55 protein-coding genes and 1 tRNA gene (2 of these 56 only partly in view) are annotated in these 57,671 nt (G+C 30.5%); 13 read left to right on the top strand and 43 right to left on the bottom strand.

The features are described 5' to 3' along the window. Together EV144_RS20470 and EV144_RS20475 are read right to left on the bottom strand one after the other, a co-directional pair. Window positions 1–2,217, bottom strand: partial view of an Hsp70 family protein gene (locus tag EV144_RS20470; protein ID WP_134151012.1) — the 5' portion only. Its footprint begins 270 nt before the window's first position; 2,217 of the gene's 2,487 nt are visible here — the first part of the coding sequence; its start codon is at window positions 2,215–2,217; its stop codon lies off the left edge, out of view. 13 nt (window positions 2,218–2,230) lie between these two features. Then, window positions 2,231–2,518: a hypothetical protein gene (locus EV144_RS20475; protein ID WP_134151013.1), complete on the bottom strand. Its 288-nt coding sequence runs from the start codon at window positions 2,516–2,518 to the stop codon at window positions 2,231–2,233. Window positions 2,519–2,637: 119 nt separating this feature from the next. On the opposite strand from EV144_RS20475, the gene EV144_RS20480 reads away from it, so the two are divergent. Then, window positions 2,638–3,459 (top strand): hypothetical protein, encoded by an 822-nt coding sequence (locus tag EV144_RS20480; protein ID WP_166670611.1) that lies wholly within the window; start codon window positions 2,638–2,640, stop codon window positions 3,457–3,459. 71 nt (window positions 3,460–3,530) lie between these two features. Further along, window positions 3,531–4,370, top strand: coding sequence for a hypothetical protein (locus tag EV144_RS20485; protein ID WP_134151015.1), 840 nt, complete (start codon window positions 3,531–3,533; stop codon window positions 4,368–4,370). A gap of 171 nt (window positions 4,371–4,541) precedes the next feature. On the opposite strand, the gene EV144_RS20490 is transcribed toward EV144_RS20485, so the two are convergent. The 22 genes from EV144_RS20490 to EV144_RS20595 form a co-directional block, all read right to left on the bottom strand. After that, complete coding sequence (locus tag EV144_RS20490) at window positions 4,542–6,029, bottom strand: hypothetical protein (protein ID WP_134151016.1); 1,488 nt, start codon at window positions 6,027–6,029, stop codon at window positions 4,542–4,544. 123 nt (window positions 6,030–6,152) lie between these two features. Then, a complete protein-coding gene (locus tag EV144_RS20495; protein ID WP_134151017.1) occupies window positions 6,153–8,117 on the bottom strand; it encodes a hypothetical protein in 1,965 nt (654 codons plus the stop codon). A gap of 173 nt (window positions 8,118–8,290) precedes the next feature. Then, window positions 8,291–8,686, bottom strand: a complete 396-nt coding sequence (locus tag EV144_RS20500; protein WP_134151018.1) for a hypothetical protein — start codon at window positions 8,684–8,686, stop codon at window positions 8,291–8,293. Between the two features lie 87 nt (window positions 8,687–8,773). After that, entirely contained in the window at window positions 8,774–9,235 is a 462-nt protein-coding gene (locus EV144_RS20505) for a phage holin family protein (protein ID WP_134151019.1), read from the bottom strand. A gap of 287 nt (window positions 9,236–9,522) precedes the next feature. Next, window positions 9,523–12,066, bottom strand: a complete 2,544-nt coding sequence (locus tag EV144_RS20510; RefSeq protein ID WP_134151020.1) for a fibronectin type III domain-containing protein — start codon at window positions 12,064–12,066, stop codon at window positions 9,523–9,525. A 52-nt stretch (window positions 12,067–12,118) separates the two neighbouring features. Beyond that, complete coding sequence (locus EV144_RS20515) at window positions 12,119–12,721, bottom strand: hypothetical protein (protein ID WP_134151021.1); 603 nt, start codon at window positions 12,719–12,721, stop codon at window positions 12,119–12,121. A 15-nt stretch (window positions 12,722–12,736) separates the two neighbouring features. Next, window positions 12,737–13,780, bottom strand: coding sequence for a hypothetical protein (locus tag EV144_RS20520; RefSeq protein WP_134151022.1), 1,044 nt, complete (start codon window positions 13,778–13,780; stop codon window positions 12,737–12,739). 192 nt (window positions 13,781–13,972) lie between these two features. After that, on the bottom strand, window positions 13,973–14,275 hold the full coding sequence (locus tag EV144_RS20525; protein WP_134151023.1) for a hypothetical protein: 303 nt from the start codon (window positions 14,273–14,275) through the stop codon (window positions 13,973–13,975). Continuing rightward, the gene (locus EV144_RS20530; protein ID WP_134151024.1) at window positions 14,262–14,564 is read right to left on the bottom strand and encodes a hypothetical protein; all 303 of its coding nucleotides are present in this window, start codon (window positions 14,562–14,564) and stop codon (window positions 14,262–14,264) included. The genes EV144_RS20525 and EV144_RS20530 overlap by 14 nt, the downstream gene beginning before the upstream one ends. A gap of 234 nt (window positions 14,565–14,798) precedes the next feature. After that, on the bottom strand, window positions 14,799–15,131 hold the full coding sequence (locus EV144_RS20535; RefSeq protein WP_134151025.1) for a hypothetical protein: 333 nt from the start codon (window positions 15,129–15,131) through the stop codon (window positions 14,799–14,801). 7 nt (window positions 15,132–15,138) lie between these two features. Beyond that, on the bottom strand, window positions 15,139–15,609 hold the full coding sequence (locus tag EV144_RS20540; RefSeq protein WP_134151026.1) for a hypothetical protein: 471 nt from the start codon (window positions 15,607–15,609) through the stop codon (window positions 15,139–15,141). Window position 15,610: 1 nt separating this feature from the next. Further along, complete coding sequence (locus tag EV144_RS20545; RefSeq protein ID WP_134151027.1) at window positions 15,611–16,093, bottom strand: M15 family metallopeptidase; 483 nt, start codon at window positions 16,091–16,093, stop codon at window positions 15,611–15,613. Between the two features lie 384 nt (window positions 16,094–16,477). After that, window positions 16,478–17,278 carry a hypothetical protein gene (locus tag EV144_RS20550; protein WP_134151028.1) on the bottom strand — a complete coding sequence of 267 codons (801 nt, stop codon included), beginning with the start codon at window positions 17,276–17,278 and terminating at the stop codon, window positions 16,478–16,480. Beyond that, entirely contained in the window at window positions 17,275–17,610 is a 336-nt protein-coding gene (locus EV144_RS20555; RefSeq protein WP_134151029.1) for an immunity protein YezG family protein, read from the bottom strand. The genes EV144_RS20550 and EV144_RS20555 overlap by 4 nt, the downstream gene beginning before the upstream one ends. 9 nt (window positions 17,611–17,619) lie before the next feature. Then, complete coding sequence (locus EV144_RS20560) at window positions 17,620–17,931, bottom strand: hypothetical protein (RefSeq protein WP_134151030.1); 312 nt, start codon at window positions 17,929–17,931, stop codon at window positions 17,620–17,622. Window positions 17,932–18,384: 453 nt separating this feature from the next. Further along, the gene (locus tag EV144_RS20565) at window positions 18,385–19,056 is read right to left on the bottom strand and encodes a hypothetical protein (RefSeq protein WP_134151031.1); all 672 of its coding nucleotides are present in this window, start codon (window positions 19,054–19,056) and stop codon (window positions 18,385–18,387) included. Between the two features lie 4 nt (window positions 19,057–19,060). Beyond that, the gene (locus EV144_RS20570; RefSeq protein WP_134151032.1) at window positions 19,061–20,227 is read right to left on the bottom strand and encodes a hypothetical protein; all 1,167 of its coding nucleotides are present in this window, start codon (window positions 20,225–20,227) and stop codon (window positions 19,061–19,063) included. 42 nt (window positions 20,228–20,269) lie between these two features. Beyond that, window positions 20,270–20,614, bottom strand: coding sequence for a hypothetical protein (locus tag EV144_RS20575; protein WP_134151033.1), 345 nt, complete (start codon window positions 20,612–20,614; stop codon window positions 20,270–20,272). A 251-nt stretch (window positions 20,615–20,865) separates the two neighbouring features. After that, window positions 20,866–21,291, bottom strand: a complete 426-nt coding sequence (locus tag EV144_RS20580; RefSeq protein WP_134151034.1) for a hypothetical protein — start codon at window positions 21,289–21,291, stop codon at window positions 20,866–20,868. Between the two features lie 110 nt (window positions 21,292–21,401). Further along, entirely contained in the window at window positions 21,402–22,721 is a 1,320-nt protein-coding gene (locus EV144_RS20585; protein WP_134151035.1) for a DUF2586 domain-containing protein, read from the bottom strand. A gap of 306 nt (window positions 22,722–23,027) precedes the next feature. Further along, window positions 23,028–23,207 carry a hypothetical protein gene (locus tag EV144_RS20590; protein WP_134151036.1) on the bottom strand — a complete coding sequence of 60 codons (180 nt, stop codon included), beginning with the start codon at window positions 23,205–23,207 and terminating at the stop codon, window positions 23,028–23,030. Window positions 23,208–23,301: 94 nt separating this feature from the next. Then, on the bottom strand, window positions 23,302–23,910 hold the full coding sequence (locus tag EV144_RS20595) for a hypothetical protein (protein ID WP_243854721.1): 609 nt from the start codon (window positions 23,908–23,910) through the stop codon (window positions 23,302–23,304). A gap of 250 nt (window positions 23,911–24,160) precedes the next feature. Here EV144_RS20595 and EV144_RS20600 point away from each other — a divergent pair, with 250 nt between their 5' ends. Then, complete coding sequence (locus tag EV144_RS20600; protein WP_134151037.1) at window positions 24,161–24,961, top strand: XRE family transcriptional regulator; 801 nt, start codon at window positions 24,161–24,163, stop codon at window positions 24,959–24,961. A 65-nt stretch (window positions 24,962–25,026) separates the two neighbouring features. On the opposite strand, the gene EV144_RS20605 is transcribed toward EV144_RS20600, so the two are convergent. From EV144_RS20605 to EV144_RS20680, 16 genes are all read right to left on the bottom strand, one after another. Beyond that, complete coding sequence (locus EV144_RS20605; protein ID WP_134151038.1) at window positions 25,027–25,242, bottom strand: hypothetical protein; 216 nt, start codon at window positions 25,240–25,242, stop codon at window positions 25,027–25,029. Window positions 25,243–25,251: 9 nt separating this feature from the next. Next, a complete protein-coding gene (locus EV144_RS20610; protein WP_134151039.1) occupies window positions 25,252–26,106 on the bottom strand; it encodes a hypothetical protein in 855 nt (284 codons plus the stop codon). A 10-nt stretch (window positions 26,107–26,116) separates the two neighbouring features. Next, a complete protein-coding gene (locus EV144_RS20615; RefSeq protein WP_134151040.1) occupies window positions 26,117–27,418 on the bottom strand; it encodes a hypothetical protein in 1,302 nt (433 codons plus the stop codon). Further along, window positions 27,411–27,968, bottom strand: coding sequence for a DUF6046 domain-containing protein (locus EV144_RS20620; protein WP_134151041.1), 558 nt, complete (start codon window positions 27,966–27,968; stop codon window positions 27,411–27,413). Before EV144_RS20620 ends, EV144_RS20615 begins: the two co-directional genes overlap by 8 nt. A 15-nt stretch (window positions 27,969–27,983) precedes the next feature. Continuing rightward, a complete protein-coding gene (locus tag EV144_RS20625; protein ID WP_134151042.1) occupies window positions 27,984–28,454 on the bottom strand; it encodes a hypothetical protein in 471 nt (156 codons plus the stop codon). 55 nt (window positions 28,455–28,509) lie between these two features. Beyond that, window positions 28,510–28,707, bottom strand: coding sequence for a hypothetical protein (locus EV144_RS20630; protein WP_134151043.1), 198 nt, complete (start codon window positions 28,705–28,707; stop codon window positions 28,510–28,512). A gap of 408 nt (window positions 28,708–29,115) precedes the next feature. Beyond that, on the bottom strand, window positions 29,116–30,984 hold the full coding sequence (locus EV144_RS20635; protein ID WP_134151044.1) for a hypothetical protein: 1,869 nt from the start codon (window positions 30,982–30,984) through the stop codon (window positions 29,116–29,118). Window positions 30,985–31,498: 514 nt separating this feature from the next. Next, the gene (locus tag EV144_RS20640) at window positions 31,499–32,998 is read right to left on the bottom strand and encodes a hypothetical protein (RefSeq protein ID WP_134151045.1); all 1,500 of its coding nucleotides are present in this window, start codon (window positions 32,996–32,998) and stop codon (window positions 31,499–31,501) included. Window positions 32,999–33,028: 30 nt separating this feature from the next. Further along, window positions 33,029–35,221: a hypothetical protein gene (locus EV144_RS20645; protein WP_134151046.1), complete on the bottom strand. Its 2,193-nt coding sequence runs from the start codon at window positions 35,219–35,221 to the stop codon at window positions 33,029–33,031. Window positions 35,222–35,603: 382 nt separating this feature from the next. Then, window positions 35,604–37,070: a hypothetical protein gene (locus tag EV144_RS20650; protein ID WP_134151047.1), complete on the bottom strand. Its 1,467-nt coding sequence runs from the start codon at window positions 37,068–37,070 to the stop codon at window positions 35,604–35,606. A 398-nt stretch (window positions 37,071–37,468) separates the two neighbouring features. Beyond that, window positions 37,469–37,663 carry a hypothetical protein gene (locus EV144_RS20655; protein ID WP_134151048.1) on the bottom strand — a complete coding sequence of 65 codons (195 nt, stop codon included), beginning with the start codon at window positions 37,661–37,663 and terminating at the stop codon, window positions 37,469–37,471. A 707-nt stretch (window positions 37,664–38,370) separates the two neighbouring features. Beyond that, complete coding sequence (locus EV144_RS20660) at window positions 38,371–38,550, bottom strand: hypothetical protein (RefSeq protein WP_134151049.1); 180 nt, start codon at window positions 38,548–38,550, stop codon at window positions 38,371–38,373. A gap of 39 nt (window positions 38,551–38,589) precedes the next feature. Beyond that, window positions 38,590–39,189 (bottom strand): hypothetical protein, encoded by a 600-nt coding sequence (locus EV144_RS20665; RefSeq protein ID WP_134151050.1) that lies wholly within the window; start codon window positions 39,187–39,189, stop codon window positions 38,590–38,592. A 405-nt stretch (window positions 39,190–39,594) separates the two neighbouring features. Further along, on the bottom strand, window positions 39,595–39,789 hold the full coding sequence (locus EV144_RS20670; protein WP_134151051.1) for a hypothetical protein: 195 nt from the start codon (window positions 39,787–39,789) through the stop codon (window positions 39,595–39,597). A 24-nt stretch (window positions 39,790–39,813) separates the two neighbouring features. Continuing rightward, on the bottom strand, window positions 39,814–42,201 hold the full coding sequence (locus tag EV144_RS20675; protein WP_134151052.1) for a hypothetical protein: 2,388 nt from the start codon (window positions 42,199–42,201) through the stop codon (window positions 39,814–39,816). Window positions 42,202–42,402: 201 nt separating this feature from the next. Further along, on the bottom strand, window positions 42,403–42,816 hold the full coding sequence (locus EV144_RS20680; protein ID WP_134151053.1) for a hypothetical protein: 414 nt from the start codon (window positions 42,814–42,816) through the stop codon (window positions 42,403–42,405). Window positions 42,817–43,235: 419 nt separating this feature from the next. Here EV144_RS20680 and EV144_RS20685 point away from each other — a divergent pair, with 419 nt between their 5' ends. The 10 genes from EV144_RS20685 to EV144_RS20730 all read left to right on the top strand — a co-directional run bounded on the left by EV144_RS20685 (window position 43,236) and on the right by EV144_RS20730 (window position 55,846). After that, window positions 43,236–47,381 (top strand): glycoside hydrolase family 108 protein, encoded by a 4,146-nt coding sequence (locus EV144_RS20685; protein ID WP_134151054.1) that lies wholly within the window; start codon window positions 43,236–43,238, stop codon window positions 47,379–47,381. A gap of 54 nt (window positions 47,382–47,435) precedes the next feature. Next, window positions 47,436–48,341 carry a hypothetical protein gene (locus tag EV144_RS20690; RefSeq protein ID WP_134151055.1) on the top strand — a complete coding sequence of 302 codons (906 nt, stop codon included), beginning with the start codon at window positions 47,436–47,438 and terminating at the stop codon, window positions 48,339–48,341. A 138-nt stretch (window positions 48,342–48,479) separates the two neighbouring features. Continuing rightward, window positions 48,480–49,184, top strand: coding sequence for a hypothetical protein (locus EV144_RS20695; RefSeq protein ID WP_134151056.1), 705 nt, complete (start codon window positions 48,480–48,482; stop codon window positions 49,182–49,184). A 602-nt stretch (window positions 49,185–49,786) separates the two neighbouring features. Continuing rightward, entirely contained in the window at window positions 49,787–50,395 is a 609-nt protein-coding gene (locus EV144_RS20700) for a hypothetical protein (protein WP_134151057.1), read from the top strand. A 201-nt stretch (window positions 50,396–50,596) separates the two neighbouring features. Then, window positions 50,597–51,220 carry a hypothetical protein gene (locus EV144_RS20705; RefSeq protein WP_134151058.1) on the top strand — a complete coding sequence of 208 codons (624 nt, stop codon included), beginning with the start codon at window positions 50,597–50,599 and terminating at the stop codon, window positions 51,218–51,220. Window positions 51,221–51,341: 121 nt separating this feature from the next. Then, a complete protein-coding gene (locus EV144_RS20710; RefSeq protein WP_134151059.1) occupies window positions 51,342–52,400 on the top strand; it encodes a hypothetical protein in 1,059 nt (352 codons plus the stop codon). Between the two features lie 184 nt (window positions 52,401–52,584). Continuing rightward, window positions 52,585–53,229 carry a hypothetical protein gene (locus tag EV144_RS20715; RefSeq protein ID WP_134151060.1) on the top strand — a complete coding sequence of 215 codons (645 nt, stop codon included), beginning with the start codon at window positions 52,585–52,587 and terminating at the stop codon, window positions 53,227–53,229. 226 nt (window positions 53,230–53,455) lie between these two features. Further along, window positions 53,456–54,427 carry a hypothetical protein gene (locus tag EV144_RS20720; protein ID WP_134151061.1) on the top strand — a complete coding sequence of 324 codons (972 nt, stop codon included), beginning with the start codon at window positions 53,456–53,458 and terminating at the stop codon, window positions 54,425–54,427. Between the two features lie 21 nt (window positions 54,428–54,448). Next, the gene (locus tag EV144_RS20725; protein ID WP_134151062.1) at window positions 54,449–55,141 is read left to right on the top strand and encodes a hypothetical protein; all 693 of its coding nucleotides are present in this window, start codon (window positions 54,449–54,451) and stop codon (window positions 55,139–55,141) included. A gap of 66 nt (window positions 55,142–55,207) precedes the next feature. Beyond that, window positions 55,208–55,846 (top strand): hypothetical protein, encoded by a 639-nt coding sequence (locus EV144_RS20730; protein ID WP_134151063.1) that lies wholly within the window; start codon window positions 55,208–55,210, stop codon window positions 55,844–55,846. A 188-nt stretch (window positions 55,847–56,034) separates the two neighbouring features. Here EV144_RS20730 and EV144_RS20735 read toward each other — a convergent pair. The 3 genes from EV144_RS20735 to EV144_RS20745 form a co-directional block, all read right to left on the bottom strand. Then, window positions 56,035–56,107: transfer RNA gene (locus EV144_RS20735), tRNA-Met, on the bottom strand. A 127-nt stretch (window positions 56,108–56,234) separates the two neighbouring features. Then, window positions 56,235–56,759 carry a DUF4269 domain-containing protein gene (locus tag EV144_RS20740; protein ID WP_134151064.1) on the bottom strand — a complete coding sequence of 175 codons (525 nt, stop codon included), beginning with the start codon at window positions 56,757–56,759 and terminating at the stop codon, window positions 56,235–56,237. Continuing rightward, window positions 56,756–57,671, bottom strand: partial view of an ArnT family glycosyltransferase gene (locus EV144_RS20745; protein ID WP_134151065.1) — the 3' portion only. 611 nt of this gene lie beyond the right edge of the window; 916 of the gene's 1,527 nt are visible here — the last part of the coding sequence; its start codon lies off the right edge, out of view; its stop codon occupies window positions 56,756–56,758. Before EV144_RS20745 ends, EV144_RS20740 begins: the two co-directional genes overlap by 4 nt.

Consider the following 57,671-nt stretch of genomic DNA (forward strand, 5'->3'; position numbering starts at 1 on the left):
ATTCTTTTTGCGAATTAAATATTTATTGTTGGATTGAAGAAATTCCTTTTCGTTTTTTATGATTTTTTCAAATTCTTCTTTTTGGCGCGGACTGCCTTTTTCAATATAAAAAATAAGGCTGTCTTTTATATTATTGTATTCCTCAAGTTCGGACAATATATGTTTATGGCGAATAAGATCATCAAATTCCTGAATGTAGATTTTTTTCAGTTCATCAATTTGATATTTTTTATCTGTAAGAGCATCATTCTGATTTTCCAAAGCCTCATTATAAAGAACAGTCAACGATTCCTGAGATCTTTTTAATTTGGCTAAATATTCATAATTCTCGTTCGCTTCTTCGCTTCTTATTTCTTCTAAAATGGTATCTAAAGCATTCTTAATTTCCGAAGCTAATTTTTCAATCGAAATTTTTCTTTGATGCGGATTAAAAACTTCGCTGATTTCTAAATCCAGAGCGCCTATATAAACGTCGATACTCAAATCTCTAGATTCCGAAACTTTAAAATTCAGCTCAATATCCATTCCTTTTAAAAGATCCTGCTCAAAATTACTTCCAGATATTTCAATATAACCGATTGATAGATTACTGCCCACCATACTTCCGGCATTACCTTCAACTACATTGATGATCAATTTTTGATCAGAGTTTCTTAATATGTTTTTAGAACAATTTTTGTAAATGGTTTTCTTTAGAGGCAGAATATCATTTTTCTTAAAGATAATTTCCATGTGGCTTTTTCCAGATTCTTCGTCTAATTCCAAGCAAATGTCGTTCGGAATTGGCTGTCCCAGAATGCTATATAAGCCGTTAGTAATTTGAATATTCGCTTTACTAAATATTTGTTTTTGTTGATTGTCGAATAAAAATAGCGTAAATTGATTCGTCGTTTTTTCTAATAAAGGAACAAACTCGGCTATTTTTTTATTTGCTTTCAGAAGTCCGGTGTCAAAACCGCCATCTGCTCGGGTAATTCTGTAATATCCCTCAAATGATTCTTCCAAAAGAACAACAATTAGTTCTTCCGAATCTTTAGAATGTGGTTCGTAGATAGTTTCAACCTGAATGTTGTTTTGTTCAAATTTAGGCTCATCTACAATTTCTTTCTCAATTAATTCTGAAGGTTTTGAACCTGCATAATAAGCTGCTCCAATCATTACTGCAGTTGTAGGATCTAAACTCGTTTCTACTTCAATTTGAGTTTTCTCCTGCAATTGCTGGCGTATGTAAGGAATATAAGTAGTTCCCCCAACCAATATAATACGCTCTATATCTGAAAATTCAAGGTGATTTTCTTTAATTAATTTTTCAACCAAATGAAAAGATTCTTCAAATTTGGGCTGAACGATTAATTCAAATTCATCTCGACTGATATCAATGTCTAATGAGATTGAAAGCTCGTCAAAATCAATTTCAATGCTTGAAGTTTCTTTTATCGAAAGTTCTTTTTTTGCTTCTTCTGATTTATAAAGAAGTTCAAAAAAGAGTTTATTATATACTGGATTTTCTTTAGAAATTAGTTTTGACCAAAGATCTTTTTCCTGAGTTTGGTTTTCGATTTTCGGGCATACTATTTTCTCAACAAATAAAGTATCTAGATCGACACCTCCCAGAAAATTATTGCCTTTATGATCAAATACTTTAAGATCTCGCTCGTTGATGTTAACCAAAGCAATATCAAAAGTTCCTCCTCCAAAATCGTAAACCAGCCATTTTTTCTCGGATGTAATTTCGATGTTTAAAGAATTGGAATAAGCCAGACAAGCGGCGATAGGTTCCTGAAGCAAAACGATTTCTTCAAAACCGGCCTGATAACCTGCTTTTTTGGTGGCATTAGACTGAATCGTATCAAAAGAGGCCGGAATTGTAATGACAGCAGATTTTAAACTTTCGCCTTGAGCGAAATTAATTAATTCGTTTAAAACCATTGAAGACAGTTCAATCGGACTGCAGTTTTTATCCAGATCTTTGATAAAATAAACCTCATCAGATCCCATTTTTCGTTTAAAAGAAGAAAATACATTTTCGGCATTTGTTGCGCTGTGTTCTCTTGCTTTTTCGCCTATTTGGATGCGTCCTTTTCGAAATGAAACTACAGACGGAATAGTGTCCTTGAAGCCAACAGGATTTTTATAAATACTGATTTTTCCGTTTTCGTATTTTGCAATTCCTGAATTTGTTGTTCCTAAGTCAATTCCAATATTGATATTTTTCATGCTAATGATGCTATTATTCTACTATAACTACTGCTTTTTGAACCAATTGCAGGGTGTCGTTTTCTGTTTTGTAAATTGTAGGTCTAATGACTTTGGTTATTTTTTTGGAATTTGAATTCAGAATATTAGCATCAATAGAGCTGTCTCTTTCATCATAATTTGTCCCCAAAGGATTTATAATTTTATATCCTTTTTCTTCCAATTCATTATAAATTCTTTTTAGATTGCGCTCGAAACCATTAAAGTTTTGTTCTAACGCTTTTTTCTCAATTTCAAACAGTTGGTTTATAATTACATTCATTTTTTAAAATCGGATTTTATGAATGAGCAATTTACAATTTATTTAATACGATATTAATTATCAATATTATTTTTTATCAAAGCATTATTTAATTTTACAACACGATGAATATCATTCAATTGTTTTCTTTATTAGATTTGAAAACCAACCAGATTTTAGAATTTGGTCCTGAGGATTATATTAGAATTGAGAAAAAAATAAATTTCGAAAAAAAGATAAATCCGGAAATAGATTCTAATACAGGTGAAAATTTAATTATTGCTTTGAAAGAATACAAAGAAGAGTTTTTGTTTGTAATATCGAATCGCGTTTTTTTTAATTTTTTCACACAAAATAATTCCCAAAAAAATCATTTTTCAAATTATGATGTGACTGTTCCTGATGAAAAAATTAAAGAATTTATTGCCCTCTTTTTAGCAGATGATTTGATTTCTTTTTTTAGTTTTAAACTATCAAAACATTGGTATCACTATTTAGAAGAGTTGAATCTTCTTTTAGATTTAAAAAGATATTTTTCCGAAGAGATTATCTACAAAATGGGTTTACTTGTTTTTTCTAAACTTGATTTTGCTGTTTCTCAATTAGCTGTCTCGAATACTAATGAGTTTTCAAATATCAATTATATTAAATACGACCCTTTTTATCATTTACTATCTCATTTTGCAACGATCGAATTAGATCGAAAAGTAGTTATTTTATTAGATTTGGTTTCTAAATATTATAAAAAAGGGACGAATATCATTTTTTTTAGATCTGTTGTAATATCAATGGCATCTTATAATGCTTATATTGAAAATTTAAGAAAAATCTTTATCGAAAGTAGAGAAATTTTAATGAAACCAAAAGAGAGGGATGAGACTGAAAAAATGCATCTTATTGTAAAAATCATTCTTGTTATTTTCTTTCTTTTGATAGTTTTTTCAAAATTAAGATGTTCCTAAATTTATTTTTTATAATCTTTTGAAAAAGAGTTAAAAAGATTATGTTTGTCTCTTAAAAATTAGCCCCAAGCATGAACATAATAGAATTATTCGAAGAATTAAAAATAGATAAAAACAAAATTCTATCGTATTCTTCAGACGACATAATCCGAGTAGAAAAGCAGGTTAATGTTGAGAAAAGAATAAATCCGGATATAGACAGCAATGTTGCCAATAACCTCATTTTGGCTTTAAAAGAGTATCGCAAAGAACTCTATTTTATAGTTTCAAGTCGAATTTTGTATTCGCTTTTTTCGAAAACAAATTATTCCAGACATCATTTCTCTCCTCTGCAAGATTATGATGTTGAAAAAATTCAATCTTTTATAATTCAGTTTCTTAATGACGATTTAGTATTGTTTTTTGATCAAAATTTATCTCAAAATAAATATGATTTCATTAATGATATTTTTGATTTTAAAGACTGTTTTCCTGAAGATGCCCTTTTTCAGTTGAATAAAAAACTCAGCGGAAAACTTGATGCGATATTAGCAAATTTGAATCAAAATTCGCCAAACGCAGAAGTGATTCCGTATGTAGGATATAGAAGTTTTTATGTTTTGTTGTCCTATTTTAGTTCTATAGAAATGGATAGTAAAATGAGAAGTCTTGTAAATATAGTTTCAGAACGTTATAACGCCAACAAACAATCTGATTTTTATACGACTTGTATCTCCTCGATGTCGGGATATGTTGCTTACGATCCGAATTTGACTGCTATTTTGGTGGGCAATAGAGAAGCTGTATATTCTAACAGTATCGATAGAGGTGCATCAAGCAGTTCAGGTGGTATGTCTGGAAAAAGCATCTTTTTTATAATACTTGCTGTTATAAAAATATTGCTTCTTTTTTCTAAATGCTCGAGTCATTAGTTTTTTTAGCATCCAGACAGGGAAATAAAGACCTAAATAGAAAGTTTGTATATGAACGAAAAGCTTCAGAGAAATCTGAAGCTTTTGCAGGAGAATAGATTGTTTTAAAAAGGCAATAATTTTTCGTGTGAATTTTAGTTTGCTTGAATTTAAAATTTATTCTTTGAGCGCTTATAGAATGACTGTTATATTGCGAGAAATCCAGCCTCTACTTGTTTTGATATATTCCAATGCTCCGTCAGTTATCATTTGACATATGATTGTGTCACCTTGTCTAGCGTCTTCATAGGATGCGTTAAGTTCAGAAGCCATAAGTTTTACTTCAGTTTCATTTTCGTATATTCTAGCGTAATTTACCAAGGCGTTTGATAATTCGGCTAGTTCACGTGTAAATTTGTTATCAAGATTGAAAAAAAGGGAACTAATATATCCTTGCGAATTATCTTCTTGTGATTTTACTATATTTCCCTGATCGTCCACTGTTAAGGCTCTATTGTTGTCTGGATTGACTTTTATCAAATTAGTTCCGTAAACCCAAGTAGTATAGATATAATTGTCTGATTTACTCCAAGACATACCAGTTAAGAATAGTGCGTAAGAGTAATAAGAGAGTATCAAATTGCTGCTTAGTTTAAATATAGGAACCCTAAAGGAATACCATGGACCATTAGCTAAATATAAATCGTCGCCTGCTGCAATAACTTTGACCAAAGAGTTTGAACTGTAAACGCTATTCCAAATGTTGCTTCCTTCGTTGTATATGTATATTTCATTTGATTTAACTCCAAACAAGGCTGAATCAGTATTTAAAAAATAGTCCATAATTAAACCTGATTGACCTAATAATCTAACGGAGCCATTAATCGTGCTTACGGCATAAGTTCCTTCATTAACAACATTGTCTGATCGAACTATTATATCAGTATCTCTAAGAAGACCTACTCCATTTAGAGAAAAACCGAAATCATGTAAAATGCCCACTACTCCATTAGCAGCGTATGCAATTTTACCGTTAGCATAAAAATAAATTATATCTTCTGAATCTATACCTAAAATATAAGGGCTATTAACTAGAGTAAGTTCTTCTAGTGTTGTACTATTTGGTTCAACTCTATAAGTTGCAGCCGAATCGAAGAAATATGCTCTGTCTTGAGAGTCAAAATTTATAATTCCTCCGGGGCATTCCGCTATTTCGTCGACAGTGCCGTCAACGTTATATCTGTATAAAGTCCCAATGTTTCCAATTTCTTTGTTATTCCATGAATAAAAATTTCCATTGCTATCAGAAGCAGACAATCCATAAGCTGAATTCACCTGAGCACCAGGAATGTTCGGGATAAAAGTTTCGTAAGCTAGAGAGTTTGTTAAATTCGCAAGTTTTAAACCTGATCCACCTGTCGAACCTACAATTTCAACGTCACTGTTTACTGTGGTTTTTAATCCATCATAACTAATACTACTATCTTCTAGTCCTTGCCCGTCTGAGTTAAATTTAGACAGAACATATGGTGTTCCAGAGAAACTTCCATTTGTAAAAGAACTTTTATCAACTTCTTTGATGATTTGATCAGCACCTCTTACAAGCACTTTTTCTTCGGATATTGTAATTTCTTCAATGTCCTTAAGAAGTAATTTTTTTTCAATTAAATAATTATTCATTATTATATGTTTTTTACGGTTAATTTTTGTTTTAGTAATCCTAATCAATTGAAAATTTCTTAAAGCGAAGCTTGCCTTTATTGTTATTTGAAGTAAACATGCAAATCGTAAAATATACTTGATTTAATCTGTTTCATAACTCCAATGTACTTCTCCTTGGTAAGAACTGCCATTATCTCCGGATTTTCCGGAAAAGATAATTTTAGTATTATTTGTTCCTTCTAATTGAATTATGGCAGGAATAATAAGATTTCCAAGTCCTCCACCATATAATATGCCGTTTCCAGCATTTAATCTAGGGAATGTCGATGACTGAGGAAATGGTAATGTTACTTGAATGTAAGCTAAATCATTACTCGTATCTGTATTAGTATCTATTGAAACACTAGCACTACAATAAACATTCTTACCTGTTTTTGTGTAATAAATTTTCTCGATAAAAGTATTTCCCGGATTATTTACATTTGTACTATTATCATTGATAATTGAATTATAAGAGCCTGAAATTGATAAGTCTTCTGTAGTTGCTAATATATAGTCACCTTGTGCTTTGGCAGGAATTTTAATATTAGCACTGCCACCTATTGCTATTGGTTGTTCAAATTCTAATATTGTACCATTAGAAGAGGAGTTTTTTTGAGTAAGTTTTATGTTACCTTCATAACTACTAATACCTGCCTCTGAACCGCTAGAGGTTCCTAATATTGACCAAAAATCTTTTCTAAGTCTAAAATTTGAATAATCATCGTTATCCACACTAGTTTGAAATTGTACTTCTCTGTCACCATCTGAACCATACAATATTCCTGCAAAGTCATAATTTCCAAAATAGGCCTCCGAATTACTATTTAACACTGATTTTAAATCAATTGTATTAACAAAATCTTTTTTATTTAAGCCTACTACTTTGCCATTATTATCTAAAGCAAGCAGGTAATTTTTTTCAGTATAAATAAACTTTCCCCAAAATCCTGAAGACCAGCTTACGCCATAAAGGTTGTTGTCTAAATCAGAATATAAGCCGTTAAAATTTGTGCCAGGTTTATTAAATATAACTTCTGATTCTCCCGAAGGCTTTACTAGTCTAAAATCTGAGATAAACATTGAAGAATAATTACTGTAAACAATTATATTGCCATCTGTAGTGAAGATTAAATCCTGTGGCCAAATACCTACAGGAGCAGTGAGTATAACAGAACCATTAGAATTTAAAGCTATTAATTGTTGGTTTGTATAATTTAATGCGTATAGAACGCCATCTTTATAAACTGCTTTAGAAAAATAAGTAGCCTGTTCAGGTAAATAAAATAAGGTTTTTTCTGTTCCTTCAGATTTATAAATACCGTCAGTGGCTAAAGAATAAATCTCACCTGAATCTCCTAAAGCGAATGTAGAGCTTGGATGTACAAAACCATTACCATACGGCTGTGTCTCTCCATTATTAATATTAACGGTCTTTGCAGATCCATCGTACTTTAAACAATATATAAGGCCACTTGCAAAATACAGGTATGGATTTCCACCTGAATTTGAAAAGTTTTCAGTAATATTAAAATTCTTGTCAATTTTAGTTATATCATTATTTGTGACTACTAAATATAAGTTGTCAGAATCATCATAAATGAGCCCAGTTGGTTGTGTTGATAGAATTGTAGAAAATTTAAGATCACCATTTTTATCTAAAACATCAAGTTTATTACCTGATTGAAAAATAATTGCAATATCTCCAGTATTTTTATTATGAGCCGTTCTGCGAGGGAATGACTGCGAAGTAGGCCTTGCTATTGGTGTGTAAGAAATGGAATTTTTTAGATTAGTAAATTTTAGTCCTGAATCATTAGCTATTGAAGAAGTAATTTCTGCAGTACTTCCAATAATAGTTATAGGAGAATCTTCTAGACCATTTCCATTTGAATTAAATTTGGACAGAATATTTGGCGTTCCAGATACATTTCCACCACCAAAAGAACTTTTGTCAACTTCTTTGATGATTTCATCCGCACCTCTTACAAGCACTTTTTCTTCGGATATTGTAATTTCTTCAATGTCCTTAAGAAGTAATTTTTTTTCAATTAAATAATTACTCATTATTTTATGTTTTTTATAGTTAATGTTTTATAATCTTATCAGGAGAAAAAGAACATTCTGCCACTGATAATAGATTGTATTTTGTCGATTAAAAAGTTTTTTTTGACTCTTGAATGTTGATAAAGCAAAAGAAATTCCAACATAGATTTTATTGAAAAAAATAGTTTGATAACTTATTGTATAAAAGTTACCAAACCATTCTTAACCTCATCTGATTCTATAAAAGAGCTGTTTTCGTGGTCAAACTGAATAGTGAAATCTGATTCGAAGTCTAGAATTTCAAATTGAGATCCGTCTCCTGAAATCACGATTCCTAAAGATTTCCTGAGATTCTCTATTTCTTGATCACAAATCAGTTCGCTGTATGGTAAGAACAAATCATAGTTTTTGATCTTTCCATGTTTTTTTATGGTAAATGTTAGTTTATAAATTTCTGCATCAAAGAGTTTCGGAAATTCAGTATTATTTACAACAGAAAAAGAATTGGTTAAATCTATTACGTTTTTTATTCTTCTGATCTTAAATACTCGTTCTAATAAATAAGGTTCATTTTTAGTTGCTGCTTCCAAGTTGGTTTGTTAGGTTATACGCTAGAATTCAGATTCAAAAGAAAAAGGAAGCAGTTTAATCTGGCGGTATTTAATGATAATTATTGTTTATAGATGAAATTTAGGGTCTATTGTAGTTAAAAGTTTTTTGAATAATTGTATTAAGGCATTTCGCATAGACTTTAGTATCAGAGTCATTGCATCAAAATTTTCGACTTCTTTTTTAGTTTTAATTGCAATAATATTGCTGATTATTGAAATTCCGTCGCTAACAATAAGTAAATCCATTACAACAGTTACAAACCATTTAAAGTTGTAATTAAGTCCCTTGCTCATTAATGCCAAAGCCGTTGGTATTAGCAATACGGCTAGCTTAGATACAAATCCTAATGCAAGCTTTTTAAAGCTGAAAGGATTATTTATTACTATGGTTTTGATAATGCCTAAAAAAGTATCCATTATCATTAAATAAAATAATACTTTAACAATTTCGGCATCCATTTCTAAGTAAATAAAAATTCCATAAAGCAATAGTTTTAGTTCATTTAAATATTCGGAGATTTTAGGCATAATAATTTTTTTAGTGTTGTGGCATTTGCTTCTAGTTATAATCAAAATCAATTATTTCTAATATATTTTCGCTAATATTGATGTTCAAACTAAGGTTTCTTAAATAGTTTAAAAAATCTTTCTATTTTATAATGGCATAAACAAAACAAGAAGGGCAGATGCCTAAAGAACAAATCGATACAAATAAAAAACGGGTCCATTCAATATAATGATTTTGGCAAAAAATCTTTTGGGGTTTATGCCCCAAAAGATTTTATAAATTGTTATTTTAATTTTTTATTGTGCAGTTAATGTTGCTCTGCAGGTTTGCTGTTATGTGCAACAATTCCCGAAATAATATAATTATCTACATCTTCAACATCTAAAAGGATTACTTCCAGCGGTTCTTCTTTAAATAAGATAGATTCTATAGCTTTTATTTTTCCAGTTTTATCAATCAAAAACATATTTAAATCTACATTTTTTGCAGACAACCATTGCACATTTTCACCATCTTGAGTAACTAATAAAGGATGTTCTCCCGTAACTTTGATCGTGGTATCGACTGTTTCAATTTGGAAGTAATTTGGCTGTACGCTTGCTCTTTTGTTTACAACAGTAACCTCAGCTTTAACGCCTTCGCTTAATTTCCCATTCCACAAGAAATAATCTCCAACAGACTCGTCAATTTCATTTGGGAATGAAAATCCTTGAAGCTTGTCTCCAATTTCAATATTCTTCAATTTTTTCGATTGTCCCGATACCATCGTTACCAAAGATTCAACATCGAAACATCCATTTCCGCCGCCACCTCCTGGTGGTACATCTGTAATTTCTGTAACTATTTCAGTAAAATCAGATACATTTCCAGCAACATCTCTAGATCTTAATTTGTAGGAGTATACTGTGTCATAGGATAAAAGACTGTCAGAATAAGAGTTTCCAGTAGTTGTAATTTTTGGCACAAAAGTTCCAGCGTTTGAACTTTTCCATAACTCATAATAAATATCGCCTTCTCTATTATCTGTTGCACTATTCCATTGAAGATCTATTTGGTTTGCGCTTGCTAAATAACTGGTTAAATTAGTCGGCACTGTAGGTGCGATTGTATCCGTTATTAATGTTGTTGCGTCTACAATGTTGCTATTTACAGATAAGTTTCCTGCCACATCTCTTGCTACAACATGAAAACTATAAGATGTTCCAGGGCTTAATCCTGGAACAGTATAAGAATGAATGTATCCTAATGTAATTGGTTCTAAACCAGTTGCGTAAACAATATAATTTGTAACACCACGATTATCACTTGATTCGGTCCAGTTTAAAGTTACACTTACATTACCAATACTTGAGGCTGTTAAACTTGGCGTCGTTGGTGCTGTTGTATCTTTAGGTTGTCCTGTATATACAATAAATTGAACTACTTTGTATGGATTTAGAATTGGGAAAGATTTTCCGCCACCTGTACTACCTGTATTTTCATCTTGGAAATTTCCTGCTGCCTCACCACCTGAACCATCATTAGAACCACTCTGTACATACGCTCTAAAGCCATGAGTATGAGCAGGTATCTCGTTAATGTCTAATTTTTTACTCATTCGTCCTCCCTCGGATCCTATATTTTCAAAAGGAAACACTGCGGAGCCATAAATGTCTCTATAATAGCTAAAACCATTACCACCATCTCCATCTAGGGCATCACTTTTTTCTTCTGAAGTAAAAGTCTGAACTCCTACAGGCATTCTACCTTTCAACGGAGTATATTCTTCCCAACCATCAGGAATTGGATCTGTTGTCCCCCAAATCGCAATCATTCCAAGTGGTACAGCTGTTGTTATTGCAGATTTACTTTCTAAATCTGTAATACGTTTAAGTAACGAACTAATTGTTGTATCAGTTTTAATAACTTGATCGAAATCGCCTAGTGCCAGAATACGACCATATGAAGATGAAGAATTTAAATTATCTATATGATTCAATTGGTCCATATATACTTTTCCTCCAATATAAGTGTATTCCCAATCAGGACCATAGTTGAATGTAAGACTTGTTTCGGTATTTGTACTGCTATCTACAAAAGCTCTTCCTGAAGGATTTTCCGGATGCAATAATCCTCTTCTACTTCTAGATCCAAAATTAAATTCGATTGTTCTTACACACGAAGCAAAAGATTCAAGCGTGTCTAGTTTTGATAAATGGTATTCTCCTATATTCAAATCTCCTTCCATCGCTTTAAAGCCTTTAAGAGGTAGATAGGATTTCATATCATTCTCAATCGTACCGATATTATTTTCAATGGTAGTAATATTCCCTTTGATTGTATTTATTTTGGCTTCGACTGCATCAATATTAGATTGAATTTCTTGTAAAATTTCATCAATAGTCTGGATATCTAAAACAGTTTCAAAAGTTGACAAATCATAATAATAGATAGCCAGATCATCATTACTTTGCGAATATCCAGCGTTATTATAATATTCTTGTGAGCTTATATATGAAGCTTCATAATCAAAATATGCTGTTTCAGATGTTCCAGTTCCGTATATTAAATTTGTCCCTGTTCTGATCGTTTTTAAGTAACCAGTTGGGGCATTTTTTTGAATAGGATATAAAATACCCTCAAGTATTTGTGCTCCTTCAGGATCTTTTTGATCTTTTTCATATTGATGTATAATGGCCCACCCTTTAGTTTCAGTTGATGCTGGTGCGATAATATAATTTTTATTTGTCTCGATGCTCAGATGGCCTTTTAGAGCTTCGTATAATTCAGACCTGTAGGCTGTTTGAAGTTTTTCTAAAGTTTCTTGCTCGAGAGGAAAACCTCCTGCATGATTAAAATTTACTTGTTTCATTTTTATTTATTTAAATGTCTGTTGTTTTATGAGATTATTTTAAGACTTCTGGCTAATAGGAATAACTTTCGTAACTTTTTCCGGCTAGTTTATAGAAGTTAAGCAGGTTGTGGAATTCAATGTTTGCTACTTTTATAGCTGCTGTACTTGATCCAGATTCGTTGATGACAATTGATCCGTTTTTTATTAAAATTTCAGGTATAAAAATTCTAAAATTGGCATAAGCTAATGTTGTATAATCTTTGCGATGTGCCAGATAAACGGGTTTGTTGTTTTTGTTTTGATATTCTTCATTAGTGAATATTTTCAATAACGGAATCATTAAAGTCCCGTCGGGATCATAATATTCTTTATGCAGATACACATATTGTAAAGTTGGTTTGACAGATTCGTCGATATAAATTAACTGATCTAATCGTTTTTGTTCTATGCTTGCATTTGGGTTGTAATTTTTGGTTGGATTGAAAGTTTCATTCAGTATTTTCTCCAAATAAATTACCTGACCAGTATGCTGCATTTTATAAAGAGTATCTTCATAAATGGAACGAATGGGTGAGAGTAAAACATTGAGCCAATTCGCATGAGTTTTTTTCCTGAGAATGGGAGGGATGAGCCATAATAATAGCTTTTCCCACTTTAAAGTAGTGTATTTCATTGTTTATATATTAGACTATTGTTTATCTCTGTAAAATGTGTAAGGAATATAATTGACCTCAACTTCCAGAGTATCCATATCAAAATAGCCTGCTTTTGGAATGAAATATTCTATTTTAGTCACATCAGTAAGCGAGAGATTGGGTTGATCATTTGGATTTGTTGCAGCAGCAGTTTGAACGGTTGCTAAAATTGGAATTTTAACTCCTTGCGCTTTCTGAACTGCATCAACCAAGAATGTTTTGACAAAAGCACCATTAAACTCAATGTTTTTCAAATGATCTTTAAGAGCGTCAATTACTGGATATATTTCACTATCTGAGATTAATGAGCCATTTAAAGGGTCGAAGTAGTAACTGTCAAATGTTGTAATCTCATTTTGAGCTGAAATTCTTGATTGATAATATTCAATATCTTTTGGATTGATATAAATGCTCAAAGGATCGATATAAACATTTAAAGTTAGTTTTAGAATATCTCCCTGATCAGAAGTTATGTAAACTTGATTTCCGGCATCTTTAATTTTGGCGATATATTCTTTAAAGGCATAAAGTTCATTAGGAACATCAATTCTTGAGATTTTTTCATCTTTTACGGTGGCAACTTTTATAAAAACGACACCAACTTTATTATGAAAATAGTCTGAGAAAATTTCTTCAGGTTTAAGACCTGGTTTGAGCACTGTTTCTAAATCAATTTCACTTACAGCGCAATGTTTGATTATTTTAGCATCTTCAATTTCTGATTCCGAAAGGCCTTCAGTGTCAAATTGGTACAAACCGTCTTTCCAGACTAGCGACATTGCGTTACTGGAATCTGGATCTAAAGGCATTCCGTAATGAAAATTTAAAGCCTGCTCTCTGTACCAGTTCAAAGTGTGAGGTCTCGATATCAAAGCATTTTTTTCTACTATTTTTTCGTGAATCCAAATAGCAGTCGCAACAATATTGATCCAAAGTTTCCAAATGGCAGTCTTTGAATCTGTTAAGCCTCCTAAGGAAGGTTGTTTCTCTTTTTCAAGCAGAATTTCATTCTGTATTTCAGCAATTGTACGTGCCATATTTTAATTTTTTAATATAGTTTAGCCTGTAAGACATGTGTAATATGCTTATAGATAATTGTTTATGTTTTTTATGGATACTACTAAGATGTAGTTTTTAGAAATTTTTAAAAGAGCAGTTTTTAAATATAGAATTCCTGTCTCTTAACTGTTAAGGCTGGTGTTTCGAGTAATTTTAGTAAGAGGTTTTTATTAATAAATAATAAAATCATCTTCAATAATCATATAATCAATTCCAGAGAAAGTGTCCAATAAATATTCCTCTTCTTCAGTAAGTGCAGTTGCAGGTTTTAGATTTCTGGAATTGTAATATTCGACAATATCCTTTTTAAAGGCTTCTCGACCAATTTTTAAATCCTGATATACAGAAATATCTTCAGTAATGTTAAACTTATCATTGTCTTCTAAAAGGTCGAATACCTTTTCTATACTGCCATATTCTTGCAAAGAAATATCAAGAATATTTTGATTGTCTTGTGGTTTAATAGCTCCCATCGATTTTAATGTTTTGTAAATCGTTGACATCAAGTGTTTTTACATAAAAGTTGTCATACGATAATTGTTTATCTATTTCGTTTTCTAATCTTAGCCTGGACGTCGCATCCGGGCTGTTAATGTATTTTTTAATTCCTACTCCAAGTATTGGAAACTCTTTATAGCTCCCTTTTTGACTTAGCAGTAAATGTTCAATATTTTGTTGATCTGCTTCTTTCAGTGCAAAATCTCCATTTCCGGCAAAATCCTGTACAATTAACAAGTCTTCATCTAGGACAAAATCTTTCATATATTGTTATTATTTATTGTATTTGTTAGTAAATTTTGGTTTTAATTATTCACTGGATTTGCGCGCTGTACCCAAAGAATTTTGTTTTATTTGATACTGTAAAATTAAGCTATGCTTTCTCCTTTACCAAGATTTTGAGGAGGAGTAATCTGTAGTTTCAGTAAATTGATTTTTTATTTTAAACTACTGAAAAACAATGACTTGTTGTGATTTTGGGTTTTTTATATAAGGTTTTTAGACACTAGGAATAACCAATTCGACAATAAACTTAAAAATGGTTTTTATAATGTTATTTTTAAGAGTATTCAATCTGATTTTTGAGATTCCGGTGGTTTGCAAAGCTTGTAAAACGACCAAATCCAACTGACTTTTTAAAAGCCATTCCAGTTCTTCTTCTGTAAGAGCAGCGTTGGAGAAAAGCAAAATCCAGCGCTCGAGTTTTTCCTTAGAAGTTTCAAAAAAAGTGTCTAAGTCTTTTTCTAATTCAGGTTTTACATCTTTATAATTATTAGTTATAATAGTTTTTAATTTGCTTTTTAACTCTTTCAATAATTGATCGCTGTCCATGGTTTTTTTATTTATTAAAGTTGATTAAATCTAAAAGTGCATCTTTTGATTCTGTGTCTTTTTTAATTTCATATTGAATAAGCAAATCCAAAGCATCTGTAATCTGTTTTTTTGATTCTCCCAAAAATGTTGGAGACAAAGTTGTTTTGGTTTCCCAGCGTTTAAAGAATCCCGACAACGAGTTTTTTTCTTTATCACTTAGAATTTTCCACATTGCAAAAGTGATTTCGTTATTGGGTTTGTTTTTTTCATATTCAACCAATTTTTCGACATTCAGCAATAAAACTTCAACTTCTTTTTTGTTAGAAACGTAAGGTGTTGAAGCTTTATCTATCAAATTGATTGTTTCTATTTTTATCTCCGTTGTTTTTTGATAAGAATATTGATCGAATAAGGCTGTTCTAGTCGAGGTGCATGAAGTAATTGAGAGAGAAATTACAATTAAAAATGGGAGAAGTTTTGATTTTACGTATTTCATTTTATTTGTATAAGATTACATAGTTTTTTTTGTCACGTTTTAGCTTGCTGAGTACTTTCCAATCAGCATATCCTTTTTTATCGAAGTGCGGAAGATCTTTAAAATTTTTCCAGTCTCCGCCCCAATTCCAGTTGTATTTGGCGAAAACTTTAACGCATTCCTGCCAATCTGAAATTTGATCGCCATCCCAATCTTTTGCAGTATCCCATGAAGCCGTTTTTCCGTCAATAATGAGGCAGATGTCTACAGCAAAACCATAATTGTGAATCGATTGTCCACCTTTTGCATTCGTTATTTTTTTTCCTGGTTTTGTTCTTCCAAAAGCATAAAGGTCTTCCTGTTCCTGAAAAGTTCTGAGCCCTTGCGTAATGCGTACTTTCGCTCTTCCGGTTAAGGCAAGATCGCATTCCTCGATAATTTTGGCGACTTCTTCCCTGACCGAAGGATGAAGTAGATCGATGTGTTTTTTTGTTGTTTGATCCATATTTGTGAGTATTTATAATTTAAAATTTGAAGCATAAAAAGCCTTTCCCAATTGTTTGAAAACAATTACGGTATTCATTGAGGGATAAGATTAATTGTGTTTTGAAAATTATTTACATCCAAAAAATAGTTTGTAAATAATTTTTAGAAAAGTTCTTTTTTGCCTGAATTCGGATAAAAGCAATTGTTTTAAGAACACTGTAAAAATACGCCGAAATAGCGTGTTTGAAAAATTAAAACTCTTTATAAGTCAGTAGTTTCAGTATGATTTTTTGAGGTTTTTCTGATTTTGTTTGTGATTTAAAACCAAGATGAGGTATAAAAAAAACACCCGTTTTTCTACTTTAGAAAAACGGGTGTTGTTGTAGTAAAAAGAAAGTTTTTTTTAATTTTTATCAGCTTTAGGAAAATCATTAATGTCTAAACCATCCATAGAGCTTTTTCCGTTAATGATAATTTCGCGGCCTCCAAATTTATTTAAAAAGCCTAATTCATTTGGTTTGCCATAATCAGATTCAACCTCGTAAAATGGTGTGATTTCCATTCCTACAATATTGTTGTCTTCAAATAATTGTTTTGATTTTTCTGAAATAATAAAGTATGGAGCTAAATAAATCCAATCTAATTCTTGATTAATATACATCGATTTATCATATGGAAAAATATCTTCATCTAGTAAACCCAATAGATGTTCTGTTGATTTTATTTCACCCTCTTCGTATTGCAAAAAAATATCAGTAACAAGATTTAATGCATAAAAACTAGATTTACTGTAGTCTCTATAAGAACTCATAGCCGATTTTATCTGTAAAATATAATAAGGCAAATCAATGCCTTTCTCTATATTCAAGATAATAGGATAGAATTTATGTTCTGGCAACTCAAGTTGTTCCAGTAGTTTTTTAAGCTTTGAAGAAACAGTAAAGAATTGAAGCGATTTTTTTTGGTTCGGTTTAATAATAAGAGGATCGTTATAAAAATCAATAGCCTCATATAAAAAATCAGAATTCATTTTTTTCTCATGAACATCTCTTGCTAGCCTAAACTGTAACTTATTTATTATATCTGTAAAATCTTCATCTTCCTTATAATTATGTCCGGAAAAAGGCAAATTATCTGATGGATCTATAGATTGAGTTCTGTTCATATAGGTTCCGAAGCCTGCTTTTAATGTATATAATTTCATTCTTTTGATAAACGCTCCAATTCGTCAAACAATTCTTGATCCCAAATAAATTCTAAATTCATTTTTCCGTCAGAAGAAAGTTTGAATTCTATTCTATTCCATCGGTTATTGCCTCCTTCTGTTGTTATCTCATGAAGTTCTTTCACTGTTTTATAAATACTATAGCCACCGGTATATTCAGAATTTTTTTCATCGCCATCAATAAAATAATTTAGAGAAAAACCACCTGATTTACCAGTATATTTTATATCCAGAATTGCATAGTCCCAGTTTTCTTCTATTGAATCAACAATACTCTGTCCTATCGCTTGATAAATTTCTTCAATTTTCATTTTATAAAATTAATAAGAACCATCAACCTCAATATATCCTGCTTTTTTACTTATATAAAGCAATTCTAATGTTTCTGCATCAAAATAAGCAAAGCAAAGCATTCCTTCAAATAATGAAATAATTTCACCATTTTTATCATAAGTTATATTGTCTTCAGTATTGAAAGAGATAATGTAAACTTCTTTTTCGGTTTTTCCATCTCTTAGTTCTCGTAATTCTTTATCTCGACATCTAAAACCAATATCTTTGTCATATGAAATTACATTTGTTTCTTCTAACCAATTTTTTAATTTTTCAGTTAATTGTTCTTTAGGATTCATGATTATTTTATTGTGCTTATTTCTTTTGGTAACTTAATAGAATTTAATTTTCATAAATTTTCTTTCTTATAAAATATGCACCCATATAAAAATTGCGAGCAATAGATTGTAGGAAAACAAGCTATTATAATTTTTATGTAAAATATTTCTCTTTTCATGAGCATGTAAATTATTGCAATTGCAGAAAATATTAGACTAAAGGAGAATGAAGAAAAAATTAATAAACCTCTTAAACGTCGCTCTAATATATATTCGGGAATATATCATATCGCTATATAAATTATAAAAAAAACTATTACGAAAAAAATTAATCGATTTACTCTTGATTGCATGTTTTTTATTTTATACAGTTTTTTATATTATGTTCTTCTAACTTCTCTTTTAATTTTTGAGGGATTGATATATTACTGTTATAATAATCTTTTTCGATATGGGTAGTTGTTTAATGAGAAATTATTTTAATTTTTTCACTTTAAATTCAATTGAAGAAGGGCAGTCTTTAAATGCAACAAAATAATATTCGTTTGTAACTCTTTTTATATAAGAAGATTTTTCAAAATAGTCATTATGCGTACATTTTTGTTTATCAGTAAATGATTTTGGGATATCAACCCATGTTTTTGCTTTTGTCTTTACATCATAAATGAAGTTTTTATATTCATTATTTTCATCTGTGTATAAAATCAATTCATTTTTTAAGTCGAAATCGCCTTTAATACCTGTTAAAACTTCATTGCCAGTTTCTTTATCATACAGCCAAAAATAAGATTTGCTTGTTCCTCCTCCGTTGCTATGTAAAGCAAAATAATTTTGAAAATCAATTCCTTCATAATATAGACGATAATTTGCAATAAAAGTTTCTGCTAATAAATAGGTTTTATCTTTTTTGTCATTAATCAATCTAAAATTAATTACTTTTTTGTTTTTATCTAATGCAGGAAAAATAATTAATTTATAGTTTTTTTTAAGATAAGCAGTCTGTGGTTTTATCGTATCTCCTTTTTCATCAACAAAAATGGTATCTATTGATTTTTCTGTATTTTTTTCTTTGTTAGAAGATTTACTATTATCCATTTTACAACTGATAAAGCAAATCAATAGAATTATTAAAGTAATATTTTTCATTTTTTTACAATTTGTGATCCATAAAATATTCCCATGCATACCCTTTATTATTTGGATGCTCTTTATAAGGCTTCCAAAATATATGTCTTCCTACAACTGCTGTTGCTTTGTTAAGAGTTCTTCCTTCATTGTATTTGCCTGTACCTGTTGTTTTGTAATAATCTAAATTTTTTACTTCTTTTGAATCAACCGCAACATCCCAAGTACTATTTTTCTCTTCTCCAAAATCAAAAATATTATAGTAATAGTTTTTTGTTGAAGTATTTTTCTCTTCTTCAAAAGGTATGGTAGCTAAAGCTTGTTCTTTAGTTTTATCTCTGTCGTGACCTTTTCCATCTTTTCCCTTTGGATGTCTGTTAAGTCTTGGAACTCCTTTACTGTCTAGTTTATATTCGCTATTGGTAACAAATTTTAACCACAATTCTCTAGTTATACTTATTCCGCCATCTTTTTTTGCTTTATTGTGAGCAATTCCTTTATCTGCAAAATCGATTCCGTCCCATAATATTCCTTCTTCTGAGTAATCTTTTTTTCCTTGTAAAACATGAATTAGCCCTTTTCGTGCATTATTGGAAAAATTATCATTTTCAGAATCTTCTAACATTTTTTTTGATGTCGCAGTTGAGTAACCTGTAGAAAGCAGTTTTTTGGCAAGCTCACCTTGTTGTTTTATTGATAACTCATCTCCTTTCTCAAATTTAACAGCATTAAATGTTGCTTGAGTAGTTGCTGCTGCACTTTCGAAACTACTTGAATCTTCTGCTTTTATTACTCCAGCAATATAACAAAAAATTTCATGGGTTATGTCTAATTTGATTGCATTAAAAAATGTGCCTTTTTCGTTCCCTTTTTTGTCACAAACATAAACGTCATTACTATTTCCTTTATTATTTGCAATATTTATTTTCCCTTCAAACTTTCCATTTTTATTATAATAATAGCCATTTGCATTCGAGTTCGAATCAACAAATTTAGAATTGTCAAAATCAGTACTCTTTAGTGTTTCAGAAAATTGTTTAATATCATTTTGTTTAAGATATTGCTCCATTTCCCTTGCATTCCTATCATCGTCAATCTGCTGACGCCAAACGCCAAGCATAATTTGTCTAAAGCGCGCCATTTCGGCTTCGCTCGTGTCTTGTAGTAATATGTTGTGGTTTTTAACAATCATGATGGTAGGGTTTTGCAGGAGGATTTTAAAATATGTTGATAATTATAGTATTTCGACTTTTACGGGTTTTGGTTGAATATGGTCTGAAAATGCTGTCGTGATATTAAGGCGCAAATCGTCTTCTTGTTCAATTTTGCCGTCACCGCCGAGATAACAGTTTTTGAATAATACTTCGAGAGCTTTGAATTCGTCCATTTTAGAAGCTTGCAATACCGCAGAACGAATGCTCATGTCAGGTTTTTTGAAATAAGCAAAAAGAGTCGTTTGGTCGTCATCTTCAATCGTAAGTTTGACTACTTTTTTGTGCTTATATTTCCATTGATTTAATTGTGCTTGCGTAATATCTCCGTCAAGAATATCAGCGGTTTTTGTACTTGTTTTTTCCATTTTAAAACGTAATTATTTGTTTTGAAAAATAGGCTGCTTGAGATATTTTTCAGAACGAAAATGCTCGAAGCAGCCTTTGAAGTGGGTAATAAACTGTCTAAAACGGATTCATAAAGAGCTGTTTAAATAATATGCTGGCAGAAATTATGTTGCTTTGGAACTTCTTTTCTGCATAACGCTGTAAGATTGGTTTTCTCTTTTGAATCGGTTTTTCAGACAGGAATATTAAGGTTTAAGAGGTAACGTGTCGATTAATTCCACTCAACATGAGAACAGATCAAGTCAAAAGAAACCGCAATTTTTGTATCTCCCTGGCTGATTCCTCTGCTGTTAGAGTTAAATTCACAGTTTCTTACCGTGTGCGTGATTACTTCGTTGCTGTCATCTAAGTAACTCACAATGATGCTGAACGGATTAATATCTTGTAATCTTTGTCCTTTTGGCAAAGCGGCTAAAATCGCTTCTACCTCGTAGTTGTATAAAGTAAGTGAAGCTTTTGCTTCATATTTTCCTCTTCCTCTATGAACAGGCATGTCGCCAGCTCCGTAGTGATTTTCTTTAGATACAGAGTCACTGTAATTTACAGCTGTAATTCCGGTAACGATGTTACCTGCGATACTTACTTCAATAGATGACCAGCTGTGTTGTTGTCCGTTAATTAAGGGTAATTTATTCATATATAGAATGATTTGTTTTTTAATAATTGAAATAACTTTCCAAGGCTATCATCTTTTATGAAATAATGATAGCGCTATGTTTTTTATGAAATGTGAGGATGGAAGAAAAATTATGCCTTGTCGATTCCAAAAGGATTTTTGAATCCTAAATCGACAGTAATTTTACGAGCCGTTCCAATTGGAGTAATTTCTGCTTTTACTTTTAATTCTGAAGTTGCCAAAATATTTTGTTTAGGATCTACATATACATCAAATGCAGATACTTCCTGATTAGCAACCATTCCTTCTAAAGCAGATCTGCATAAGCCTTCGAAACTTTTTGAAACTGATTGTGGCAATTTACCATCAATATCAACTAAAACTGGAGACGCTAATTTTGGTAATAATGCTGTACGCAACAAACGAGTTGCTTTATTAATTGTACGGTTGTTCTCAACATAAGCAAAGTCAGATGTACCAGTAGTACAAGTAGAGCTGTCGTTAAAATAAACTCCTGCTAAACCAGTGTGAGTTCTTGCAAAAATGTATCTTTTTTCGTTTAGCTCGCTTAACGTTCCTAGAGTTTTGATTTCTTCTCCGCCTATAAAACCAGCTTTTGCAAAACCTTCACCAGTCAAGTTGAATTTTTCGATCCAGGCAATGTTCTCAGATACTTTTGCTTTAGAAATAGCTCCTAATGCTAATCCTACAGCAGCTGTATTTTTGTATGAATCTCTGAAAACGAATTCAAGAGTATCTCCATTTTCTTTTTTTAAGCCTTCAGCATTTTTTACGTTATAAATACCCGGAGAGTTTTGTACAGGAACTAATTCTTCATTAAAAGCCAAAGTATAAAGTTTTTTTGTTCCTTCTTGAAATAATTTTTGTTCAAAGGCTTTTTCAACATCCATAGCCACAACTACGGATACATTTTCAGCACTTAATCCGGCTAAAGAAACAGCATCATCAGCATTAAAACCTTTTCCTTCCAGAATAACTTCAAAAGGCATGTAATCTGTATAAGCTAAGGCAGCTTGCTGTTGTGCTTTTTGTGCTGCATCTTGTGTGTCTTCAAAGGTTGTTACTCCAGAAAAGATGATTGCCATTTGACGAATGTTTCCGTTTGTTTTTTCCTGCATATCTTTTGCTTTCGCGGCAATAGCTTCATAAGAATTTGCTTCTGCTTTCATAATATACAAGTCTCCTGACGGATTCATTCTGAAGAATTGTTGAATTTGATAATAAGCCGATTGTCCTTCTACATCATAATCTGCTTTGATTCCTAAAGCTTCAGCATCTTCTAAGGAGGCCAAACGTTCTACTTTGTCAGTTGCAAATTTTTCAGTTGAAGCTCCATCAAAAAGTAATCCTGAAACCATGTCTTGTTCCGGATTTCTTCTTCCTAATCCGCCTGATAGTTTGTTAATTACTACATCGTTTAATGTACTCATAATATAAAATGTTTAATTGTTTAAAAATTTGTTTTTGGTTTAATTCGTTCAAAAAAGAGCAAAAGAAGGGCTGTAACAAGTTGTTAAACTTGTCATTTTAATTGTTTATTTTTTGAAATGGTATTCGTAAGCTGGAATCCAAAAAAGTAGAATCTCTATTCTTGGATGATTTATAAAAACTGATTTTTTAATTGAATTTTATTCTTGGCCAAGAAATAAATTTGTTTTTGATATCGAGTACAAATTTAAGGTTCAAGGTTGCTTTTTCCAATTTTTTTGATTGTCAAAACCAGTAGTTTCAGTCTATTATGCTCTGGCTTCAGTAGCGAGACCTTCGTTTATAATGGTGTAAATAGTGCGTTCTGTTAAGAACAAAGTATCAGAAAGTTCTGAGACTACAACTTTCATTTGTTTAGCTTGATTTCTATTTAGATAATTAATAACATAATCTCTTCTTTTGTCTAATAGTGTTCTGCTTCTTCTCATTTGTGGTATTTATAGGAGGGTTAATTTTTTAATTTGTTTTTGGTTTTTGTAAGCTTTTGATAATTTGATAAAATGCTTACCTGCTAATAGAACGTTAGATATTAGAATTTAAATCTACCGAACCTTCAACTTGATTAGGGTTAATTTCGATTATTCCAGTAGCCAAGTCATATCCAAGTTCTTCTAATTCTTCATTGCTTAATCCATTGTTAAAAAGGATATATTTCTTTTTTAATATATTTTCAATTAATGTCGTTTTGTATGTGATCTCCCAAATGAAATAATCATTTTTATTCCAGTAGGTATGTTCATTTGTACATTGTTTTTCTCTTATCTTAAATGTTGAATAATTATCTAATAGTGTATTAGTATTGGTATTAGATAATACAGCTTTGTCAATACGATGCGCGATGTCGAATGCGTTTGCATAACTTGTTGAAGAAATTGTATCAACAGGCAATACGATATAAAGACAAAATGATACATCTGCCTTGTAATTTTTTTCAGAAGAAGTTTCCCAGTTTACGACATCATATTTAAACATTACTATTGGTGTTTCAATAGAAGTTTTAAAAATAGCATCACTATAAAGATGAACTGCAGGTGCATCAGAAGGGAATCCCGTTTCGATGGCATTTTTTTTCTCGTTATAAAAGCCTTTTAAAATCATATGTTGGATTATTTTTCTACAAATATACAACATATGTTTTAATATATGCAACATATTACGATTAAAAATGCAATAGTTTCAGTAATATGATTTAACTATTTGAATGTGAAACAGTACGATAATTCAGATTTTTAAGAAATATTTATATCTGAAAATCAATTAATTGTAAAATAAATTAAAGAAAATGAGATTATTTCCCATATATTCTGTAGCTTTGCAACATATACTTGAAGCTAAGCTTTAAGTAAAACATATTACATAACGAAACAGCCAGAGTTGCAACATGGAAATACACGATAAAATAAAACGCATTATAGACGAAATGAAGTTAAATAATAACTCATTCGCAAAGTTAATCGGAGTTACAAGCACAACAATAGATAGTATTACCATTGGAAGACTGCAGGCAGATGGTGAACGTAAAAGAACCAAACCAGGTTTTGATCTTCTCCAAAGTATTATTAAACATTGTAATATTAATCCAGAATATTTTTTTGGAGAGAGCGAAGATATTTTTGCAAATAAAACAAGTAATGCAGTCACACTTCATATTCCTAAAGTTATAACTGTAAATGAAGATGGAGATGAAAATATTAATTTTGTTGGAGTAAAAGCAAGAGCTGGTTATTTAGACGGATATGCAGATCCGGAATATATGGAAAGTCTTCCTTCTTTTAGTATGCCAATGCTTAAAAACGGAACTTACAGATGTTTTGAAATTAAAGGAAACTCAATGTCAACAACCATTCACGACGGCGATTATCTTTTTGGAAAATATGTTGATAATTTTGATGATATCCTTGACGGAAGAATTTATGTAATTGTCAGTAAAAATGATGGAGTAGTGGTAAAAAGGGTTTTAAACAGAATTAGAGAGAGCGGTAAATTAATCCTGAAATCCGATAATCGAGACGGAAATTACCCAATGTATTCTATTTATGCCGAAGATATTCTCGAAGTTTGGTACGCTAGTATGTACGCTTCTCGCCAAATGCCCGATCCAGTGAATATTTATGAAAAACTTCATGCGCTTGAAAGTAAATATTATGAGCTGGAAGAGAGTTTGAAAAAGAAACTAAATTAATTTTATAAATAAAAAGACCTCTTACAGTAAAATGTAAGAGGTCTTTTAAAATTAACTAATTAGAATTATGAAATTGAACCGGTTCCAGTTCCAGTTTGTGCCGATGCACTTCCGGTTGTTGTTACTGTAGTGGTAACAGTTCCAGATTTTACAAATGCTTCGATAGCTGTTGCCAGTTTTGAGGCAATGTTATCAATCGAAGAGTCATTCTGTACTTTAGATTTCTCTTCCAATAAAAGAGATTTTATTGCCAATTCTAAACTTGTTTTATTTAGAGCCATAATTGTTTTTTATTTCAGAAGTTCGGTTAGTTTTCCTTTTATAATATTAAGCTGAGGTAAATTGATTGGTGGTCCAGATGGCCCCATAGGTGTTGTCACGGTAATTTTTCCTATTTCTTCAATCAGTTCTTCTAATTTTGATTTTAGACTTTTTCCTCCAACATCTATTTTGAATTTATCATCCATTTCAAAAGTTAAATTTCCTTTTACAAATGAAGTTTTGGAATCTGAAATTGTTGCTTCGAAACCATCTTTGATAGTTATTTTGGCTTCTTTATCTTTTAGGTTAAAAGTGGTATTTCCTTCATTAATGCTAATTTTCTGCTCTTTAATATTAAAGCTGCTTTTAGAAATTTCAGTGCCATTTTCATCATAAAAAGAAGTGCTGATATTTGAATCTGATGTATCACCTTTAAATTCGAATTGCGCAATGTTTTTGTATGTCGGAGTTGATGAAGCATTATTTCCTTCTTTTGATTTGAACAGCATTTGACATTTATTTACATCAGTATTTATTTCTAAATAACGATTTTGTTCATCTTTGAAGCGAATAAAAGTACATTCGATTTCAGAAAACTGCGAAATAAACGCTCTTGTTTCGACTCCGTCAATAATTGAAGCCAAAACCCAGCTGTCTTTTTTAGGAATGGTAATAATTCCTTGTTCCAAATCCAAAATAGAAGCTTTCAATCTTACATTCTTAATAATGGCGCCATCTGCTCGCATGATGTTTACTGTATAAGCATCTTCAGGATTATGAAGTGATTCTGTCTCATTATTTATTTCGATGACTTTTGCCGCAAAAGTTTCGATAATTTGATTTCTGGCGGCAACGTCTTTTATTAGATCTGTTATATTTCCCATTTTTCTATATTTATATTGCTTCTACTCTTCGTCCTATATAAATTCGTTGTCGATAGCCATTTTCACCAAAACTTCGCTCTACTTTTTCCACTTGAAATGTTCCGTTTTTTTCTTTATCCTTTGCATTTTCAAGAATTACCTGATCAGTTGGCCGTACAAACGGTTCGCCAAAAGTTAAAAAAGAGCCTTCAAATCCGCTTGGCTTAGATTCCATTGCTCTTAAGGCTCCATATTGATACAATTCTGAAGCTGTTTGTGTTGTGGCTTTTTTGAAAGCAACAGGATCTTTTGGCAATTCATCTGTATCGCTGTGCAATACATGAGTTTTTGTCAATTGCCCGTTTGGATCTCCTAATTCGATATAAATTGGAGTGTTTGAGTTTTTAAAGTATTTTTCTATACGAATACGTGTATTTTTGGTAGATTCATTAACTACAGTTAATTTATCTTCTATAATATTATAACGAAACCGAAAACGCACTTTACCTGAAAAGCGATCAGAAACTGATTGAGTTGCTTTATTTAATTGAGAACTTAAAAGACTAAGTCCCTGATTGATTAATTTTTTTACAAGTGCTCCCGCTAACGGACTTTTGATAAAATTTCTGGTTATAAAACCGCCTAATTCATTAGCAGTATGATTTTGCGGGTTATTAGTAATTGTAAGTACAGGACCAGTTGTTTCGGTTTTAAAATAGGTATAAATTCCTTTATCTTTCAACATCTCAAAAACTTGTGCCAAGCTTTGATTTCTCTTAATCATTATATTACCCAAGTCTTCATTAAGAGCATTTACTTTAAAAGGTAATTTTAGTTCTTTGATTCTTTTTTCAAAAAAAGTTTTAGGATTAAAATTATCAATATTTGTTGTTGGGTTTGTTGCAACAATATTCATCGTATCATTTGGATTTTGAACATTGGCATCTTTTACTGCTTTTACTTTTTTAAAAGCATACATCGTGTCTTCACAAGTTATTGTGGCAGTTATATCAGAATTAACGCCCGTAATGTAACCTCTAAAGGCAGGTTTATAATCGCCATCATATCCTAAGAATATTTCGATGTAATTTTCCAATTTAAAAAAATCATGAATTGTAATCTCATTGCCAGTTGCATTTGCAAATAAGTTTTGATCAAATCCTTTGGTATTTGTATACACTTTTTTGGGCATTACAATAGTAGCTGTATCCGTAAGAGATTTGTACGAACTGCTTATGTCTACATTTTTTACATAGGTAAACTCGTAAAATTTGGGAGTTGGAATAAGTTTTATCGTTTCGTAAACTCTAATTTTAGCATTTAGTTTAAGCATTGTCTTTAATTATTAGTTCAACAGTTTCGTCTGATGTGGCGCTGGCAGTAAACTTTTGAATATTTTTTGTTCCAGAAATAGAAGGAATAGAATAAGAATCTATTACCAGTTCATAAATACCAAATCGATTTAAAATTGCATGTGTTACTCTTAAAGAATACGGAGCATTTAAGAATTGTTTCAATAGAAAAAGTTTTTCTTTTGGATATTCATCTCCGGTTTCATTAGCAATCAGGCCTTCTATCGAAATGCTAAAATCACCATTTGTAATATGTTCTTTAATTGTAGAATCTCTTCCTTCGACTCCTTCTTTTTTTATGACTTTTGAACGATTTAAGTTTACAGTAACAGCATCTATCCTCAAACTAGGAAGATTAAGGTCATTTTTTGTTAGGGGTTCGAAAATTAAAGGAGCAAAGACTCTCAAATTAAATTCACCTCCTGTTTTATCTATAATAAAATCTTTAGATTCCGATTCGTTATAGTTGATTCCGGAGTATTCTATTTCTTTAGTGTCTAAAATTTCGTTTACATTAAAATTGAATTTCATAATGATTTATTTTTTTTAATTTGAAAAGGTTTTGGCAAAAGCTGTCATAAGCGTATTTTCCATTCTGGTTTCATTGTGTTTCTGGAGCCAAAGCGCTTCTTCGAGTAATTTGTAAAATTCATTCATTGATAAATTATAAGGATCGACTTGAAAAGCATATCTTATAAGAGCCGCCGATTTTTTGAATTCATCTTTTTGTGGAGTAGCATCAATTGCAAATTCACTGTCTTTTTTTATTAATGTTACAAGCGAGTTCCCTGCAGAAAGCATAAATTCGTCATCATAATTTTTCTGATCAAGTACGCATTCTTTGAATAAAAATAAGATCGCTTCGTGCGGATCATTTTTGTATAAATTTTGATAGTTTAAGAATGTATTAAAAGAAGGTTTTTTACAATAAGCAGCAGTTAATTGGTCAGCTGAGGTAAGTTTTAATACGGTACCATATTTTTCTTTTAGGTTTTGTAAATCTATTTCGTTTGTCATTTTTTAGTTTTAGAGATTTTGTCTTTTAGTTTAATGCAGAATTGATTTTTGAAAATTAAATGCTGCTGTCTCTGCTTTCTTTTTTAATGACTTCAGTCAGATTTTCACTTTTTTCGTAAGCATTTAATGGAGTAATATTGAAGCTATCGATAAAAATACTTCCTTCAGATAGTAGTTGATTCAAAGGATTTTTGAAATTACTCATATCTGGTATTTTAGGTGTTTCTCCTAAATCTTTTGGTGTATAATCCATGATCTGTTAATTGTTTAATGATTAAATATGATGTATAGCTGAGGTGCTAACTTTCGGAAATATTTTGAAAGTCAGAATAATCGATTTATGCTTAATTTACTGGGGTAATATTTGCTCTTAGAGTATGTAAAAGTAGGAAAGAGAAGCTTGAAAAAAGAATTATTAGAGCTTCGTTTTCAGTAGTTTCAGTGGAATGCTTTATAGGGTTAATATTTTGTATTTCATCTGTTTAGTTGCTTTTTTTTGAAAACCTTTTTTATATCGTTGTCCAAGGAGTGGTTGAGAAATTAAAAGCCACTATTGAAAATAATTTTTGGTTTTCTTGTGGTCGCTTTTTGGAGAAATTAAATTATTTATAGAGCTATTGTTAATGAAAGGCTATATTAATAAATGTTAAATTTTTGGAGTTTACCAGGTAGTTAAAGGAGATCTTTTCCAAGTGTTTGTAGCGATGCATATATAAACATAGTTATTATCAATTCTGATTTCGCCTTTCGTTCCTGAATCTGTCGCTGAAATTGGAGCAGCAGAAGCGGTTACCATATTTGGCAGATCTTCTAAGGTTGATAAAGTGTAAATTCCTCCGGATTTATTTGGAGCATAAAACATGTTTCCTTGAGTACCTTGCGGATGAAATACAAAAGTATTATCTAAACCGTTTCTACTAACTCTAATGCTGCCACTTGTAATTTCAGTAGCGGCAGTTTGAATTTCTCCATACCAATTATGAGCACCGTAAGTATTTATTGAGCCGTAACTTATACTAGACATAGGTTTATACGGATCATTAATTTCAGGATTTAAATCGAATATAGCTTTAGTTGTCGATACATTTCCTTCATTTAATACCTGTTGTAAGTTTTGACTACCCCCGGGAATCGTAATATTTCCGTTTATATCAGCAAAATTTCCATTTACCGATATTGGTAATGTTTTTATCCCAATATCTGATGGAATATATAACTCTGAATTTGAGGTTAGATCATAAAATCCGATTTTTGTATAAAAAGCACTAGCCACCTCATGATATAATAATGAATTGGCAGAATGTGAGAGTACTGTAACTCCATCAGTTGTTTGTACTGAATTTGGAAATATATTAGTAGTAAATCCTCTAAGATTATCATATAGACCTATATTATAATTCGACATATAAGTTCCTTTATTGCCTAGTCCATTACTGTTTTCACATATAGAAATCGTTGTTGTAGCAGTACTACCATTATCTAATACAGATTGCAGATTTTGAGCTCCGGTTCCAGAAACAGTAATATTACCGTTTTCATCTGCAAATTTTCCGTTAACTGATATAGGAATAGTAAAAGTACCATGTGTAAGCGGAAACTCTAAAATATTATTTTTATAAACCTCGGTCAAAGTCTGCTTAACATGTAAACTTCCATTCGTATTAGTATCGCCTCTAGAAAAAGAATGTACAAGTCCATCAGGGTTTAGAGTAGAATTTAAGGACGCTGAATCATAATCTCTATTCATGCTATTAGTTATATAATTACCTCTTAAATTCAAAGTATATTGGTTATTACTACCTAATTCTTTGTGTTCAAATTTTAAACCACTTAAATTAAGTTCTGCATTTTGGTTTTCTCTGTAAGAACTCAAATCATGACCTTTTTCGATAATAATACCATTTACAATTGCTTTATTTAACAAAATATCTTCTCTTCCTGTATTTTCTGCAGTTATAACTTCTTGCAAAGTCGGAGTATCTCCTCCAGAAATATCATCTATAGTAGCTAAAGTATAGGTTCCAGGATTTTTTAATGGGAGTATAAAGTCTCTCGGATTATCATCTGTTATAGGACTACTAGTTAGAGATGCATTTCTATGAACACCTCCTCCTCCCATTGGGTTATAAAATTGTATTTTACCTTGCGTTAATTCTACAGCTCCTTCTCCAATTAAATCAGAAAACTGTCCTATCATGTAAGATGTCATAAACGAAGTCTGATTAGGATTGGTACTGTTTGTAATTGCTAAATATGAATCATATGCTACCGGATTTACTGCTAAAACTTCTGGTAATCCCTGACTTCCTCCGCCATCAATACCAATATCCCCAGAACCTACTATAGATTCACCATTGATTGTTTTAAAATCAGATTCATTTAATAACTCGTCAAATCCTTCAATATCTCTTGCAGGAATTTTTTCATTTTTATGTCGGAAAGAATCCCAAGTGTCCCAAAACTGAGATTGAGTGGGTTTTAAACCAGTTTTAAACCAGTTTTTGATTGTTTTTAATGTTTGTATTGCCATATTTTATTTTTTAAATTATGCAGTTAGAAATTTTAGCGAGTTCATTCTTTTTCTGATTCAGAAAAAGAATGAACTCGCTTAATAGATTATTTTATTTGTATAGTTGAGGCAACTACTTTCTGAAAAAAAATGAAGGCAGTTATTATTTTTTACATCTGTCTAACAGACTAAATAATTAGATTTTATGAGTGTAAAAGTAGGGTAGAGGAGTCTGAAAAACGAAAAATTAGGTTTTCGTTTTCAGTCGTTTCAGTAGAATATTATTAGATATAAAGCTTGATTAATAGTTTTTTGTTTTCTTTTTTGAGTACTCATTTTTTATATAATTATTCACGAAGCAATTATGAAATAAAAAGCACCATTATAGAAATTTTGATTCTTTTATGGTGGCGTTGAATTAATTTCAACATAGATGAATTTAATTATTTTCATTCTATAAAAAAGGCTTATGTCTGAAAATAAAAATTTTAAAGTTAATTTATCATATCTGGTTATCTAATTTAAGTGTTGTTTATTAAGGGCTTACTATTGTAATGGCATATTGTATCCAGCCTAAATCAGTCTTCTCATAAGTTAAACCTCCTCCTGTAATTCCAAGACAATGAACTCGAAAACCATTTGAGGCATTTGGATAGGTAGAATTGAGTGTCATTCCTGATAAAGAAGTTGTAGTTGAATTGTTTTTAGTAAAATTATCGATGTTCTGAGAACGATTCTCATCTATCATCCCTTGGATTATCTCAATAGAAATTTCTTCATCATTTTTTATTACATTACCAATTTCATCCAGAGTAAGTAATCTTTTAGATGGTTTTATATATTCAATAAGCGCAGTCCATTTTGCTAATACTATATTTCCCTTGGATCTGCCAATAATATCTTCGACACTTATTCCAATCTCAGTACCTAAGAAATTACTAGTATTTCCAGATAGAGATATTTTATCAACTCCACAAGGATTTATACCTCCACCACTGTAATATACATATAAATCACCATTAATAAATTTAATAGTTTGAGGATTACTACCACATGTAGCAAATATTGATGCAGAACCTGACGAAGTTATTTTAGTGACATTACTTGATAGGATATTTGTTATATATACATTATTATCATCATCACAACATAGATCAAAACATGTATTACCAGTAGTATCATACACAATCATATTATAATTTGGTTCTATTTTTGTTACTTTGTTACTCGAATAATGTGTAACATATATGTTATCTAGTTTATCTATAGTCAAATGAGTTGAAAACCCCTGTGCTAAAGTAATACTATGAACTATCGTGCCAAATTTATTTATTTTTCTTACAATATCGTCATTTAGTATCCACAAGTTATCATTGGAATCTATAGCCATATATGTAGTACTAGATATTCCATAAGATATAAGTTGAGTTAGTACTTGATTAGTGTCTATCTTATGTATAACTGTTGTAAATCTATCTGATACAAACAAATTTCCAACCGAATCAATACATAAATCATATAATTGATTAGCTGTTGATATATAAGCATACTCCGTTGTTTTGCCAAATGAGTCTACTTTATATATAGTTTTCTCATCTTGAATTATAACAAATATATTGTCTTCTGAATCAACAACCATCTGACTAATACCATTTTTATTGTTCATTCGATATACACTTGAAATACTAATCGGATTGTTTAACTTTGCAAATCGTAATCCAGATTTACTTTCCTCATTTGATTCGATCGTAGCTGTTGTACTATTATCATCATTATTTATTTCAACACTTATATTTGAATTGATAATTTTATTACCCGATTCATTAAACATTGATATATTGAATGGTGTTCCACTGTTTTCTCCTCCAAATTCACTCCTAGGAACAGATTTCACTTCATTATCCATGCCATGAACCAAAATATTGTCTGTTGAATACCCTTCATTTACCGTATTCAGCTTTAAAGGTTTATTAATTTCATAATTGCCTGTTGAAGATTGTATTTCGTCAGACTGTATTTTTATATTTTCTTTCATCTGTTTGTTTTTTAAATTAAATGATGTCTGTTATTCAATGCTATATTGAAAAATTAATGAACCCTGATATTGGTTTCCATTAAAATGAGGATAAAAAGAAACCGTAAAACTGGTTGTATTAAATCCTTGGCAAATAGCCGGAACATAATCGTTATCACTCACATTTACAACAGTTCCTGTTCCTATATTTGCAGAAAAATTATAAATTGAAGTTGGAGTGGTCAAGAAAAATCCTGATCGGGTATTTGCTACGTTTACTTCCGCAACGAATGTTACTCTTGCTGTCACGATATTGCCTACTTTTGAATAAGTAGCTTCTAGTACTGCTAAATCTGTAACATTCTCAATAGCAGTTATTGTTGGTGTAAAATTTCCTGAAATACTTGATTCGACAACATTTCCATTCGCATCCAAGCCAATTCCATTTACAGCATTTCCTGTTGCAAGTCTTTTTATATTTAAAAAATCAACATATGCCGTATCGTTAGAATCTCCAATTATATTCTTTCCGAAAACAATTGTATTTTCTCCATTTGCTTTTGAATCTAAACCATGAACAAATGAAAACATTCCATTTGCTTCACTATTATTTCCTCCTGCATGTGAAGAAAAACCAGTTGCCTTGCTTCCTGAACCCTGTGAATGAGATGCAGGTCCGCTTGCAATTGTATTTTGACCTTCAGCATGACTATTCATTCCTTCAGCTTTTGATCCACTACCTTGTGCATGAGATGCATATCCTGAAGCTACTGTTCCAGATCCTTCAGAATGACTTGCAACAGCTGTAGCTTGAGTATTTAGCCCTTCTGCGTGTGCTATGTCATCCATTGCTTTAGAATCTTGTCCTTCAGCATGTGAATTTTGTCCGGATGCTAATGTACCAGTTCCTTCAGCATGAGATGAATCTCCTAATGCTGCGGTAAAATTTCCTTCTGAATGAGATCCGTTATTACCTGCAGCTAGGGTGGCATTTCCTTGTGCTACAGCATTGCTTCCAGTTGCATTGCTTCCTCCATTTGAAGCCTTTATTGAATTAGATCCAGTTCCAGAAGACCATACAAGATCATCTAATGTGGCTACGGTATAATCCCCAGCAGCAGATTTTGCTGGAAACATAATATTAGTAAAAGCAACAGGCGGAATAATACTAACTGTCGTTGAACCGTTAACATTGTATGATTGCAATTCTGGAGTACAATTAGAGTTATTGATCCATTTTGAAATTATTCTAGCAAAAGCTGTCCCATCTGTAGAATTTGTTATAATTGCCCCACTATCATCATTTATAGATACTTCTGTGTGTCCTTTCCTTCCATAACTACCTTGATCTAATACTTGTTGTAAATTTTGAGAGCCACCTGTAATATCGTTGAGTGTGGCAAGAGTATATGTTCCAGAATCTTTATCTTCCGGAAGTTCAAAATTTAAATTTTTCCCCTCAATATATCGTCCTCTTAATATAGTAGCATTTAATCCACTAGCTGTTGTGCTTAGTGTAAATTCATTTGTTCCTGCTAATAATCCAGAACCTCTTCCTATTATGGCTACATTTTCTTTGTCAGTTCCGTAAAATCCTAAACAAGTTGCGTTGCCTTCATGGGATTCTGGGTCAAAATAAAACTCTCCTGTTTCTACTACCTGTTGTAGAGTTGGAGTAGTGCTGCCTCCAGAAATATCATCTGTAGTAGCCAAAGTATAATTACCATTAGGTTTATCAATTGGTAAAGTATATGTGGTTTGGCTTGTAGTGTTATAAGGAACATAAAGCATATTATACCACCCATTAACTCCATTATCATTATTTGACAAAATTATTCCAGCATTTGTTGCTGATATATTACTGTTAACATGCCCTGGTGCAGGTTCTGAATGACTTAAGCTAGCATAAGTATTTCCAAGAGATAAAGATGACTGAACTAAGCCATCTCCAACTCTAACTTCAAAAATTCGATTATTTTCACTTCCCTCAAGAAACTTTAATTTAGAGTTATTAGAGTCAAGTGAAGCATTATTCCCATTATCCAGTGTTTGTTGCAAATCCTGAGCCCCACCACCAAACTCATTCCTAGGAACAGATTTCACTTCATTATCCGCGCCATGAACCAAAACATTGTCTGTTGATTCCCCTTCATTTACGGTATTTAGTTTTAAAGGTTTATTAATTTGATAATTGCCTGCTGAAGGTTGTGTTTTGTCAGACTGTGTTTTTATATTTTCTTTCATTTTTTTTATTTTAATTAAAATTGTTTTGTCAATGAGCGTTTGCAAGGCGTTATTAGATTCAGTTTGCACAAAAAGCCCAAGATTATTAGAACATTTTGCTTCTAATAATCTTGATTGGCTTAGTCTAAAAGACATTTGATAGTTTTAATTTTTCTCTTTTAATTCTGCTTTTTGAAATCACTTTTCTTCTTTTGAACAAGGAAGTAATTTCTGGCAACACAGCAGATAAAAGCAAACCGATCAATTTGATTCGGTTTATTGTTGCTAAACTTAGTCCTGCATCCTGCAATAGATCAAATTTTGTATCAATAATTCCAGTTAATACAATTAAAAAACGAACAACTATATTTATTCATAGAATTAATTTCATCTCCATTTTTTTTTAAGATACAATTGTTATACTACGAGAAACCCAACCTGTACTTGTTTTTAGATACTCTAATGCTCCTGCTGTTATATTTTTACAAATTAGAGTATCTCCTTTTTTTGCGAACGGATAATTGGCATCTAAATAAGAAGCATTTAAAGCATTAATAGATGAATTCTCAAATACTTCTGTTACTGAAAGGTTATACTCTCCATCAGGAATATTTTCTGGAAAATGAAAATTAGCTGCACCTAGGGTTGTTCTGTTAAAAGAAAGGCTAACACTACTTCCTATTGTATTATCAGCTCCAAACAGAATTTGATTAGCATAAGTAAAGTTTTTATTTAAATCATAATCGGTAAAACTTAAAGCAGCATGGTCAATATATAATTGCTTATTTCCTGAGCCAGAAGGTGCATATATCTGCATATTTCTAGTAGTGGAATTTCCAATTGATAAAGTTTCATCGAAACCACCTGTTTCTATATTTCCGTATGTATTTGCATATTTACCATTGACGGATATTGGAAAAGTTTTAGTGAACGAATCCAACGGTACTGGATATAGTAATAATTTTTCACTAGAACTTGTTGCTTTGTCTAAGATAGCAATGCCTCTTGATGTATAAGTAGCGAGCTTTGCATATGTACTTAATACCAAACCTTCTATATCTAATATTGCAGTTTTACTTACAGAATCATTACTTATCCATAAAGTTAAATTATTAAGAAAAGAAGAAGCTGATGAAGTCGAGCTAGAATTAAATCCAATACCTTTATCAACTGCAATTTGATTATTATCTAAAACTTCTTGTAATGTTGGTACACTTTTATTAACTGAGACCGTAATATTACCCTTTTCATCTGCAAATTCCCCATTAACAGAAAAAGGCAAAGTTCTTTCTGTTATACCTGTCAATGTAGGTAAAGGTAAGTTTATATTTGTTGTGTTATTGGTTTGAACATGAGTTAATTGTATTAGATTGTTGCTGTAATTAGTTGTGTAATATGGATCTCCATTTTTACCAACTAAAAATCTATTTGATCTAATATCTGTAAATTCATTTGTCTTGGTATCCCAAATATTAACGTAAGTTGGTGATATTTCAGAAATTATATTATCTTTCTCAAATCTTGCACTTAAACTAGTAGTATTTTTAGAAGCCAATACATCAGTAAGTGTTTGAGGTAGAATGTATGGATTTTGTGGGTCTGTATTATCTACATTAGTGCCATTTACCGACTGAATATTTTTACCTATACCAATATCTCCAAAACCTAATATTGATTCACCATTGATTGTTTTAAAATCTGATTCATCAGTTTTAGAATCAAGTAATTCGATAATTCCCTCAATATCTCCCACAGGAACTTTTTCGCATTTATGTCTGAAAGAATCCCAAGTATCCCAAAATTGAGCTTGTGTGGGTTTTAAACCTGTTTTGAACCATTTTTTTATTGTGTTTAATGTTTGTATTGCCATATTTATGGGTTTTAAATTATGCAGTTAAAAATTTTGACGAATTAAATTTTCCTGAATAGGATAAACAATGAATTCGTTTAATAGGATTATTTTGATTTGTACAGATGAGGTATCTGCTGCCTTGAAAAGCAAATATTATTTTGTGCCTGTATGGCAAATTAAATATTGGGAATTTGAGAGTGTAAAAGTAAGATAGAGAAGCCTAAAAAACGAAAAATTAGAGCTTCGTTTTCAGTAGTTTCAGTAGAAATATGATTGTGTTTAATGACTTGTTAAACATGACGAAAAGCCACAGGTAAGAAGACATTATTATCCTCCAGCGCTGTGGCTTTGTTGCTAATTTAGGAAGTATTTATTTGTTGGAAGACTTTTTTAATTCCCGTCTCTAGGAATACTTTTTACTGCTCTGTTTTATTTGAAAAAAAAGGAGTTGCACTTGGTAAAGCAGCTGATAAGACTAATCCAACTAATTTAATCCAATTGATTGTTACCAATGATAATCCAACCTGTTGTAAAAGGTCAAATTTTGTGTCAACAAAACCAGTTAAAACAATTAACAAGCTCACAATAAGTGCGAATTTTGATTTATTCATATTTAAAATTTACCTACTGTTTTATCGGGTAATATAAAAGATCTTTCTATTGCTAAACCACCTACTAATGGACTACTTTTTAATCTAGCTGATAATATACCTCCAAAAGAATATACATTGTAAAACGCGACTTCATTTTCATGTAGTGTTAGTTGATTATTTTCTCCTGTAATTAATAGATAACCAGAACCTAGTGAAGTATAACTTGTTGGATCGAAAGTTGTTGTTAAATTTATATCTTTAGTAATTCCTGTTGATCCCTCTTCTTAAACTTGATCTAATGTAGGTGCTGCCCCACCAAACTCATTCCTAGAAACAGATTTCACTTCATTATCCGCGCCATAAACCAAAACATTGTCTGTTGATTCCCCTTCATTTACGGTATTTAGTTTTAAAGGTTTATTAATTTGATAATTGCCTGCTGAAGATTGTGTTTCGATATTGTCTTCATTTGTTTATTTTTTTGAATTAAACGCTATTCTAAAATGACTGGTTGTTTGTATTTAGGTGTAGGGATTTTTTAGTATAAAATATTTTATGTCTCGAGGAATGAGACAAAGTTTATTCTCCACACATTATAAAAATACATTTAAGATCATCAGATAATTTATTACTTTCTCTAATGATCCTAAATGTTTTTGGTCAAAAATGAATGTGCTCGTTTTACTAATTTGGGCAGATTATTTAATTAAGATGCCTAATCTGACTTATTTAGATGCTTCGGTTTTATTGCCGTCTTTGCTGGCAATTAAGCCTAAAGCAATACAGAGACTTGTTATTTGTCCGCCAACTTCAGCAGTGATATATCCTAAAGCAACAGAAACAGCAACACTTCCAACAATAATTCCTGCTACTGTTGTTTTCCAATTTTTAATTATATTTTTCATTTTTTATAAGTTTAATTGTTTAATAAATATTTGCAGGTTTTACACTATAAATTCTTTCGAATCTTCAAAGCTTCCAATCGTATCTCTTAATTTAATAATAGAGCCAGGTGTTAATTCAAGCCATGATATCCATAATTCTGGATAGGATCCAGTAGGCCAAGCACTAGAAAATTCAAGCTCTCCTGGTCTTTTATACATAAGTACAATGCCATTAAATGCACCACAGCTATAAGATCTTTGTAATACTTCCTGATCAAGTTCATAAGTAAGTACGTGGTTATTAACGTATGATTTAATTTTGCCTACTAAATTGTTTGATTCAGTAAAACTACTCATCAAGCTGGTGTCTCCACCGTAGTAAGTTGCTTGACCCAGGAAATTACCTTCGCAATATCCTATTACGGTATCGCCGATTTCTAATTGACTAGCAGTATTAGGACTAACTTTAAAAACTATAAACTGTCCTGATGAAATAATTTTATCCCCAGTTAATAATTGTTCAATCCCTTCAATATCTTCGGCTGGTACTTTTTCGCATTTATGTCTGAAAGAATCCCAAGTATCCCAAAATTGAGCTTGTGTGGGTTTTAAACCTGTTTTGAACCATTTTTTTATTGTGTTTAATGTTTGTATTGCCATATTTTTGGTTTTTAAATTACGCAGTTAAAATTTTTTGATTAATTCAATATTCCTGAATAGGATAGACAATGAATTTGTTTAATAGATTATTTTGATTTGCACAGTTGAGGTATCTGCTGCTTTGAAAGCAAATATTATTTTGTTCTTGTATAGCAAATTAAATATTGGGAATTTGAGAGTGTAAAAGTAGAGTAGAGAAGCCTAAAAAAACGAAAAATTAGAGCTTCGTTTTCAGTAGTTTCAGTAGAATATGATTGTGTTTAATGCCTTGCTAAACATGACGAAAAGCTACAGGTAAGAAGACATTATTGTCCTCTAACGCTGTGGCTTTGTCGCTAAAATAATTACCGTAGAAAAGGATTTTTATGTTGAAGGCTTTTTTTTATTCTTTACCTCCAAAGAATTTTACTGCTCTGTTTTACTTGAAAACAAAGAAGCTATACTTGGTAAAGCAGCTGACAAGACTAAGCCGACTAATTTAATCCAATTGATTGTTACCAATGATAATCCAACCTGTTGTAAAAGGTCAAATTTTGTGTCAACAAAACCAGTTAAAACAATTAAAAGGCTAACAATTACTGCAATTTTTGATTTATTCATATTTAAAATTTATTGGTTATTTTTTTAAGGTGCAGCAGTAACTGAATATTCTGCCCATCCTGTCGCTGTTTTTTCATAAATTTTTGCTCCTCCAGCAATACTCATACACTGAACTCTAAAACCTCTAATAGCATCAGGATATGATGTAGTTAAATTTGAACTAGATAATGCCGAAGTAGTACCGTTATCAACTGCAATAACTGTAACTAGTGTGCCTGATGTTTTAGGTAGGTAATATTGTCCTACTCCTGCAACCGTTTCTAACGGAGGATATAGTGTAGCACTTCCAAATGAATCGGCTTTATCAAATTGTATATAGGTAGGATTAGCTGTAAATTTATCGGTATAAGAGCCTTCATGTTTGTCTGTTAACTCTAAAGACCTAGTATTTAATGCACCAGTACCTCCATACTCATCTGTCAAGTAGACAGCGCCTAGAGTACTTAAGTTAGTACCCAAAGTACTGCCAGTACTCAATAAATTTATCCCTCTGTCATACACAGTACCGCCATTGTCTAATACCTGCTGTAAATCTTTTTCAGTATCTTGCGTAGTTGCTAATGTGTAATTTGTATCTCCTATCAGTCCTGAATACTGAGGTAAATAAAATCTTTGTCGGAAACCAGTTTCTATATTCCTTTCTGCTAACGTTAGTCCGTTTATTTTTTCTAATAGTACCTGAGGATTTTTCTCTGATGCTAAAGCCGTATCTGCGGTACTTACTGATAAATTTATACTATTTATCCTTTGATCTATGTTAGAAGTATTATCTCCCCCTGATAAAAATAGTAAGTTTCTTCTATTATTGGGGTCTTGTGATAATAGTCTGACTTGTGAGCTCCCTCCGTCAGCTATGGCAGTATTTCCAGTGTCCAAAGTTTTTTGTAACGTAATATCATCATTAGTCGCTAAAGTTCCTTCATGGTTTGGTAATAATATTATCCTTTCAGAAATAGTGTTATTTGTTTGTTCTCTTAATACGCTTTTATTTAAGTCTGATTGATTTTTAAAACTAAAACCATCATGAGAAATAAAATAATTAACCTCTAAGTCATTGTATCCAACCCCACCAGCCCAAGTATAACCAAAAGTATTATTTGTTATATCATTAGTATCATATACTGTAATACCTCCTGATTCTATATTAGTTCTATTGGTAGAAAAATCACCATTACTAAATTCTAAAAATAAAGGTTCTGTAACTATATTACCTGATTGCAATACCTGTGTAATATTTTGTGAACCTCCACCTCCTGTAATATCATCTAAAGTCGCTAATGTGTAGTTTCCCTCTGGTTTTACTGGAAACCTAAATTGGGGAGTATTATTTACTGAACCATAATTTGTAAAATCTAGTATATTCCCTCTCCAATTTAATTCAGACCCATCATTTTCCATACTTCTATAAGAAGTTAATGGAGGTACATTACTCCAGTTTTTGTCACCTTCGTTAGCTGTAACTCTATCCGTTACCTTAGACATAGACATACCGTATTGTCCAATGACTGTATCTTCATTACCTTCTCTGTAAGCTGTGGTATTTCCGTAAATATGCATAAAGTTCTCACGAAGCCATATCATGTATTCTGAGTTATGGTCACCATCAAGATCACTGTATAATAATATACTGTTTTTGTCTATGCTTGTTGAGCCTGCTGTTGGATTACTATTGTCTAACATATAAAAACCGTACCTGCTAGTACTGTTAGCATTAAGCACACTCTCAAAAGTAACTCTACCTCTTTTAAGCTGTAACCCGTCAAAATAAGCGACATTATTTGAACTTGACGGGTTAGCCGAGGGTACAGCCATAGTAATCTTAGAAGATGTTACTATTTTTGGATATTGGAAAGTTTCTCCGATTGTTGTATAAGGAATTTTATCTGCCACGTACCTAAATGTCCCACTTTCAACTTCTGTACTTGTAAAAATTACATCATGTACGACATCATCCAGTGTTAGCTTTATAAGTAAAGTACTAACACTACCAAAATAGTCTATTTCAGAATCTATCATAAATTTATCTACTAAACTAAATTCTGAACCATTAGTAATAAATGTGCTTGTAGCTTCTGAAACAAATGTAATTTCTGAGTTACCACCTAAATTAAACTCCTTTACATTTGTGTAATTAAAATTGTTTCCAGCTAAATTAAAATTTCTATTTCCTGTCGCATTAGTATCTTCTACTCCAAATTTTTGAGAACTACCAGCATCACCACCTATAGAACTCTGAGGAACGTATTTAACAATCTTATCAGCTCCACGTACCAAAATACTGTCTGACTTCGTGCCGGCATTTACAGTATTTAATCGTAACGGGTTTTGTATTGTATATTCAGTCGGAATGGTGACCTGTGAAAATCCTGTATAGGATATTAATACTAAAAATAATAAAATGAGTTTTTTCATATTTTAAATTGGTTGATTTGTAATGTTATTTGAAGTTGTTGTTTTTAAATGGCTGTCTTGTGTAAACTTTCCATCAATGATTGCAATAACAACAGTTTTGTTTTCGTTTTCGGGGTCAGTCAGAGTTATTACATTGGACTTAATTTGTTTTTCTAAGGCTTGAATCCTTCCTTCGAATTGTCTAATAATTTTCTTTTTTATTTATAGAATTGTGTTTACACTAAAGCTTTCAATTTGATCTATGTTACCGCCAGTGTAAAAACCTGATATCCAATTGATATCTACCCATCCCATAACATAATCATTTACTTCTAAGACAAACTTATTAGCCGGGTTTTTATTTGTTGGATGTTTCCAAACTGTAAATTCGCCAGTATGAATATATTTCGCAGATATCAATAATTGCGGATGCGCTGCAGGATCAGTTAAATGATTTTCAAAAGAAGATTTATCTGCTTTATTATCTAATAAAGGAATAATGCCTTCAATCTCTGCAACTGAAACTTTTTCAGATTTATGCCTAAAAGAATCCCAAGTATCCCAAAACTGACTTTGCGTGGGTTTTAAGCCTGATCTAAACCAGTTTTTTATGATTTTTAATGTTTGTATAGCCATATTTCTCTGTATAAATTATTTGATTAAATTTTTGATGCGAGTATTTTTTCTAAGTATTGTATTCGGGAAAAAATAAAGATTATTCTTATCAGGTATTTTGGGCATTTTGCTGATGCCATTTGATAATACATTATCCATAAGGCTTATTGTTTTAAAAGAATTAATAATTAGTATTATGATTTTTTTGAGGAAAATAAAAGAAGAATCTACAAGTTGTAATTGCATATTATTGATTACCTCAATTTGAAATTTGAGGGTGTAAAAGTAAAACCGAAGAATAGAAAACGAGCAAAAAAAGTGCTCTGTATTCAGTAGTTTCAGTAGAAAGAGAACTTGCTGAAACTACTGAATACAAGTGGTTTGAAATTTAGAAATGATCAATATGCACCTTACTTTTACATCCAGAAAAAAAACTAGCGATGAGTAAAAATGCAATTCACAATTTCAATCTTTCAATAAAAAATAGTGCTGATATAAAAAGCTCAGAACATTTAAAAGATACTATTATAAAAGAGCTGGCAAAAGTTTCAAAAGAAATGAGTCAGCATAAAGATATAATACAGGTTTGGCAGGATCAACAATCTCTAAATACTGATATTTCTAACGCCTCAATCAATAAAGGTGTTGTGAATACTATTTCTGAAAAAACTAGAAACCAAACGATAAGTGAAGTTTTTTCGACAACAAATGCAAACATCATAGTCTCAACTGGAGAAGGCGCCAACGGAAACCCAAGTTCGTTTGGTACTACTTCTTCAGTTTCCGAGACAACCAAAATAACCTCTAGTGCTCCAATCGGAGGAGGCGTTGCTGATACCACTGGCAGAATGACATTGAGTTCTACCGAATCAGCCAACACTACTTCTCCGATTTTAGAAGCAGAAAATGATGGCTTAAACTTAGACAGCATAACGACACAGGTTAATGCGAATGCCGGAACACAACAAACTTTAACGGTTCCTCAAATACTTCAGGCAAACGCTGGCGAGCCAAGTATTGAAGCCATTAAAATTGAAATCGAGAAAAAATTAAATTCCGCAAAAGAATTAAAAGATATTGAAGGAATTGAATATTGGACGCGTCTTTCTAAAGCTTTTGAAGAAGGAAAAGTGGCGACAGATTTTTATGACAAACCTGGCGAAATGAGGTTTACGGAGCTTTATACTTCTTTGAAACAATCAATGGCCGTTACGTCACAGACTTTTGATTGGGAAGATGTTCGTGAAAAAATGATAAAAGCAATTGACGCTAATATTTTGAACGGAAAAATTCCTAAAAATATTAGAAGCCATTGGGAAAACATCCAAAAACAATTAAAAAACGATGCAATCAATGTTGCCAATCTTTTTGAGAGATACAACGAATTATTTTTATTATTAAAAGAAGTCAAAGGACTTGATGATCTGCCTAATACAATTTCTATAACGACGAAGACTAAAATTTACCCGAATTTAAGTCCGGATGAGTTTTATGCTAAAATCGGAAAAGAAAATGTTTATGTATTCTTGAAAAAAATTAGCGATCCGAAAGAGGTTCTCGGAAGTGGAGTAAACGCCGGTGCTGTTAAAATAAAAAATGCTAATGCATCGTCGTTTATTGTTGGCGAAAGTCTGGAATTTGTCCTTGATGAAACATTTGTCAATGATAGTAAGTTCAAAAAAGAAGATATTAATTGGGTCGTTTACAAAGATTCGAAAAAACAAGGAGCCGATTTTGTAAACGAAGGCCTATCGTTTTCGTATAATTTTGATGCTCCTGGAATTTATAAAGTGGAAGCATACGGAAAAAATTCATCTGCAAATAATAAAAAGGATCATTCTTTGGCTGCATTTGTACAAGTTGAAATAATTAAACAAGAAATTGTAATTACGCCTCCAGCAACTATTAAAGAAGAATTCATAAGATTGCCTGAAGGGGAACAATTATTCAACATTGGACTAAAAAATACAGCAGTAAAAACATTAAATCCGTTAAAACTTTATTATCAGGTAGAATTTATAAAAGCCCCAAAAACGAGCGTGTTTTTAGAAGAGCAAGAATTGAATGATGAAGGAACTGTCAAGTTTTTTATGCGTGATTTGGGTAAATATAATATTAAAATTTACAGCAAAGGTCAATATAGTCTCAAGAATGAATACTTAGTTACGGTAATCAAAAACTATGTTGAAAGCATTGAATCTGTAAAAAATGCAGACAAAGGCATTTATCTGTTGAGTGAAACCAGCCAAAAAGCATCATTTAAGGTAAAAGAATTTAAGATAAAAACAGCGACTCTTCAGGAAAAAGAAAGTGTAAAATGGGTGATTTATGATAAAAATGGGAAGAGCTATACTCCTGAAGGTTCTAAATTAGAATTTGAAAATAATGATAGCCAAAAACCATATTTAGGCAAAGGAGAATCTTTTGATTTTTTTGTTCCGAAAGAAGAAGGCGTTTTTACTGTCGAAGCGTACATCATTTCAAAAATGAGATTTAATTCAGAATCAGATTCAAAACAGCAAATAACTGTAAAACGTCCTCAGATAACTGAAGCTTTCTGGGCTTTTAGTGGCGGGAGCAAAAAAGAAACATCTGGTTTTGCAGGAGAATTTAATCATATTAAGGCAAAAATTCCAGATTATAACAACCAAACGGTTAGAATCTATTTTTATCTGAACAATGTAAAAACAAACCATTATTGCGACGTAAAAACAAATAATAAAGGGGAGATTTTTAAAAGAATAAATTTTGATTCAAACTTTGAAAACCTCATTGGATTTCAGAATAGAAAAAGTGCCAAAATTGGATTTAAGCTATTAGGAATTCAAAATTCGAAACCATATCAGTTTAAAACATCAGCAAATTATGATTCTGATACTGTTTTATCTGTTACGAAGGATAAAAAAATTCTTGATATATACTTTGTATATGATGGCAACAGAGTAAAACTAGAAGATGAGGTTCCGTTTGGCAAAAAAGGTGCATCTGTAACTATTGTAGCTAAAACCCAAAATATGGTTGGAGAAGAAATTGTGTTGAGTGCTCATAAAAAGCACCAAAAACCTTCGTTTAGCCACAAAGCAAAAGTAAGCCCAGAAGGAGTAGCGACTATAGGTTTTACTTTAATGAATCTTGATAAAAAACTCAAAATAGGTACAAAAACACAGTATTTTGCAGGTGTTGAAGGGTATCCTACAAGACATTTAAAGGATAAAGTTTTGACTATGATTGTGGGTGAGGGTAAAATAGCATTTAATACAGGTACATATAGTAGTCGTTTCGATGATAATATTGATAATATCTTTGATGTTGAAGGAGGTTATGTTGATGATAAAGACGATAGAGGCGGAAAAACAAATATGGGAATTACTTATAAAACTTATGAAAATTTTTATAATATATATGGTAAAAATAAAGTTGTAACAGAGGAAACACATAAAAACCTTTCTGTTGCTGAGGCAAAAAAAATATATGAAGTTGAGTTTTGGAACAAAATCCATGGTGATGAAATTTATAATGAGAGCGTTGCTTTATACATTTTTGATTTTTCAATACATTCCGGTGTTTATAAAGCTGCTACTGTAGTTCAAGAAACATTAAAAAATGATCTTCACGTAAATATTACTATAGATGGTGGTTTTGGAACAGGTACTTTAAATGCTGTCAATAAAGTAGATTCAAATTTGTTTTATCAGAAATTGGATAAAAACAGAAGAAAATTTGTTGAAAACATTATTAAAAATAATCCTTCTCAAAGTAAATATAAAACGGGATGGGAAAACAGGTTAGAAAAATTAAAATATAAAAAAGAAGAATATACTATTAATCAGAAAATAGAAAGCTGGTTGAAGAAAGAATATAAAACAAATTCAGTTAAAGATAAAAATTCATCCATAGCTAATCTAATTTTAGAAGCGTACGCATTAAATTTAGTCGAATTTAATCCAGAAGGGAAATTAGGTGCTTTTGATTCTGGATTAGGAGGTACTCAAGATACGTTTATCAAAATTAAAGATGGAAGAGAAATAGGAAATGAATACGGGGATGCTAAACCAAAAACAAAATTTGATCCAACGCAAGAAAATATTCCTATATTAGAAACTACGTTAAAAATCATTCAGACTAATGTTAAGAATTGGGTAGATAATAATTATACACCTAAAGAACCAAATAAATTAAAATTGGGAAGTTTTATGGTTTGGAACACTTCTGGGGGAAAAAGAATTGCAGGAGCTTTAAGGCCCACTAAACACGGAAATAAAGCAAGCGCCATTGATTTTAATCTTAGTACATTTTCTAATCAAAAGATAGATTTTAGCAAATCAGATGCAGAAAAAATGGTATTAGAGATTCTTCAACGTTTACCTAAAGGAGATTATGGATTTGGTCTACCAAAGCAGGGTAATTTTTTTCCATTAAATACAGGGTTAGAGGAACATTCATCATACTATAGAGGAATTTATAATGAAGCATATACTCAATTAAAAAGTGAAGAGATAAAAAAAGAGATAAAAAAGAGAATGAAGGACAATAAAATTATTGTTTTTCCAGATTATGAAAATCATCTCCATATTCAATTAGAATGATGTTTTTGAATTTGAAAATGTACTATATTTACTGTAAACTTAATTTTAGAATATATGCGTTGCTTGCTTATTGTTGCTTTTCTGTGTGTTATTGTCTCTTGTGAAAATAAGAAAACTAATAATGATAAAATTCATCCTGAAAAAATACAAGATACTAAAAAGGGAAAAAAAATAAAAGAGCTTGATAATCAGGTATTTCATCTTGTGCTATATGAAAATGAATATTCTTATTTCTTAGGAAAAAAAGGTGATTTTCAAGATGTAACACTCAATTTTAATGTTAATCATCTTGTTAATGAGGCAACAATTGATAATATTTTTTATAGCAATGAGTTCAATTCCTATCAAAATCAATTGTATCGAATAAAAGATCATATCGTTAAAAATGATTCAAATTATGAAATATCAGTATTTGATGAAGGAGAAGATAAGGATGCAAAAATCAATTTTTTACTTATCAATAAAAAAGATGATGTTTGGAAATTTGAATTCCGTCCTTCATGGAAAGAAGAGGACTCAAAGAGAGATTATCTCGAAAACCTCGATTTACGTGATGAATATAGATTTATAAATAAAAGAAATATAGATTCAATAGTTGTTTTGACAAAGGGATTGTGGAGTGAACGAGATGATAATGAGGAAAATATGGATACAGTTTGTTATCCAAAACCATATTACTTTAAACTAAAAGAAAAATACAAGCATTGGAAAAATTACAATCCAATTCGTTTTGTTTCTTCAAAAAGTAAAATTAATATCTATGAAGAGCCAAATGAAACATCTAAAGTTGTTGCAACACTAAAATACAATGATTGGATTATTGTAAACGATACGTTGAAAAAACAACAGAATAGTAGTGAAGGTTGGCTTGATATTTTTGATAAGGTGCATTATGAAAAAGGCTATATTTTGAATAAAAATTTAGCTGAAAAACCTACTTATAATTTTCCTGTAAAATAATAAGTTGGAAAAAATGGTATTGGTTTTGTAATTTTATGAGTCAATAGAAAACTGCATAAAAGTCTTTTTTTTACTTTATGCAGTTTTTTTATTGATAGAAATTGAAATGAAATATGTTATTTTCGTACAAAAAGAATTATGTTAAGAAATTTCATCAGTCTTGTTTTCATTTCAATAATATTAATCTCTTGCGCAGAAAAAAAAGAGAAAGAATTTAACGAATTATCTAATGACTCAGATACTATAAAAAAGAATTTAGTAGATTCTTTAAAATCGTCCGATAAAAAAAATGAAGATTTTAAAATTGGTAAAATATATAATGATTCAGATTTAAACCTGGCAAGTATAAATATTAATTATAATAATGGTAAATATAAATTTGAGAGAGAATATCCCGATTTTTTAATTGATTCAACTATAACTGAGGAAGAAAAAAAACAAAGTATATTAGTTTTAGGGAATGAAAATGTAACGGATAAAAACGTAATCAGAATTGAAGATTTTGGTGTATTAAATATTAATGATCAAGGAAATCTGTTAACGGTGTTTTTTGAAAAAGAAAAGGGAGACAAATGGAAAGCCATAGATAAACTTAATATTGGTAAAGCAATAAATACGGACTTACATCAATATGAGATGGAAGGAAATAAATATTTATCGTTTAGTTGCTATAACAATAAACACAATGAGTATTTTGGAGTTGTAATCAATAAAGTTGACCCGTCGGGAAAATATGAAAAAGTAGTAAGAGCATTCAAATTCGATTTAGTCAATGGAAAAATTATTGAAATTGATTTGAAAAAAGAAAAAGTGGAATGTTTTTCTGAAATAGGTGATGAATAAAAAAGAGATTTAAAAATCTCAAAAAGTGCAAAAGTTTTTAATTTTTGCACTTTTTTGTTGTGCTTAAAAAGATGTTTTAAATTTGATTAATAAATGTTTTTCATAAAAAAGAAATTTTTTTGTAAAAGATGTGAGGAGAGAAGGAACTATTAATAAATGGAATAAAACTGAAAAAAGAATAACCTTAAAAATCAATGATAAAAAATATAAGAATTTTGTTGATAATTTCTCTGATATTAGCAAGTTGTAAAGAACAAAAGAAGAATCGAAAAATATAAATACATTCCAAAATGACAGTATTAGTTCAGATTATCTTTTAAAAAATGATAAGAATGTAAAACCCTTTAACCCGTTAGCGCAGATTTGCAATCTGTGACCAGAAAAAACTCACTTACATTTTGAAGTTAGACCATTGAAAGAATGGGGAGATAAGACTAAGGAATTTAGAGGTAGAGTTAATCCTGTAAAAGAATCGAAGATTTGTTGTTAAACTTGAACCCAAATAAAGAAAAACAGATATGATTAAAACGACTATAACTAAAAACTGCATGTTTCTAATTTTAATTTGTGTTTTACTAGTTTCATGTTCGAAAGAAAAAAAAATGATTGAACCACAGAAAGTTGAAATTTCGGAAAAACTTAAAAGTAAAATACCAAAGAATTTGAAAATTCTTAAATCTGGAAAAGTAAACTTGAATAATGATTTAATAATTTTTATATGTTTGACTTTAGATGAGAAAACTGGTGAATACAATGAATATTGGTTTTCAAATGAAGAAATTAAACTAATAAATAAATTTTATTCAGAATCTAATAAAAAATGGTTCGTAAATATTGATGATGATCCAGAATTAGAAATGTTAAAAATTAATGAAGAAGATACTTATACTGATTGTGCATTCTATGATATTAATGTTAAGGATTTGAAGGCTAATATTATTTTTAATATCCAACCCGTAATACTTCGAGATGATAAAAAATATTGGGGTTATTCTGCAGATATAGAAGATATTATTTTAAAAGATAAAAAGCTTTTAACTACAATTGAGAATAATATTCCGGATTATGAAGAAAAAAAAATGAACTTAAATCAAAAAAAACTTCCGATAATATATTTTAAGAGTGATAAAAAAGAATTAGATATTTTAGAGGAAAAAACAGGAACTTATGAGTTTATGAATACTTTAGAAATAAAACAAAAGATATATTAGAAAGAATTTTTTAAATGAAGAACTCTTCTGAGTAAAAAACTGTGTAAATATTTCCAAATTTTATGCAGGTTTTTATTATTGAAAGAAATTGCAGTATAAACATATTATTTTCGCACAAAAAGGTTATGTCAAAAAAACTTAAGCTTCATTCAGCCTTTTGGTTATATCTTCAATAATAAGCAGTAATAATTATAATCAAAGATGAAAAAAGTCAAAGTAATTTTTTGTTTTTTATTTCTTTCTCTTATCGCATGTAAAGAACAAAATAAAGAACAGAAAGTAAAACCTTCAGTTAGTGTAAATAAAGTTTCAATAATCCAAAAAAATGATGATTTAAATAATTTCATTGGGGAATATGAGTATAAACATCCTGATACTCCTAAAGAGAATCTTCTTTTAATATTAAAAAAAGTTGATATTAAGACTATTCCGAATTTTGAAGGATATTCTTGGGAAGAGAAAAATGAAAAAGGAGAAAATATTGAAGTGGCTTTAGAAGGAATATTTTACGGTAATACAGATTTATTTGATGATGTCCGAGAAGGTTATAAACCAGGCTATTTTGTTACTAATGTCCAAGTTGAGCCTTTAAAAAATAATTTACTGAAAATTAATATCAACTTAGATCCTTCTGATATTTTAGAAAGCCCAATTTATTCGCCAATTCAATCTGGAGAGGAAGCTCTAAAAAGAGACAATAAAATATGGGAAGTAGCAGAACTGCAAATTAGCAGAGAGTTAATTTTTGAAATAAAAAATGCGAACGAGATAATTCTAAAATCTAATTTAGATTTAGAAAATATGGTATTTAAGAAGAGAAAATAATAGATTTTATTCTAATATTTCAAAAAAATAAAAACTGCATAAAGAATGAAAATACTTTACGCAGTTTTTTTTCAATATAAATCTGCGCTAACGGGTTTAGTATATTCGTAAAAAAATAAGTATGAAAAAAATATTTTTAATAATAGTTGTTCTTTTTTTCTCTTGTCAAAAAAAAGACTCTAAAGTGATAGAAAAAGCTAAGAATACAGAATTTGAAAAAGGAGAATATTTTAGTCCTTCCACAAAAAAAGAAAGTTTTGTTTTAAAATACAAAACAGATACACTGAATTTATATTACGATGGAAATCAGTTGAAAAGAGTAGAAAAAGTTTTTTTTAGTGAAAGCTTTGGAGGAGACGGGACTTCAGGATATGAGAGGATTGGTTATCATATTAACAAAGAAAACTTTTTGGATGCGAATGTTTATATTACTGACACTTTAAAGGATAAGGTCATCTCTGACTATCCTATTGAATATGAGGAACGATATGAATTTTATAGGAAGACTTATTCTTTTAGTTATAGTGCCTTTGCCAAGAAAAAGATAGATAACTATTTTAAGAGTAGTGAAAATCCATCTAAAGGATATACTTACGATCTTATGTCTCTTGATGTCATTTTAAGCAAAATAGATTTTTCTTTACAAAAAATGCCTAAGTCATTGTATAATATAAAAAACAATGATTTTGAATTATTCGCAGGTCAAGACTCTCTTAAGGTTTATGATATAGAGAATACAAATAATTATAAAATGATTCATTCGAGCATTCCATTTTACTATTCGAGAGATGTTCAGGTAAAAAAAGTAGGAAACAAAACTAAGTATTTTGCCAAAATTTCACTTAAAGGCCAAGGCAATAAATATATCGATCTAAAAGAAATTGAATCGATACAAGCTTCAGATCCTCATCTTGATCCGGAAAGATTTGTTACGGCACCAAATGGTTTAGAAATGTATGACAATACATATAGTAGTAATTTCTTTGGAAACAAGGAATATGTTATGACAAAAATACCGTACGGAACACACGTTGATAAACAAAAAGATTATGATTCTGAATATCGATATATAAATGGGCGAAAAGGTAATTTAGTGTATGTTACCTATTATGATGATAAAGGAGAAAGTTATGAAGGAATTGCTTTTAGTGGTTATTTGTCAATAAACAAACCCGATTAAAGTAGATATCCCGTTAGCGCAGATTTGCAATCTGTGCCCGCAAAGTAAAGCGACAAAGATTCTGATAAAAATTGCAAAGCTTTGTAAGTTAATGGTTGTGTGTAGATTACAAATCTGCGCTAACGGGAATTATACATGAAAACAAAATTTTAAATAATCAAATGAAAATATATTAGTTAAAAATATGAAAAATTTTATAAAATTATTGATTTTGATGTTCTTGATAAATGGTTGTAAATCAGAAACGAAAGAAGATTTTGGCAATACGGATAAAAAAAATCAAAAATCTAGTAAAAATGAAACTGCTAAAGATTTAAATATTGAATATCCAGTACCTCCGGTTGACTTTCTAGATGAAAAATATAAAAAGAACGGTTTAACTCTTCCAGATGGAGTATCTGGAGGTCCAACTTATCCTGTTTTTACTTTTTTTGATAGAAATTTAGGAGGATTTAGTGTTAATTACATTGGGAAATCAAGCCTAATCCAAAATTTCTGGGATGTTTCAAATAGAGATGGCTTTTTTGGTCAATTTGAAAATATAGATCAAGCCATGTATAATACTAAACAAATTAGTGATAAGGTAAGAGAAGTTTTAAAGAATAAACCAAACGATTATTACATTGTTGCTGATTTTTTGCCTAAAGAAGCAATTTCGAAATATTATAACGATGGATCAGGAGAGTTTGATTTAAAAGACAATGCTTACACTTACTTTTATATTTATGAAAATAATAACTGGATTTTTATCAAAAAAATCTTGACTAAAAATATCGACAAACAAGGGATTGAGCTTTACAATGATGTGTTATTAAATCATAAATTTTAAAGGCTTCCTCAATCATTGAGAAATTTCAATTCAGTTTAGAATCAATGAATTAGATTAGAGAAAAAATAATTTAATAATAAGTAATGATGAATTGAAGTTTTTTACTTGAAACTTTGTGGCTCTGCCAAAAAAATAAGAAACTGTACAAAAGTCTAAAAAGATTTTTGTGCAGTTTTTTTATTCATAGAAATTGTTGAAAAATATGTTATTTTCGTACAAAAAAGTTATGTCAAAAAAAATCTTAAGCTTCATTTCTGTCTTTTTAATTATATCTTCAATAATTAGTTGTAAGGATAACAAAATAGAAAAAAAGCAAATTATTAGTATTCCACAAATAAGCAATTTCGATTTTGACAAAATTTTAAAAATAAATGGGCATATTTATGATAGTTCTAATGGAGGAGGTTTTTTTACAACCTCATACGATTATGGAATTACATACGATCCGAAAAAAGGCAATGATTTTGGTAATCTAGAAACTTTCCTGATTCCTAAGGATTTTCTTTTTTTCAAAAAGCATTCAAAATACTTTACTAAAGATGAATATGAGAAACTACAAGCTTATGTAAATAAATTAAACATAGAAGAATTAAAAAAGATATTTGATATTTATGTTTTCTTAGTTGACAAAAAGTATTTAGTTGAAACGCCAAGCTATGACAGTCCTAATAAAACTAAAGAAAATTATCAAACAGATTTGTATCAGTACAAAAATAACTCATGGGAAAAAATCGAATCTTTCAAAGTAGATTCTGAAGAAAAGAGGTTAAAAGAAACCGATTGGAGAACTAATAGTATCGATAAAAAATCTAAAGAAATCCAAACCGCTTTCTTCAATTCTATCTCAAAATTAAAAATTGATGATTCATGGTATAGAGATTATATTTTGCTTTTAGATTCTTATGAGCCAAGTTACAATTATACTTATTATATTAAGGTAGCAAAAGACTCGTCGTATATTGCAGAACGTCCTTTAAAAGACTTGATGGTGCCTTATCAAGATGGAGATACTTTATTTTTATATCACAAAAAATGTCTTCTCCAAGGTTCAGAATATTTTGAAAACACACAAATTCCTGAAGTAAAAATTGTAAAGGTAAAAGACAAGTATTATATTAATAGTGAGGTTTTTGATTTAAAAAACAGCATCTCTAATAAATCTGAAAAGTATGGTTTCTTAGTTTCGGAAACTTATTAGAAAGAATAATTAATAAAAAAAATGAGAAACCTAGTGCTAATTTTTACATTCGTTTTTATATCATGCAATCAAAAACATGATATTTCAAAGACTGAAGTAAGCTATGTAAAAACTTCAACTCAAGATAGTATTCAAAATCTTGAAAAGAAAAATGAATTTAAAAAATTTTCAATTAATACAGTTTATAATGAAAATGATTCTGATTTTTCAGATGTGCAAGTCAATTACAATATAGGTAAATTTGTTTTTGATAAGGATTATAATGAATTTATTGTAGATTCAACTTTAGATGTTGAGGTAAAATATCAAACATTAAAAGACTATTCATTAGATGAGTATACAGATGATAAAAATATCATTCGCTTATCAAATTATGTTTTTTCACTTCAAAAAGACAATGGTGTTTTATTTATTGCTCTTTTTAAAAGAGTAGAAAAATACAATTGGAAATGTATCGATATTAAAGAGCTTGAAAAATATACAGAATTAGGGGAGTATAATTATATTCTAGGAGATGGCAAAGTATTTAGTTATGCATGCAAAACTGAAAAAGGAAATTCATGTTTTGCTGTAGTTATTGATAAGGAAAATTCGGCGGGAAAATATGACAAAATTTTAAAGGCTATAAAATTCGATTTAGTCAATGGAAAAATTATTGAAATTGATTTGAAAAAAGAAAAAGTGGAATGTTTTCCTGAAATAGGTGATGAATAAAAAAGAAAATTACTTTAGCTCGTGTTTTTTTTACGGGATATTATATTTTAGCATTAAAATGAAAATATGATTTTATTTAAAAAATCCACATTAACGTTATTATTTGTGCTTTCAATAATAAGTTGCAAGGACAATAAAATAGAAAATAAAGGACAGAAAGTAAAACCTTCAGTTAGTGTAAATAAAGTTTCAATAGTCCAAAAAAATGATGATTTAAATAATTTCATTGGGGAATATGAGTATAAACATCCTGATACTCCTAATGAGAATCTTCTTTTAATATTAAAAAAAGTCGACATTAAAACTATTCCAAATTTTGAAGGGTATTCTTGGAAAGAGAAAAATGCAAAAGGAGAAAATGTAGAGATGGCCTTAGCAGGAATATTTTACGGTAATACAGATTTGTTTGATGATACTAGAGAAGGCTACACACCAGGCTATTTTGTTACTAATGTCCAAGTTGAGCCTTTAAAAAATAATTTACTGAAAATTAATATAAACTTAGATCCTTCTGATATTTTAGAAAGCCCAATTTATTCGCCAATTCAATCTACTGAGGAAGCTTTAAAAAGTGGTAATAAAATATGGGAAATAGCAGAGTTGCAAATTAGTAGAGAGTTGATTTTCGAAATAAAAAATTCTGACGAGATAATACTAAAATCTGATTTAGGTTTAGGTAATATAGAATTTAAAAAGAGAAAATAATAGCTTCTAGTACTTTATGCTCATAGTTCGAAAAAAATAAAAACCGCATAAAGCATGAAAATGCTTTATGCGGTTTTTATTTAATATAATCACAATAGATTAGCGTAAATTAGTAATCTGCACCTTGAATAACGCAAAAATAATTATAAACAAAAAAGCTCCAGATTTCTCTGAAGCTTTTTTCTTAGTAGCGGGAACAGGACTCGAACCTGTGACCTTCGGGTTATGAGCCCGACGAGCTGCCTACTGCTCTATCCCGCGATGTTTCGGGTGCAAAGATACACAGTAAATACGGTTATGCAAAGAAAATTCGAAATTATTTTATAAAACGGGTTTGTTTAGTGTAATTATTTGGTGTATAGTTGTTTATGTTTTTTAAATGAAGTAATTAAATCTGATATTCAAGTAATTCTGAATATGGATTTCCTTTTAAACCTAATAAAAAAGCGAAAGCAGGTTCTGTTTTGAGACCGTTTTGTTTGAGTTTAATAATCTCTAATCTAAAATTTTCACCTTTTAATTGTAAAATTTTGTGTTCTATGATCATGTGTTTGTAGCCATTTTGATTTTTGCTTGGAATATTTTGTCCGAAGATCTCAATTTCAAAATCTTCAATTTTAAAGCTGGAGATAACAGATTCTACATTGTCAATTATAGTTTCTCTGATTGTAAAGAAACTTTCATTTCCAAAAAGAAATTGAATTCTTTCGATAAAGTTATTTTTGTTTTCCCAATAACAAACGATATCGAGATCACTGTTTTCAATATCAATATTTATCGGAATTGTGCCAACTAAAATAGGATTAAACGAAGAAATTTTGGCTAAAACCTGATTTTGAGTCAAGACTTTAAAAGCTCGAATTTGTTTTTGATTTCCGTTTTGTAGATAATCAATATTGGTGAAATCTATCATTTTTGATAGTTTTTGGTTTCTTTGATTTCGCTTTCTATTCTTTTTCGGATATCAATTCTAGCACCTGAAAAAACAAAAATAGTAGTTTTGTATTCCCGTGCATTTTTATTTGTGATTTCTCCGGCGATAATTCCAGTTTCAAAATAAGGGCTTGTCTCTTTTAATTCCTCGTTGCTTTCTTCAAATTCTTTAACTCGAATTACATTTTTATATAGAATATCAAGATTAAACCAATTCACATAATCAGCATTAAAAGAAACGGCTTTAATTCCTTTTTTAGAATAATAATTAATCGCTCCGGCTTGTCCATAATTATCGCAAAGCACCAATGTTTTTTCGGGATTAGGCAGTAAAGCATAAACAGAATCTGTTTTGCGGGCCAGTTCTTTCCATCCCAGCATATCGGCAAAATCTTGTGGCAGATTGTGATCTTTTCCGTCTTCCCAGCGCAGCATTCCCAATTTTTTATATTTTTCGGAATGCTGTACAATATATTCCGGACTTTTATTCGGAAAAGCGAGATTGTACATCGGAATAAAAAATAATAAAGGTATAAGGATAAAAACAGGTTTTAAATAAATTTTCCATCCTGTTTTTAAAATATTGGATAGAAAAACGGCTCCAAAAGCAATATAAATCGGATAAATGCCTATTGCATAATAAGCTTTTGCTTTAAAGTAGATAAAAACAAGTAGTGTAAAAACAATCGTCCAAAAGAAGAGTTTGTACCTGGCAAAAGGTTTGTAGAATAATAAAGCATACAATCCGGAAAGAATAACCAAAAAGCCACCAATAAAAAACAACAACTGCTCTTTTAAAAATCCTAAACGATCAACATTTACGAGCTGCGTTTCTGCCAATTCTTTCATATGATGCACAATCGGAAATTGATTATTATACTGCCATAACAGA

Source organism: Flavobacterium sp. 270, assembly GCF_004368785.1.
GTDB lineage: Bacteria > Bacteroidota > Bacteroidia > Flavobacteriales > Flavobacteriaceae > Flavobacterium.

Excerpts from the sequence above, each read along its gene's own strand:
- EV144_RS20630 (WP_134151043.1), bottom strand. The coding sequence starts at position 28,707 with ATGGATTATACACCAAAAGATTTAGGAGAAACACCTAAAATACCAGAT.
- EV144_RS20530 (WP_134151024.1), bottom strand. The coding sequence starts at position 14,564 with ATGAAAGATTTTGTCCTAGATGAAGACTTGTTAATTGTACAGGATTTT.
- EV144_RS20605 (WP_134151038.1), bottom strand. The coding sequence starts at position 25,242 with ATGGCTCTAAATAAAACAAGTTTAGAATTGGCAATAAAATCTCTTTTA.
- EV144_RS20655 (WP_134151048.1), bottom strand. The coding sequence starts at position 37,663 with ATGAATAAATCAAAATTCGCACTTATTGTGAGCTTGTTAATTGTTTTA.
- EV144_RS20680 (WP_134151053.1), bottom strand. The coding sequence starts at position 42,816 with ATGGCTATACAAACATTAAAAATCATAAAAAACTGGTTTAGATCAGGC.
- EV144_RS20490 (WP_134151016.1), bottom strand. The coding sequence starts at position 6,029 with ATGAATAATTATTTAATTGAAAAAAAATTACTTCTTAAGGACATTGAA.
- EV144_RS20740 (WP_134151064.1), bottom strand. The coding sequence starts at position 56,759 with ATGATAGATTTCACCAATATTGATTATCTACAAAACGGAAATCAAAAA.
- EV144_RS20715 (WP_134151060.1), top strand. The coding sequence starts at position 52,585 with ATGAAAAATTTTATAAAATTATTGATTTTGATGTTCTTGATAAATGGT.
- EV144_RS20695 (WP_134151056.1), top strand. The coding sequence starts at position 48,480 with ATGTTAAGAAATTTCATCAGTCTTGTTTTCATTTCAATAATATTAATC.
- EV144_RS20645 (WP_134151046.1), bottom strand. The coding sequence starts at position 35,221 with ATGAAAGAAAATATAAAAACACAGTCTGACAAAACACAACCTTCAGCA.
- EV144_RS20475 (WP_134151013.1), bottom strand. The coding sequence starts at position 2,518 with ATGAATGTAATTATAAACCAACTGTTTGAAATTGAGAAAAAAGCGTTA.
- EV144_RS20510 (WP_134151020.1), bottom strand. The coding sequence starts at position 12,066 with ATGAAACAAGTAAATTTTAATCATGCAGGAGGTTTTCCTCTCGAGCAA.
- EV144_RS20690 (WP_134151055.1), top strand. The coding sequence starts at position 47,436 with ATGCGTTGCTTGCTTATTGTTGCTTTTCTGTGTGTTATTGTCTCTTGT.
- EV144_RS20595 (WP_243854721.1), bottom strand. The coding sequence starts at position 23,910 with ATGTTGTATATTTGTAGAAAAATAATCCAACATATGATTTTAAAAGGC.
- EV144_RS20520 (WP_134151022.1), bottom strand. The coding sequence starts at position 13,780 with ATGGCACGTACAATTGCTGAAATACAGAATGAAATTCTGCTTGAAAAA.
- EV144_RS20550 (WP_134151028.1), bottom strand. The coding sequence starts at position 17,278 with ATGAAATTATATACATTAAAAGCAGGCTTCGGAACCTATATGAACAGA.
- EV144_RS20545 (WP_134151027.1), bottom strand. The coding sequence starts at position 16,093 with ATGGATCAAACAACAAAAAAACACATCGATCTACTTCATCCTTCGGTC.
- EV144_RS20565 (WP_134151031.1), bottom strand. The coding sequence starts at position 19,056 with ATGAAAAATATTACTTTAATAATTCTATTGATTTGCTTTATCAGTTGT.
- EV144_RS20650 (WP_134151047.1), bottom strand. The coding sequence starts at position 37,070 with ATGGCAATACAAACATTAAACACAATAAAAAAATGGTTCAAAACAGGT.
- EV144_RS20590 (WP_134151036.1), bottom strand. The coding sequence starts at position 23,207 with ATGAGAAGAAGCAGAACACTATTAGACAAAAGAAGAGATTATGTTATT.
- EV144_RS20585 (WP_134151035.1), bottom strand. The coding sequence starts at position 22,721 with ATGAGTACATTAAACGATGTAGTAATTAACAAACTATCAGGCGGATTA.
- EV144_RS20725 (WP_134151062.1), top strand. The coding sequence starts at position 54,449 with ATGAGAAACCTAGTGCTAATTTTTACATTCGTTTTTATATCATGCAAT.
- EV144_RS20665 (WP_134151050.1), bottom strand. The coding sequence starts at position 39,189 with ATGGCAATACAAACATTAAACACAATAAAAAAATGGTTCAAAACAGGT.
- EV144_RS20705 (WP_134151058.1), top strand. The coding sequence starts at position 50,597 with ATGAAAAAAGTCAAAGTAATTTTTTGTTTTTTATTTCTTTCTCTTATC.
- EV144_RS20555 (WP_134151029.1), bottom strand. The coding sequence starts at position 17,610 with ATGAAAATTGAAGAAATTTATCAAGCGATAGGACAGAGTATTGTTGAT.
- EV144_RS20570 (WP_134151032.1), bottom strand. The coding sequence starts at position 20,227 with ATGATTGTTAAAAACCACAACATATTACTACAAGACACGAGCGAAGCC.
- EV144_RS20720 (WP_134151061.1), top strand. The coding sequence starts at position 53,456 with ATGTCAAAAAAAATCTTAAGCTTCATTTCTGTCTTTTTAATTATATCT.
- EV144_RS20540 (WP_134151026.1), bottom strand. The coding sequence starts at position 15,609 with ATGAAATACGTAAAATCAAAACTTCTCCCATTTTTAATTGTAATTTCT.
- EV144_RS20635 (WP_134151044.1), bottom strand. The coding sequence starts at position 30,984 with ATGGCAATACAAACATTAAAAACAATCAAAAACTGGTTTAAAACTGGT.
- EV144_RS20620 (WP_134151041.1), bottom strand. The coding sequence starts at position 27,968 with ATGAAATTCAATTTTAATGTAAACGAAATTTTAGACACTAAAGAAATA.
- EV144_RS20675 (WP_134151052.1), bottom strand. The coding sequence starts at position 42,201 with ATGAAAAAACTCATTTTATTATTTTTAGTATTAATATCCTATACAGGA.
- EV144_RS20515 (WP_134151021.1), bottom strand. The coding sequence starts at position 12,721 with ATGAAATACACTACTTTAAAGTGGGAAAAGCTATTATTATGGCTCATC.
- EV144_RS20610 (WP_134151039.1), bottom strand. The coding sequence starts at position 26,106 with ATGGGAAATATAACAGATCTAATAAAAGACGTTGCCGCCAGAAATCAA.
- EV144_RS20640 (WP_134151045.1), bottom strand. The coding sequence starts at position 32,998 with ATGAAAGAAAATATAAAAATACAGTCTGACGAAATACAATCTTCAACA.
- EV144_RS20700 (WP_134151057.1), top strand. The coding sequence starts at position 49,787 with ATGATTGAACCACAGAAAGTTGAAATTTCGGAAAAACTTAAAAGTAAA.
- EV144_RS20535 (WP_134151025.1), bottom strand. The coding sequence starts at position 15,131 with ATGGACAGCGATCAATTATTGAAAGAGTTAAAAAGCAAATTAAAAACT.
- EV144_RS20495 (WP_134151017.1), bottom strand. The coding sequence starts at position 8,117 with ATGAGTAATTATTTAATTGAAAAAAAATTACTTCTTAAGGACATTGAA.
- EV144_RS20525 (WP_134151023.1), bottom strand. The coding sequence starts at position 14,275 with ATGGGAGCTATTAAACCACAAGACAATCAAAATATTCTTGATATTTCT.
- EV144_RS20485 (WP_134151015.1), top strand. The coding sequence starts at position 3,531 with ATGAACATAATAGAATTATTCGAAGAATTAAAAATAGATAAAAACAAA.
- EV144_RS20660 (WP_134151049.1), bottom strand. The coding sequence starts at position 38,550 with ATGAAAAATATAATTAAAAATTGGAAAACAACAGTAGCAGGAATTATT.
- EV144_RS20730 (WP_134151063.1), top strand. The coding sequence starts at position 55,208 with ATGATTTTATTTAAAAAATCCACATTAACGTTATTATTTGTGCTTTCA.
- EV144_RS20625 (WP_134151042.1), bottom strand. The coding sequence starts at position 28,454 with ATGACAAACGAAATAGATTTACAAAACCTAAAAGAAAAATATGGTACC.
- EV144_RS20600 (WP_134151037.1), top strand. The coding sequence starts at position 24,161 with ATGGAAATACACGATAAAATAAAACGCATTATAGACGAAATGAAGTTA.
- EV144_RS20575 (WP_134151033.1), bottom strand. The coding sequence starts at position 20,614 with ATGGAAAAAACAAGTACAAAAACCGCTGATATTCTTGACGGAGATATT.
- EV144_RS20560 (WP_134151030.1), bottom strand. The coding sequence starts at position 17,931 with ATGAATCCTAAAGAACAATTAACTGAAAAATTAAAAAATTGGTTAGAA.
- EV144_RS20685 (WP_134151054.1), top strand. The coding sequence starts at position 43,236 with ATGAGTAAAAATGCAATTCACAATTTCAATCTTTCAATAAAAAATAGT.
- EV144_RS20615 (WP_134151040.1), bottom strand. The coding sequence starts at position 27,418 with ATGCTTAAACTAAATGCTAAAATTAGAGTTTACGAAACGATAAAACTT.
- EV144_RS20505 (WP_134151019.1), bottom strand. The coding sequence starts at position 9,235 with ATGCCTAAAATCTCCGAATATTTAAATGAACTAAAACTATTGCTTTAT.
- EV144_RS20710 (WP_134151059.1), top strand. The coding sequence starts at position 51,342 with ATGAAAAAAATATTTTTAATAATAGTTGTTCTTTTTTTCTCTTGTCAA.
- EV144_RS20580 (WP_134151034.1), bottom strand. The coding sequence starts at position 21,291 with ATGAATAAATTACCCTTAATTAACGGACAACAACACAGCTGGTCATCT.
- EV144_RS20670 (WP_134151051.1), bottom strand. The coding sequence starts at position 39,789 with ATGAATAAATCAAAAATTGCAGTAATTGTTAGCCTTTTAATTGTTTTA.